We start from the raw sequence: 55,868 nt of genomic DNA, 5'->3' as shown, positions 1-55,868 counted from the left end.
TCGCCGCCCTGCTGATGGGCAGCGTGCCGGCCTGGCGCGCCTATCGCCAATCCCTGGCCGATGGCCTGTCGATCCGTTTATGAGGATGTTGAAGATGCCCCGCGCCTTGCTTGCGCTGTTGATGCTGGTCGCGCTACCGCTGTGGGCGGCCGAGCCCAAGGACCTGACCTGGTCGCAAATGATCCCGCCGGACGCGCCTGTCGAAGTACCAAATATGAAACCGCTGCACGACCTGTCGCAGATCAGCGATGCGCTGTCGGCCGAGTCCGCGCCAGCCGCCAGGCAGGACATGCCCAATGCCCCGGTGGTGAAAAGCCTGGACGGTCAGCACATCCGGCTGCCGGGGTACATCGTGCCGCTGGAGGTCAGCGAAGCTGGCCGCACCACCGAGTTCCTGTTGGTGCCTTACTTCGGCGCCTGCATCCATGTTCCACCACCGCCGTCGAACCAGATCGTTCATGTCAGAAGCGAAGTCGGCGTGAAGCTCGAAGAGTTGTACCAGCCGTACTGGATTGAAGGCGCAATGCAGGTCAAGGCGACCACCAGCGAGTTGGCGGATGCCGGGTATCAGATGGAAGCGGACAAGATTTACCTGTACGAATTGCCGGAGTGAGTCCAGCATTTTTTTGGCCTGATCTGACCTGACGTCTACGCTCAAGCGAGCGCGTACGATGACCGCGTACTGTTGCAACGATCTTAATGAGCCATCACGCTTTCATTGAGCTGTGTCAACGTCCCGTGTCGGAGCGCTCCATAAAATGGGACATAGAATTTAAATTGTCCCTTGGAGCCCCCATGCACAAGTCATTGCTTAGCGCTTCCCTCCTTGCATTCGCGCTTGCAACCCCCTTCGCCCAGGCCTTTGAAGCCGGCGACATCATCCTCCGCGCCGGCGCCATCACCGTGAACCCGGACGCTGACAGTTCCAGCGTCAAGGTCGATCAAGGCCCGCTGGCGGGTGCAGACTTGGGCGGCAAGGCGACCTTGAGCAGCGACACTCAGCTGGGTCTGAACTTCGCGTACATGATCACCAATAACCTGGCGATCGAACTGCTGGCAGCCACCCCGTTCGAGCATGACGTCAAACTCAAGAACACCGCGCTTGGCGTGGTCAACGGCAAACTCGGTACCATCAAGCAACTGCCGCCCACCCTGAGCCTGGTGTACTACCCGCTGGACCACAAGTCGGACTTCCAACCTTATGTGGGTGCCGGCATCAACTACACCTGGGTCTACGACGAACACGTGGGCAGCGAGGCCAGCGCCAAAGGTTTCGACAACTTCCGCGCGGACAGCTCCTGGGGCCTGGCATGGCAGGTCGGTGCCGACTACATGCTGACCGACCACATCATGATCAACGGCCAGGTACGCTACATCGACATCGATACCACCGGCTACGTGAACAACGACGCTCTCGCCGCAGGCACTCGTGCCAAGGTGGATATCGACGTGGATCCATGGGTCTACATGGTGGGCCTGGGCTACAAGTTCTAAGCCCGACACCCCATACCTGTGGCGAGGGAGCTTGCTCCCGCTCGGTTGCAAAGCAACCACCAGCCTGCGAGCGAGTCAGACCTGATACGCCGCCAGCGCTGTTTCAGGAGTACTCCGGACTCCAGCGGGAGCAAGCTCCCTCGCCACAAGAAGCGATCTGTCACACCCAAAAAAAAGGCGCCCCTCGGGGCGCCTTTTTTTGTCCGTTGAACCGCCCTCAGCGACCCAACAACCGGGCCAGCCCGACACTCATCGGCGTCTGCTCGGGGAAGGTGAAGCGCTGCAACAGCCGCTGGTTATTGGCACGGGAATGGCGGATGTCACCGGCGCGGGCCGGTGCATAGGTGATCGGAGGCAAGTCACCGACCACCTCTTTCAAGGCCTGGAGCATTTGCTTGAGGGTGGTCGCCTGGTTCCAGCCGACATTGACCGCGCCCACTTCCAGTGCCGGCGCCTCGATGGCCTGCACCAGCAAGTCCACCAGGTCTTCGACATAGACGAAATCACGTGTCTGCTCACCATCGCCGAACACGGTGATCGGCAGGCCTTTTTGCGCACGCTCGCTGAAAATGCTGATCACCCCGGAGTACGGCGACGAGGGGTCCTGGCGCGGGCCGAAGATATTGAAAAAGCGGAAAATGGCCGGTTCCAGCCCGTGCTGACGACGGTAGAAGTCGAGGTAATACTCACTCGCCAGCTTATCCGACGCGTAGGGCGTGAGCGGTGCCTTGGCAGTGTCTTCGTCGATCGACTCACCTTCACCGTTGTTGCCGTAGACCGCCGCGCTCGAGGCGAACAACACGCGTTTGACGCCCGCCTGGCGCATGGCTTCACAGACGTTCAAGGTGCCGATGAAGTTGCTCTGGTGCGTACGCACCGGATCGTCCACCGACGCTTGCACCGAGGCCACGGCGGCCAGGTGCGCCACCGCACGGCAACCGGCCATCGCCCTGGCCACCAGTGCGGCGTCAGCCACATCGCCTTCGATGAGCTCGACCCGTGGATTATCCAGCACCAGGTTGCTGCGTTTTCCGGTGGACAGGTCATCGAGGATACGCACCGAATGGCCCTTGGCGAGCAAGGCATCGGTGAGGTGCGAACCAATGAAACCGGCGCCGCCGGTGATCAAAACAGGGCCATCAGCCATGACGATAAAACCTATCCAGTAAGGCCGGGAGGGCTGCGCGCCAGGCGCGAGGCTTGATCCCGAAGGTGTGCAGAATTTTCTTGCAGGCCAGTACCGCGTGTTGCGGTTCTTCGGCGGCATCCGGGCGCGCGGCGTGAGCCTGGGCGGTCGGTGCTTCGATGGCCAGCGGGTGCAGGTTGCGGGCTTCGGCGAGGATCGCCTGGCCCAGCGCCAACGGCGTGGTCGCCTCATGCCCGGCGTAGTGGTATGTACCCCACAGTGGCGCCGCGCAATCGAGTTGCTTGAGCACCGAAATGATCACCCGCGCGGCGTCATCCACCGGTGTCGGGTTGCCACGCCGGTCATCAGCCAACAGCAACTCTTCGGTCAGCTCGGCACGCGCCAGGAACCGCCCAAGGGAGCCCTCGACACTGTCATCGAGCAACCAGCCAAAGCGTAACATCACGTGTTGCGGGCAAGTGGCGCGCACACTTTGCTCGATACGCCACAAGGCCTGGCCACGCAGGCCCAAGGGGACGGGTTCGTCTTTTTCGCTGTAGGCCGTTGCCCGCGAGCCATCGAATACTCGATAGCTGGAAGGCTGTAGCAACACGATGTTGTGGTGCTGGCACAGTTCGGCCAGCCGTTCGACCGCTCTTTCCTGCGCCGCCAGACGTGCCTCGGCCACCGTTTCGGCCTGGAACCAGTCGAAGTAGTAGGCGAGGTTGATCAGCGCGTCAGGGCGCGTGTCGTCGAGCAGTTGTGTCAGGCTCGCGGCGTCCCAGCCGTCTTGGGGTGGACGGGGCGCGAGGAAACCGATGTCTTCCTCCGCACCGAGGCGAATCAGCGCCTGCCCAAGGGCATTTCCGCCACCCAGTAACATAAGGCGCATTCGCATAGAGTCAGCAGGCCCAGTCTGTTTGGAACGATGGTTGTGTCGACAGCACCCACGGGCGTTGCCGTTGAGAATTGCCAGAATCCTTGCATTTTGCGGGTTTAAAGCGCAACCGTCATCCGTAAAGTGTAGATCGCCCGGTTACACCCCCACCCATTGGCCAATGAGTGCGTCGTGGCGAGGGGGTTACGGGTTGCGCGTCGACTGTGGCAGCACCACACCTGGACTGTCCTTGGCGCCAGCGTCTTCCTCGTGCTTGTCCTCGGGTTTGTCCAGGTGTCGCTCATGCAACAGCACCTGCTGTGGATAAGTTTGCGCGAAATGCACCCACGGACTGTTATCCACAAGCTTTTTCAAGCGCAGGTTGAACGCCCTGTTCACCGCATACTGCCCGCCCGACACCGTTCGGAACTGCGCCGTCAGGACCATGCCGTTGAGGTCCATCTTGTCGACACCGAAGACCTCCAGCGGCCCCTGCAGGTTGTACTTGAGGAACGGGTCTTCGCTGATCGAGCGGCCCGCCTCGCGGATCAACAAGATGGCCTTGTCGACGTCGGTGTCATAGGTGAATTGCACCGAGAAATACGCAAAGGCGAATTGCCGCGACTGATTGGTGACAGCCTTGATCTGCCCGAACGGCACCGAGTGCACGAACCCCTTGCCGTCACGCAGACGCAGGGTGCGGATGGTCAACCCTTCCACCGTGCCGGCATGGCCCGAGTCGAGCACCACCCAATCGCCAATCGACAGGGTATCTTCGACGATGATGAACAACCCGGTGATCACGTCCTGCACCAACTGCTGCGAGCCGAAACCGATCGCCAGCCCCACCACCCCGGCACCCGCCAGGAAGGGAGCGACGTTGATCCCCAGGTTGGCCATGGTGGTGATCGCGCAGATCACCACCAGGATGATTTTGATCGCGTTGCGCAGCAGCGGCAGGATGGTTTTGATCCGGGTGCTGGGCTGGCGCGCATTGCGCTTGTTGACCGGGGGTTTGAGCGCTTCATGGATGGCCGTGTCCAGCACCACCCACACCAGCCAGGTGATCAGGAAGATCAAGCCGATGCGGCTCAGGGAATCGCTGATCGCCCGGCCAACGGCATTGCTGACCGCGAACTCGAACAACGACACGCCCCAGATCCGCCCCAGGATGTCGATGAAGGCAATCGCCATGAGGATCCGCAGCAAGGCGTGGGACAGGGTGAGGAAACGCTCTTTATAGGCACTGCTGCGCTGCGCCGCCAGCGCACCGGAGGACTTGAACATGTGTTGCAGCATGGTGCTGATGAACACGGTGGCGATCAGCAGGATGGTGGTGAACAACGCACAGCGCAGCACCTTCTGGTTGTCGTCGCCAATGCCGATCAGGTTGATCACCGAGACCAGCACCATCAACAGAATCGGCCAGTACCAGACGCCGGAAAAGACCCGCAACGTCTCGCGCAATGCCGGCTGACTGGTCCGCTGGGCCAGTGGCAGAATCCGGATCATCTGGCCGACCGGCCGGCGCAAGCGAATCACCAGCAGGCCGAAAATGATCGACGCCGACACCCCGGTAAACACCGCGATACTGCTGGTGAGGTTGTCGCCCAGGCGATGGGCGATCTGCGGGCTGGTCAAGGCGTCGCTGAGGGCAACCAGGAACCCCATCAGGAATAACGGTCTTGGGCAGTGCTGGCGAACGATGCGCACCGCACACCGTTTGTGCCCGACGTTGAACAGCACCACCAGCGACAACAGCAGCGAAGCCGCAAACACGCCGGCGCTGGTGGCATAGGCCAGGCACAGCGCCAGCGCCCGACCGGCCGAGGCTTCTAGAAGCAGGCTGATATAGAGCGTCACAGGCAGGCTGACCGCGGCCGGCAAGGTGTAGCCCAGCAAGTAGTCGAGCAACGCCCGGCCGCGTTCGCGGGCACGCAATATGCGTGACGTTGCAAGGCGCTTGGCCAGCATGCCACCCAGCAGCCGCAGCAGCGCAAAAAGACCGATCCACACACAGGTCAACAACACGAAGTCGCCAGTCACGCGCCAGCTCGAACGAGGCGACGGCTCGTTGACCAACTGGTCCACCTCATCGACTGCCCGGTCCGCCCGCTCGCGCCAGGCTTCGACCAGGTGTTCGTTGAGATCGAGTTTTTCCTGTGCGTCATCGATGCTGTTACTGATTGCCCCGAGCAGACCGCCCTGCACGATCGGCTCGGGCTCCGCAGCTGTCGCGGTTCCCTTCACAGCCGCCAGCCCGGGCAGTGCTGCTTCCGACCATTGGGGGCTGCCGATGCACAGCAGTAACGCGAGCCAGATCGCAGCCTTGAGATGAGCCAAAACGCGGCGCTCCTATTGACGAGGGGTGGTGGACACAGAAGATCGCAGCCTTGAGCGGTCGCTACAAGCGTAGATGCCCATCGGCGCTCTGACACCCGCACATTCCCCCCCCCCCCGATACCGTCCGTAGCCCCATCGAAACTTTCTTGACCGCTCGGCGGTCATCCACAAACAGGGGGCAGCCCGAAGGCTATTCGGCGGGAGGACACATGGCGACGTTTGACAGTGGTAACGGTGAGCACGCGTGTCAACCGGACGGACTGATCGAACGCCCCGCCAGCGTGCGCCGTTTCACCGTGTTGACGGTCAATACCCACAAGGGCTTCGCCGCGCTGAACCGGCGCTTCATCCTGCCTGAATTGCGCGACGCGGTGCACAGCGTGTCCGCCGACGTGGTGTTTTTGCAGGAGGTCCATGGCACCCACGAACCTCACTCCCGGCGCTACAGCCGCTGGCCGAGCATGCCCCAGTACGAGTTCCTGGCCGACAGCCTGTGGCCGCAGTTTGCCTACGGGCGTAACGCGGTGTATCCGGAGGGCGACCACGGCAACGCCCTGCTGTCGAAATTCCAGATCATTCGCCATGACAACCTCGACGTGTCCATCAGTGGTCACGAGGGCCGTGGCCTGCTGCATTGCGTGCTGTGCCTGCCGGGCGACAACCAGCACGTGCATGCCATCTGTGTACACCTGGGCCTGCGTGAAAGCCATCGAACTCAACAGCTCACACTGCTGATCCGGCGTCTGGACGACTTGCCGGCGGAGGCGAAAGTGATTGTCGCCGGGGACTTCAACGACTGGCGCCAACGCGCCGATGCCCTGCTCGAACCCCGGGGGCTATTTGAAGTGTTTGCCGAACACCATGGCAAACCGGCGCGCAGTTTCCCGGCGCGGCTGCCAATGCTACGCCTGGACCGCATCTACGTGCGCAATCTCAAGACCCATCGCCCGCAGGTACTGACCGCGCGCCCCTGGTCACACCTTTCCGATCACGTCCCGCTGTCGGTGGAGATCGAGCCATGAGCAGCGCTCCTCTGGAAAAAACAGGGCTCAGGCCAACCACCGAGGCACCGGAGCTGGCCAGCAGCGACCGCGCACTGAACGACCTCGACTATGGCTGGCACGGCAGTAACCGTGTCGAGTTGCTGGAGAACGGCGAGGCCTATTTCCCCAAGGTGTTCGAGGCGTTGCGTCAGGCCAGCAACGAAATCCTGCTGGAGACCTTCATCCTGTTCGAGGACAAGGTCGGCAACGAATTGCAGCAGATTCTGATCGAGGCCGCGCAGCGGGGTGTGCGGGTCACCGTCAGCCTGGACGGCTTTGGCTGCGGTGAAGTGGCCAGTGAATTCCTGCTGGCGATGTGCGATGCCGGGGTTCAGTTGCAACTGTTCGACCCTGCGCCACGACGCCTGGGCATTCGCACCAATTGGTTCCGCCGCCTGCACCGCAAGATCGTGGTGGTGGATGGCACCCTCGCGTTTATCGGCGGGATCAACTTCAGCGCCGATCACCTGGCCGACTTCGGTCCCGAAGCCAAACAGGATTACGCCGTCCTGATCGAAGGCCCGGCGGTGGTGGATATCCATCACTTTGTGCTGGTGCAAAACGGTCGCCGCGCCAGGGCCCGTTATGGCTGGCGGCGTCGCAAGCGCCAGCGTATGGAACTGGCGCTCAACGGTCACGGCGGTCAGGTGCGACTGGTTTACCGCGATAACCGCGACCACCCAAGGGACATCGAAGACGCGTACTTGCAGGCACTACGCAGTGCCCGCCAGCGCGTGGTGATCGCCAACGCCTACTTCTTTCCGGGCTACCACCTGCTGCGCGAGATTCGCAACGCCGCCCGCCGTGGCGTCGAGGTACGCCTGATCCTGCAAGGCCAGCCAGACATGCGGGTGGCCAAGCTCGCCGCGCGCCAGACTTATGACTACCTGCAAAAATCCGGGGTGGTCATCTACGAATACTGCGACCGCCCGTTGCACGGCAAAGTGGCCCTGGTGGACGGGGACTGGAGCACCGTCGGCTCCAGCAACCTCGACCCCTTGAGTCTGTCGCTGAACCTTGAAGCCAACGTGCTGATTCGCGACCAGGCGTTCAATCGCGAGTTGTTCGAGCGCCTGGATCAACTGAGCCACGAGCATTGCACCGTCATGCCCGTCAACCCGTCACCCCGAGGGCTGCTGTGGCGCATGACCATCGGCTTCCTGGTCTTTCACTGCCTGCGCCATTTTCCTGCCTGGGCCGGCTGGCTACCGGCGCACAAAGCCCGCCTGCAGCCATTCACAGCGCCCACCCAGCCCGCCGGCGAGCCCCATGAACCGCCCTGAGTCCCATGCCGGACAGTGGCACTCGCGCTGGCATCGCGTGAAGAAGCCCCTCACCGCGCTGTTCTTTTTACTGCTGATCGTGCTGTTCACACTGCTCGCCCAGCGCATCGACTGGAACGAAGTGTTCGACACCCTGGCCGCTTTCAAAGTGCGCACGCTGATCATCGCCTCGACGCTCACCCTACTGAGCTTCCTGACCTACGCCTGCTTCGACCTGATCGGCCGCACCTACATCCGCCAACGCCTGAGCTGGCGGCAAGTCCTGCCCGTGGGCGTCATCAGCTACGCCTTCAACCTCAACCTCAGCGCCTGGGTCGGGGGCGTCGCCATGCGCTATCGCTTGTATTCACGGCTGGGCGTGAGCAAAGGCAATATCGCCAGGATCCTGGGGCTGAGCCTGGCCACCAATTGGCTTGGCTACATGGTCGTGGCCGGTGCGATCTTCAGCAGCGGCCGGGTGCACATGCCGCCGGGCTGGTCACTCAGCAGCGCCGCACTGCAAGGCGTGGGCGTCCTGTTGCTGCTGGTGAGCGCGGGGTATCTGGCAGCCTGTCGGTTTTCCGGGCGTCGCGCGTGGGTTGTTCGCGGCGTGGAAATCAGCCTGCCCTCCCTGCACATGGCGTTGCTGCAACTGGCATTGGGTGCGCTGAACTGGTCGTTGATGGCGGCCGTGATCTTCACCCTGTTGCCCGGCAAGCTCGATTACCCGCTGGTGCTCGGGGTCTTGCTGATCAGCGCCATCGCCGGGGTCATCACCCACATTCCTGCCGGGCTCGGCGTGCTTGAGGCGGTGTTCGTCGCGCTGCTGCAACACCAGGCCTCACGCGGCGGCCTGATTGCCGGGCTGATTGCCTATCGGGCGATCTATTTCCTCCTGCCGCTGTTGATCACCGTGGCCATGTACCTGCTGATCGAAGCCCGGGCCAGGGCGCTGCGCATCGAGAAAAAACCTGACTGAACCCGATCACCCTCCTGGCTGCAAACAGGGCAACCTTCAGCTCGACTGAATGATGCTCAGACGCTCACCCACCACCATTTCAGTGATCCAGCCGACCAGGATCGACGTGTAGGCTTGTTGCGCCACCGGCTCGCTCAGGGCGTGATCGGCGCCATCGATGATCCGGTGAGTCATGGAATGGGTATGCTGAAACGCCGCGCGATAACTCATCAACGTCGCGTGAGGCACATGCTCATCGCTTTGCGACTCCACCAGCAGCACATCGCCGGTAAATTGCGAGCAGGCATGCAACGCTCGATTGCTGTCGGCGGGCACCAGTCGGCTGCGGTAATCCAGCAGATCCTGTTTGTCGAGGTCGCGCTTGGGGGCGTCCCACCGCTCGTCGCGGTACAGCGCCGGGACTCGCAACGCCAGCCAGCGTACCGGCCGCAACGTGCTGAGGATGGCCGCCAGGTAGCCGCCATAACTGGTTCCCACCACCGCCACCGCCGAGGTATCGATGGCCGGGTGTGCGAGCAAGCGGTCATAGGCCGCCAGCAAATCCCTGAGGTTGTCTTCACGGGTGACACGGGACAGGGAAATGCCCGTGCCACCGGTGTGCCCGCGCAGGTCGAAGGTCAGGCACACGCAGCCAAGGCCGGCGATGCCCTTGGCCCGCTCCAGGTCCCGTTCCTGGCTACCGCCCCAGCCATGCACAAACAACACGCCAGGCACCCTGGATTTGGGGGTGAGGAAGGTCGCGCTCATGCATTCGCCGTCGACCTCGATGTCAATGGTTTCGCTTTTGGCCGTCATAGGGTTTGACCGTTACGTACTTGAGCAGGCATTCACTGTTTGCTGCCGGGCCGCGATAGACCTCGATGGCGCCTGCGGGCAAGGGGCGGTCACTGTAGGTTTCCACCGCCGACACGCAGACCGCGTCCACCGCCGGGTGATTGACGAAGCTCTGCAACGCCGCCACCTCCGCACTGCTGGCACCGCCCACGCGCCAGGACTGCTCGAGTACACCGCTACGCTTCTGGCCGTTGGCGTCCAGCCCTTGGGCGATATCGTAGTTGCGGCGCGAGGCATAGAACCCGGGGTAGCACTCGTCCGCCGCGCTGTCGAACACCTGGGCCTGCTCGATCGCCAGGCGTATGTCATCGGCCAGCGGCAATTTGAGCAGATCGTCGTAGTAGCCCTGCACCACCAGCAAGTCCGAACCGCCATAGACCTTCTCGCCCTGCCCGTCCTCGGTCAGGTGCTGCTGGCCGCAATAGCTCAGGACCCTGTCGCCGATGAAGCTCTGGCCGACGCTGTGGGTCACGACATTTTTCAGCTCCTGTTCCAGCACCACGCCGGCGGCGAACAACGCGTCGGTATCGGGACGGGTGAGGAACCTTCTAAAGAAGTCGAGGCTGCGGATCACTTCCTGGCCACGTCCGGCGCAGGCATTAATCGGCTTCAGGCGGATCGGACCGTGCTCGAGCAACTGCTCGGCCGCCAACCGCGCGTCCGCCAGCGAAAACACGCTGATGCCATCGAGCACCACCTTGCGCACCCGCTCGGGGAACAGCGTGACCCAGCCTTCAGGCGCCAGCGCATCCCGGTTCAATAAACCGTGAACAATCGCCTTGGTGCAGATGAAAGCATGGTCAACGTAGCCACCCCACAGATCTTCCGGTCCCTTGACCCCCAACTGCCGGGCCTCGGCAGCGCCCACCAGGGTCTGGCTGGGCAGCAGGTAGAGGTCGTGTCCGCCATGCAGGTCCGGGTCAAAGCTGCCGCCGTACGGCCAGCCGAGAATCTGCGCCAGCCATTGGGCCAGCGCACGGTTGGTCTCGACTTCGTGAAGCGGCGCTTCGGCTCGGGTCGAGTGGGCAACCACCAGCTTTTTGCGATTTGTCGGGGTCATGCGTCCCCCTGCCATCTGCGCTCGATGAATGTCGCTGAAGGGGTGCTGGGACCAGGCCAACCCCGCCGACAGCCCGACACGGGCAACCTCCACCCGCTGTTACAACAGTAGTGGCTACGGCTGCGTTTTATTCTGCACGACGACGACCGGCACTCCGGCAGGCCGCACGATCAGCTCGTCCCCGCTATCGCGACACCACTGGCGAAGGGCTCACACCGAACCGTGCGCGGTAATCGCTGGGCGCCAACCCGGTGATTTTCTTGAACGTGGCGCGAAACGCCCCCGGATCCGCATAGCCCACGCTCCAGGCAATGTGATCAATGGTGCCGTTGCTGAACTCGAGCATCTCCCGGGCCTTGCCGACCCTCAGGTGCTGGCAGTACTCGGTGGGTTTCAAACCCGTCGCCGCACGAAAGCGCCGCAGGAACGTCCGTTCCTCAAGCCCGGCCTGTTGCGCCATCACGCTCACTGAAACCTCCACCGCGCCATTGCCTTGCAACCAGTGCTGAACCTTGAGAATCGCCGCGTCGCCATGGCTCAGGATCGGCGCAAAGTTGCTGCCGCACTGACTGGCGCTGTCGCTGTGCTCGACCACCAGGAAACGCGCGGTGCCAGTGGCGATGCTCGGCCCCAGCAAGCGATCGACCAGCCGCAACCCCAGCTCGGACCAGGCCATCAGGCCGGCGGTGGTGATCAGGTCGCCATCGTCGACGATGGGCTTATGGGCATGGAGTTTGATCTTCGGGTAACGCGCGGCGAACGGCTTGGCCGAGGTCCAGTGGGTAGTGGCGCTGCGACCATCGAGCAGACCGCTTTCGGCCAGCAGGATCGAGCCTACGCACACGCCCCCCAAGGTCGCGCCAGCAGCATGTTGCCGACGTATCCATTCGATCAGCGCGGGTGATGCCTGGCCTTCGGAAAAGCCGCCAATCGATGGCGGGATCAACAGTGCCACCAGCGCCCCTTCGGGACCGGGATGACTGTCGTAGGTGCGTCTGGGTGCCTGGTCGGCATCAGTTTGCCAGTGGCTGATCCGCAACAGCGGCAGCTGCGCGCTCTGATGCTCGGTGGCAATACGATCGGCAACGCCAAACAGATCGGTCAAGCCGTGTACCGCGGCCAGCTGTGCGCCGGGATAGATCAGCACGCCCAATTCGGCGACTGCACGTTCCATGGCCATTGTCAGTTTTCCCCCTGCTATTGTCGGTGCGGCCAATCCTCGAAACGCCTGCCAAACCCGATACTTCGTGCCACATCCAAGCGTTCGAGGAAACACCCATGGCCAAGCAAGCACTCATCGTAGTCGATATCCAGAATGACTACTTCCCCCAAGGCAAGTGGCCGCTGGTCGGTGCAGACGCGGCCGCCGATAACGCCGCGAAACTGATCCAGGCCTTTCGCGAGGCTGGTGATCAGGTGGTGCACATCCGCCACGAATTCACCTCCGACGCGGCACCGTTTTTCACCCCGGGCTCCGAAGGCGCGAAGCTGCACCCCAAAGTCCTCAACCGCCATGACGAACCGGTGGTGCTCAAGCACTTCGTCAACTCGTTCCGCGAAACCGAACTACAGTCAATCCTCGACCAGCAAGGCATCGAGAACCTGGTGATCGTCGGCAGCATGAGTCACATGTGCGTCGATGGCATCACTCGAGCCGCGGCCGACCTTGGCTACACCGTGACGGTCATCCACGACGCCTGTGCGACCCGCGACCTGGAGTTCAACGGTCTGATTGTGCCGGCCGCCCAGGTCCATGCCGCGTTCATGTCGGCCCTGGGCTTTGCCTACGCCAATGTGGTGTCCACCGAAACGTTTCTGGCTGCCCACCACTGAGCCTCACCCACCTGAGCATTCATTGGAGACGAAAGACATGGCTACTCTCACGACTCGCGAAGGCAACACCCTGTATTACAAGGACTGGGGCCACGGGCAACCGGTGGTGTTCAGCCACGGTTGGCCGCTGAGCGCCGATAGTTGGGAATCGCAGATGCTGCACTTTGCCAGCAACGGCTTTCGCGCCATCGCCCATGATCGCCGCGGTCACGGGCGCTCGAGCCAGCCGTGGGATGGCAACGACATGGATCACTACGCCGACGACCTCGCCGAGCTGATCGAACACCTCGACCTGCACAACGTGATCCTCTTCGGCTTCTCCACCGGCGGCGGCGAAGTCGCGCGTTACATCGGCCGCCACGGCACCCGGCGCCTGGCCAAGGCCGGGCTGATTAGCGCGGTACCGCCCTTGATGCTCAAGACCGAAACCAACCCCAAGGGCCTGCCGATCGAAGTCTTCGACGGCATCCGCGCCGGCTCCATCGCCGACCGCTCGCAGCTGTACAAGGACATTGCCGGCGGCCCGTTCTTCGGCTTCAACCGCCCAGGCGCGACATCATCCCAAGGGCTGATCGATTCGTTCTGGATGCAAGGCATGATGGGCGGTCACAAAAACACCCTCGACAGCATCAAGGCGTTTTCGGAAACCGACTTTCGCGAGGAATTGAAGAAGTTTGATCTGCCGACCCTGATCATCCATGGCGACGATGACCAGATCGTGCCGATCCAGGCGGCGGGGCTGGAGAGCAAGCGATTGATCGAGCACGCCGAACTGATCGTCTATCCGGGGGCGCCCCATGGGCTGACGGATACCCATAAAGAGCAGGTGAATGCGGATATGTTGCGCTTCGCGCAGCGTTAAGCGGCAAACGAAAGCAAAAAACCCGCGTTTCGTGGACCGAAGCGCGGGTTCTTTCAGCTTGCAGCTTGTGGCTTGAAGCGTGTTACTGCCTAGAACGGAATATCGTCATCAAAGCTGTCGAAATCCGGAGCCGGCTGCGGTGCGGCCTGTTGCTGTGGCGCTGGACGCGACTCACGCTGCGGCTGTTGTTGCGGTGCAGGACGCGGAGCCTGCTGGCGCGGAGCGGATTGCTGGTAGTTGTTACCGCCGCCCTGGCCTTGTTGGTCGCCCTGTGGACGGCCGCCCAGCAGCTGCATGGTGCCTTGCATGTCGACCACGATTTCGGTGGTGTAACGCTTGATACCGTCTTTTTCCCACTCGCGGGTCTGCAGCTTGCCTTCGATGTAGACCTGCGAACCTTTACGCAGGTATTCGCCGGCGATCTCTGCAACCTTGCCGAACATCGACACACGGTGCCATTCGGTCTTTTCGACTTTCTGACCGGTTTGCTTGTCGGTCCACTGTTCGCTGGTCGCCAGACTCAGGTTGGTCACGGCGTTACCGTTAGGCAAGTAGCGAACTTCGGGATCCTGGCCGCAAGTACCGACCAATATGACTTTGTTAACCCCACGGGCCATAACGTTCTCCTAGGCTTCGCACGCTGTCGGCGCCGGGTTGTTGACCAGGCGCTCGAGGGTGGTGCGATCCAATAGTTCGGTGTCCAATTTGATGTAGATCGCCGCTTCATCAGCGACTACAACGGCATCTGTTACCCCTACAACGGCCAAAAGGCGCTCGACCAGACCGGCTTCGCGGACCGCTTCAGGCGATAACGGCAAGCGCAGGCTCGTCACATAGGGAGGTTCACGCATGGTAACAGCAAAGGCCAGCCAGAGGGCAGCCAGACCTGCGCATCCGAGGAACACAACCGACAGACCGCCATGCTGGAACATCCAGCCACCCATGATCCCGCCGAGTGCCGAACCGAGGAACTGGCTGGTGGAGTAAACCCCCATCGCCGTGCCCTTGCCGCCTGCCGGTGAAACCTTGCTGATCAGCGACGGCAACGAAGCTTCCAGCAGATTGAAGGCGGTAAAGAACACCACCGTCCCGATCACCAGAGCCCGCAAGCTGTCGCCGAACTGCCAGAAGAATAGCTCAGTGAGCATCAGCGTCACGACGGCACCGAGTAAAACTCGTTTCATTTTGCGTTTCTTCTCGCCGTAGATAATGAACGGGATCATGGCGAAGAAGGAAATCAGCAGCGCGGTCAGGTATACCCACCAGTGCTGCTCCTTGGGCAGCCCGGCCTTCTCGACCAGCGCCAGCGGCAAGGCGACGAAGCTCGACATCAACATCGCGTGCAACACAAAAATACCCAGGTCCAGGCGCAGCAGGTCCGGGTGCTTGAGCGTCGGCATCAGGGCCTGGCGGGCCACGCCGGATTCGCGGTGCTGCAGAGGGCCGGTGGAGCGCGGCACCATGAACATCACGATCAGGATGCCGATCAACGCCATGCCGCCCGTCGCCAGGAACAGGCCAGACAGCCCGAATGCGCGGGTCAGCAACGGCCCGACCACCATGGCCACGGCAAACGACAGGCCGATGGTCATGCCAATCATGGCCATGGCCTTGGTGCGGTGTTGTTCGCGAGTCAGGTCGGACAGCAAGGCCATGACCGCTGCGGAGATCGCCCCGGCACCTTGCAGGATGCGTCCGGCGATCACGCCCCAGATCGAATCGGCATTGGCAGCCAGCACACTGCCCAGGGCGAAGACGATCAGCCCCAGGTAAATCACCGGGCGCCGACCGATACGGTCTGAAATCACCCCGAACGGAATCTGGAACAGTGCCTGTGTCAGGCCATAGGCACCAATCGCCAGGCCGATCAGGGCCGGGGTCGCGCCTGCCAGGTCCATGCCGTAGGTCGCCAGTACTGGCAACACCATGAACATGCCAAGCATACGGAACGCGAACACCAGGGCCAGACCGCTTGCTGCGCGGGTCTCGCTACCACTCATGCGTTCGCTGTGGGGATCGTGCATGGAATTACCTCATGTGAACCGGCGGCGATTCTACCAGTCCCATCGGTTGACGGGGTATAGGGTGACGCTTTGACGCGCACGGATGACAGACTCTTCATGTAAGGCTGCGCCGCGCTCATTTGACAGTGTGCATCCATCCAGTATTTGGCCGTATACTCTTGGGTTTTCGACGCCCGCCAAGCGAGGCCATCTTGGACAAGATCCTGATTCGTGGGGCTCGAACCCACAACCTGAAGAACATCGACCTGACCCTGCCACGGGACAAGCTGATCGTCATCACCGGCTTGTCCGGGTCTGGCAAGTCTTCCCTGGCATTCGACACGCTGTACGCCGAGGGTCAGCGACGCTATGTCGAGTCACTGTCGGCCTACGCCCGACAGTTCCTGTCGATGATGGAAAAGCCTGACGTCGACACCATCGAAGGCCTGTCGCCAGCGATTTCCATCGAACAGAAATCGACCTCGCACAACCCGCGCTCCACCGTCGGCACCATCACCGAAATCTACGACTATCTGCGCCTGCTTTACGCCCGCGCCGGTATTCCGCGCTGCCCGGATCACGACATTCCACTGGAAGCCCAGACCGTCAGCCAGATGGTCGACCTGGTCCTGGCCCAACCCGAAGGCAGCAAGCTGATGCTGCTGGCCCCGGTGATCCGCGAGCGAAAAGGCGAACACCTGTCGGTCTTCGAAGAACTGCGCGCCCAGGGCTTTGTCCGGGCCCGGGTCAACGGCAGGCTCTGCGAGCTGGACGAACTGCCGAAGCTGGATAAACAGAAGAAGCACTCGATCGACGTCGTGGTCGACCGCTTCAAGGTGCGCGACGACCTGCAACAGCGTCTGGCCGAGTCCTTCGAAACGGCGTTGAAACTGGCCGATGGCATTGCCCTGGTTGCTCCGATGGACGACGAGCCAGGTGAGGAGATGATCTTCTCCGCGCGTTTCGCCTGCCCGATCTGCGGCCACGCCATCAGCGAGCTGGAGCCCAAGCTGTTCTCCTTCAACAACCCCGCCGGCGCCTGCCCGACCTGTGACGGCCTGGGGGTCAAGCAGTTCTTCGACATCAAGCGCCTGGTCAACAGCGAACTGACCCTGGCCGAAGGCGCGATACGCGGCTGGGACAGGCGTAACGTCTATTACTTCCAGATGCTCGGCTCCCTGGCCTCGCATTACGGCTTCAGCCTGGAAGTGCCGTTCGGCCAACTGCCGACGGACCAGCAAAAGGTCATCCTGCATGGCAGCGGTACGCAGAACGTCGACTTCAAATACCTGAACGACCGTGGCGACATCGTCAAACGCTCACACCCGTTCGAAGGCATCGTGCCGAACCTGGACCGTCGCTACCGCGAAACCGAATCCGCGTCGGTACGCGAAGAGCTGGCCAAGTTCCTCAGCACCCAACCGTGCCCGGACTGCCGTGGCACCCGCTTGCGGCGCGAAGCGCGGCACGTGTGGGTGGGCGAGAAAACGCTGCCGGCCGTGACCAACCTGCCGATCGGTGATGCGTGCGACTACTTCGGCACGCTGAGCCTGCCCGGTCGCCGCGGCGAAATCGCCGACAAGATCCTCAAGGAAATCCGCCAGCGCTTGCAGTTCCTGGTCAACGTCGGCCTCGACTACCTGTCGCTGGACCGCAGCGCCGACACCCTGTCAGGCGGTGAAGCACAACGCATTCGCCTGGCCAGCCAGATCGGCGCCGGGCTGGTAGGTGTGCTGTACATCCTCGACGAACCGTCGATTGGCCTGCACCAACGGGACAACGACCGCTTGCTGGGGACACTCAAGCATCTGCGCGACATCGGTAACACCGTGATCGTGGTCGAGCACGACGAAGACGCCATTCGCCTGGCCGACTATGTGGTGGACATCGGCCCGGGCGCGGGTGTGCATGGCGGGCATATCGTCGCCGAAGGCACACCCGCCGAAGTCATGGCCCACCCGGACTCGCTGACGGGCAAGTACCTGTCCGGCCGGGTCAAGATCGAAGTGCCGGCCAAGCGCACGCCGCGCAACAAGAAGCTCTCGCTGTCGCTCAAAGGCGCCCGGGGCAACAACCTGCGCAATGTCGACCTGGATATCCCGATTGGCCTGCTGACCTGCGTGACCGGCGTATCCGGTTCCGGCAAGTCGACGCTGATCAACAACACCCTGTTCCCCCTCAGCGCCACGGCACTGAACGGTGCGACCACCCTGGAAGCCGCCGCTCACGACGGCATCAAGGGCCTGGAACACCTGGACAAGGTGGTCGACATCGACCAAAGCCCGATCGGCCGCACGCCACGTTCCAACCCCGCCACTTACACCGGGCTGTTCACGCCGATTCGCGAACTGTTTGCCGGCGTGCCGGAATCCCGCTCCCGGGGCTATGGCCCGGGGCGCTTCTCGTTCAACGTGAAGGGGGGACGCTGCGAAGCGTGCCAGGGCGATGGCCTGATCAAGGTCGAGATGCACTTCCTGCCGGACATCTATGTCCCGTGCGACGTCTGCAAGAGCAAGCGCTATAACCGTGAAACCCTGGAGATCAAGTACAAGGGCAAGAGCATCCACGAAACCCTGGAGATGACCATTGAAGAGGCGCGAGTGTTCTTCGATGCGGTTCCAGCCCTGGCGCGCAAGCTCCAGACGTTGATGGATGTGGGCCTGTCGTACATCAAGCTGGGGCAATCAGCGACAACGCTGTCGGGGGGTGAGGCACAACGGGTGAAGCTGTCCCGCGAGCTATCCAAGCGCGACACCGGCAAGACCCTGTACATCCTCGATGAGCCGACCACCGGCCTGCACTTCGCGGACATCCAGCAACTGCTCGACGTCCTGCATCGCCTGCGCGACCACGGTAATACCGTGGTGGTGATCGAACACAACCTGGATGTGATCAAGACGGCCGACTGGCTGGTGGACCTAGGGCCGGAAGGTGGCTCCAAGGGCGGCCAGATCATTGCCGTGGGCACGCCTGAAGAAGTAGCGGAGATGAAGCAGTCCCATACCGGGTACTACCTCAAGCCGCTGCTGGAACGTGATCGGGCTTAACACTGCCCCATGAAAAAACCCCTGGCACTTATTCAGTGCCAGGGGTTTTTTTGTGCGTTCTGCAGGCGCGTTAGAACTGCGATTGCAGGTAGTTCTCCAGACCGATCAGCTTGATCAAGCCCAGCTGTTTCTCCAGCCAGTAGGTGTGATCTTCTTCGGTATCGGCCAACTGAATGCGCAGCATGTCGCGGCTGATGTAATCCTTGTGTCGCTCGCAGAGCTCGATGCCTTTGCAGAGCGCGGCACGCACCTTGTACTCCAGGCGCAGGTCGGCGGCGAACATGTCAGGCACCGTCGTCCCGATGTCCAGGTCGTCCGGACGCATGCGTGGCGTGCCTTCAAGCATCAGGATCCGGCGCATCAGTGCATCGGCGTGCTGAGTCTCTTCTTCCATTTCGTGATTGATGCGCTCGTAGAGCTCGGTAAAGCCCCAGTCCTCATACATCCGCGAATGGATGAAATACTGATCACGCGCTGCCAGTTCGCCCGTGAGCAATGTGTTGAGGTAATCGATTACGTCTGGGTGACCTTGCATCGCCCTACATCTCCCTGCTTGAAAGTCTGTAGTTTGAACCAAGGCGACCGTTTGGTCACTCGAATCGCGCGATAAAAGCGAAGATATTCTGAGAAAAACAGTTTAAATAACGCAAAAACCGCCCAAATGAGGGCGGTTCTGCTTATCGTTTAGACTTAGTTAAGCTGTACGCCCAACGCCTTCGCGATGCCATCGCCGTAGGCCGGGTCGGCCTTGAAGAAATGCTGCAGCTGGCGATCGACCACATCACCGGAAACACCCGCCATGGCACCGGCAATGTTGCTGATCAGCAGGGCTTTCTGCTCATCGCTCATCAACCGGAACAACGCACCGGCATGACTGTAGTAGTCGGTGTCTTCACGGTGATCGTAGCGATCAGCCGCACCATTCAACGCCAACGCCGGCTCGGCAAAACGAGGGGCCTGCTTGGGCGCATCCACGTAGCTGTTGGGCTCATAATTAGGTGTCGCACCACCGTTACTGCCAAACGCCATCGAGCCGTCGCGCTGGTAGCTGTTGACCGGACTGCGGGGCGCATTCACTGGCAGTTGCTGGTGATTGGTACCGACGCGGTAGCGGTGGGCATCCGCGTAGGCAAAAACCCGACCTTGCAGCATACGATCCGGCGACAGACCCACCCCTGGCACCATGTTGCTTGGACCAAAGGCTGCCTGCTCGACTTCAGCGAAGTAGTTCTGCGGATTACGGTTGAGCTCCAGCTCACCCACTTCAATCAGCGGGAACTCCTTCTGCGACCAGGTCTTGGTCACGTCGAACGGGTTTTCGTAATGCGCCGCGGCCTGGGCCTCAGTCATGATCTGGATGCATACCCGCCATTTCGGGAAGTCACCGCGCTCGATCGCACCAAACAGATCACGCTGAGCGTAATCCGGATCCGTACCGGCCAGACGCGCCGCCTCGGCCGGCGCCAGGTTCTTGATGCCCTGCTTGGTCTTGTAGTGCCACTTGACCCAGTGACGCTCGCCCTGGGCGCTGATCAGGCTGTAGGTGTGGCTGCCGAAGCCGTGCATGTGACGGTAGCCGTCCGGGATCCCCCGATCGGAGAACAGAATGGTGACCTGGTGCAGCGCCTCAGGCGAGTGCGACCAGAAGTCCCACATCATCTGTGCACTTTTCAGGTTGCTCTGCGGCAGGCGTTTCTGGGTGTGGATGAAATCCGGAAACTTCAACGGGTCGCGAATGAAGAACACTGGCGTGTTATTGCCCACGATGTCCCAGTTGCCTTCCTCGGTATAGAACTTGAGCGCAAAACCACGTGGATCGCGTTCGGTGTCAGCCGAGCCGCGCTCGCCACCGACAGTGGAGAACCGCAGGAACGTAGGGGTTTGCTTACCCACCGATTCGAACAGCTTGGCGCTGGTGTACCGGGTAATGTCGCGCGTAACGGTGAACGTACCGTAAGCACCCGAGCCCTTCGCATGTACACGGCGCTCCGGGATGTTTTCACGGTTGAAATGGGCAAGCTTCTCGATCAGGTGAAAATCGTCGAGCAGCAGCGGGCCACGAGGGCCGGCGGAACGGGAATTCTGGTTATCGGCGACGGGTGCGCCGCTAGCGGTAGTCAGCGTTTTGTTTTGGCTCATGCTCAATCTTCCTCTTCAGTCCTGGAAACTGCCGGCTAATCGGCTGAGAGGGAGTATTGACCATGAAGATGACACCATCAAATTCATTAATTGATCGTGATCAATAGAAACAAACTAATGGCCAGCACGACTGGAAAGCACTCGAATCGATTTGCGGCCGGCACTCACTTTTCTTGCAGGCACAAAAAACCGGGCACTAGGCCCGGTTCCTTGTTTCAGACTGACGTCTTACTCGGCGGATACAGCTTCGCCAGCAGTAGCACGATCAACCAACTCAACGTACGCCATAGGCGCGTTGTCACCAGCGCGGAAACCGCACTTGAGGATGCGCAGGTAGCCACCCTCACGGGTAGCGTAACGCTTGCCCAGGTCGTTGAAGAGCTTACCAACGATAGCTTTCGAACGAGTACGGTCGAAAGCCAGACGGCGGTTAGCCAGGCTGTCTGTCTTGGCCAAAGTGATCAGCGGCTCAGCAACGCGACGCAGTTCTTTGGCTTTCGGCAGTGTAGTTTTGATCAGCTCGTGCTCGAACAGCGACACCGCCATGTTTTGAAACATGGCCTTGCGGTGCGAGCTGGTACGGCTCAGGTGACGACCACTTTTACGATGACGCATGGTTCATTCCTTACCAAACTCACGTTCGGTGATTACGACGATCAGGCAGTCGCCTTGTCGTCCTTCTTAAGACTTGCAGGCGGCCAGTTGTCGAGGCGCATGCCGAGGGACAGACCGCGGGAGGCCAGAACGTCCTTGATTTCAGTCAAGGATTTCTTGCCCAGGTTCGGAGTCTTCAACAGTTCTACTTCGGTACGCTGAATCAGGTCGCCGATGTAGTAAATGTTTTCCGCCTTAAGGCAGTTAGCCGAACGTACAGTCAGTTCCAGATCGTCAACCGGGCGAAGCAGGATCGGATCGATCTCGTCTTCCTGCTCGATTACCACTGGCTCACTGTCACCCTTGAGGTCGACGAACGCAGCCAACTGCTGTTGCAGGATGGTTGCAGCGCGGCGGATAGCCTCTTCAGGATCCAGAGTACCGTTGGTTTCCAGATCAATAACCAGCTTGTCCAGGTTAGTACGCTGCTCGACACGGGCGTTTTCCACCACGTATGCGATACGGCGAACCGGGCTGAACGAAGAGTCAAGCTGCAAGCGACCAATGCTGCGGCTTTCGTCTTCATCGCTCTGACGCGAGTCGGCCGGTTCATAACCACGACCACGAGCTACTACGAGCTTCATGTTCAGGGCGCCGTTAGACGCCAGGTTAGCGATTACGTGATCGGGATTAACGATCTCGACATCATGATCCAGCTGAATATCGGCAGCGGTAACCACCCCCGAACCCTTCTTCGACAAGGTCAGCGTAACTTCGTCACGGCCGTGCAGCTTGATAGCCAGACCTTTAAGGTTCAACAGGATTTCAATTACGTCTTCCTGTACACCTTCGATGGCGCTGTACTCGTGGAGCACACCGTCAATCTCGGCCTCGACTACTGCACAGCCGGGCATTGAGGACAACAGGATGCGGCGCAGCGCGTTGCCCAGGGTGTGGCCAAAACCACGCTCGAGAGGCTCGAGTGTGATCTTGGCGCGGGTTGGACTGACAACCTGCACATCAATATGGCGGGGTGTCAGGAACTCATTTACCGAAATCTGCATGGATGCACCTATTTTCTAGCCCTTACTTGGAGTAGAGCTCGACAATCAGGCTTTCGTTGATGTCGGCGGACAGATCACTGCGAGCTGGAACGTTCTTGAAAACGCCCGACTTCTTCTCAGTGTCTACTTCTACCCATTCTACGCGGCCACGTTGGGCACACAGATCGAGAGCTTGGACAATGCGAAGTTGGTTCTTTGCTTTCTCGCGAATCGCGACCACGTCACCAGCACGAACCTGGTACGACGGCACGTTTACGGTCTGGCCGTTAACGCTGACGGATTTGTGCGATACCAGCTGACGGGATTCGGCACGAGTCGAACCAAAGCCCATACGGTATACAACGTTGTCCAGACGGCATTCGAGCAGTTGCAGCAGGTTTTCACCGGTTGCACCTTTCTTGCCAGCAGCTTCTTTGTAGTAGCCGCTGAACTGACGCTCGAGAACGCCGTAGATACGACGGACCTTCTGCTTTTCACGCAGTTGGGTGCCGTAATCGGACTGACGACCGCGGCGTTGGCCGTGGATACCAGGTGCTGCTTCAATGTTGCACTTCGATTCGATCGCGCGCACGCCGCTCTTCAGGAAGAGATCGGTGCCTTCGCGACGAGCGAGTTTGCATTTTGGACCAATGTAACGAGCCATTCTTTACAATCTCCTGGATTACACGCGGCGCTTCTTCGGCGGACGGCACCCGTTGTGCGGGATTGGCGTCACGTCGGTGATGCTGGCGATCTTATAGCCACAGCCGTTCAAAGCACGGACAGCGGACTCACGACCTGGACCTGGACCCTTGACGTTAACGTCGAGGTTTTTCAGGCCATATTCCAGCGCAGCTTGACCAGCACGTTCAGCAGCTACTTGAGCAGCGAACGGGGTGGACTTGCGGGAACCGCGGAAACCCGAACCACCGGAGGTAGCCCAAGAAAGCGCGTTACCTTGACGGTCGGTGATGGTCACGATGGTGTTGTTAAAAGATGCATGGATGTGGGCGATGCCATCAACCACTGTCTTTTTAACTTTTTTACGAGGACGAGCAGCAGGTTTTGCCATGATAATTTTCCTGTCGATTCGCTGGGGCGATTACTTGCGGATCGGCTTACGCGGACCTTTACGGGTACGCGCGTTGGTCTTGGTACGCTGACCGCGTACTGGCAGACCACGACGATGACGCAGACCGCGATAGCAACCGAGGTCCATCAAGCGCTTGATTTTCATGTTGATTTCGCGACGCAGATCACCTTCAGTGGTGAACTTCGCCACTTCGCCACGCAGCTGTTCAATTTGCTCGTCGCTCAGATCCTTGATCTTTGCTGCTGGGTTTACCCCAGTCACTGCACAGATCTTCTGCGCAGTAGTGCGACCAACACCATAGATGTAGGTCAGCGAGATAACAGTATGCTTGTTATCTGGAATGTTGACGCCTGCAATACGGGCCATTCAGTGGGACTCCAATTGACAGCTACCTACGCCCCGGAAGCCAAGAAATAGGGCGCGAGATAATATCGCTGTAATAACAAATAATCAACCCGGCAGCGCACTAGCTGCCGGGCTTGAAGCACAATCACACTCAGCCTTGGCGCTGTTTGTGACGCGGTTCCGCGCTGCAAATTACTCGAACAACACCTTCGCGGCGAATAATCTTGCAGTTACGGCACAGCTTTTTCACCGATGCACGAACTTTCATCACCAACTCCTCGAACCTTATGGGTCAGCGCAGCATGCCGCTGCCGTAACCCTTCAGGTTGGCTTTCTTCATCAGGGATTCGTACTGGTGCGAAACGAGGTGCGATTGTACTTGGGACATGAAGTCCATCACAACCACGACGACGATCAGCAACGAGGTCCCGCCAAGGTAGAACGGAACGTTTGCTGCAACCACCAGGAACTGGGGCAGCAAGCACACGGCCGTCATATAGAGAGCACCGAACATGGTCAAGCGGGTCAGAACGCCATCAATATAGCGCGCAGACTGCTCGCCTGGACGGATGCCCGGAATAAAGGCACCGGACTTCTTCAGGTTTTCCGCTACGTCTTTCGGATTGAACATCAACGCCGTATAGAAGAAGCAGAAGAAAATAATCCCTGCACTAAACAGCAGAATATTCAACGGCTGACCAGGAGCGATCGACTGCGAGATGTCCTGCAACCAGCCCATACCTTCAGACTGACCGAACCAGGCACCCAACGAAGCCGGAAACAGCAAAATGCTGCTTGCGAAAATAGCCGGAATAACACCGGCCATGTTCACCTTCAACGGCAGGTGGCTAGTCTGCGCAGCGAAGACCTTGCGGCCCTGCTGACGCTTGGCGTAGTGAACAGCAATACGACGCTGACCACGCTCAATGAACACCACGAAACCGATAATCGCTACTGCCAGCAGACCGATGGCAACCAGGGCGAAGATGTTGATATCACCCTGACGCGCAGACTCGAAAGACTGCCCAATTGCTCTCGGAAGACCGGCCACGATACCCGCGAAAATCAACATCGAGATACCGTTGCCAACACCACGCTCAGTAATCTGCTCACCCAGCCACATCATGAACATTGCACCAGCCACGAACGTGGTTACTGCAACGAAATGGAAGCCAAAGTCACCAGTGAACGCAACGCCCTGCCCTGCCAGGCCTACGGACATGCCGATAGCCTGAACAAGAGCGAGGACGACAGTGCCGTAGCGGGTGTACTGGCTGATCTTGCGACGGCCAGCTTCACCTTCCTTCTTCAACTGCTCCAGCTGCGGGCTGACGGCGGTCATCAGTTGCATGATGATCGATGCCGAGATGTACGGCATGATCCCCAGCGCAAAGATGCTCATCCGTTCCAGCGCGCCGCCGGAAAACATGTTGAACAAGCTAAGAATGGTCCCCTCATTCTGTCGAAACAGGTCCGCGAGTCGGTCCGGGTTGATACCTGGAACCGGGATGTGTGCGCCTATTCGGTAGACGATAATCGCCAGGAACAGAAAACGCAGACGAGCCCAGAGTTCAGACATACCGCCTTTGCCGAGCGCAGAGAGAGCACCTTGCTTAGCCATTTATTCCTCGAACTTGCCGCCAGCTGCTTCGATAGCCGCACGCGCACCTTTGGTGGCGCCGATTCCCTTGCCGATAGTGACAGCGCGAGTCACTTCACCGGACAGCATGATTTTCACACGCTGTACGTTGACGTTGATCACGTTGGCATCTTTCAGGGACTGCACGGTGACGATGTCGCCTTCCACTTTAGCCAGCTCGGACAGACGCACTTCTGCGCGGTCCATGGCCTTCAGGGAAACGAAACCGAACTTCGGCAGACGACGATGCAGCGGCTGTTGACCGCCTTCAAAGCCTGGAGCAATGGTGCCACCGGAGCGGGAGGTCTGACCTTTGTGACCACGGCCACCAGTCTTACCCAAACCACTACCGATACCACGGCCCGGACGATGCTTTTCGCGACGGGAACCCGGCGCTGGACTCAGATCATTGAGTTTCATCGATTAACCCTCGACACGCAGCATGTAGTAAGCCTTGTTGATCATCCCGCGATTCTCGGGAGTATCAAGCACTTCTACAGTGTGACCGATGCGACGCAGACCCAGACCCTTAACGCACAGTTTGTGGTTAGGGATACGGCCGGTCATGCTTTTGATCAGCGTAACTTTAACGGTAGCCATGATCAGAAGATCTCCTTGACGCTTTTGCCACGCTTGGCGGCAATGGATTCAGGAGATTGCATAGCCTTCAAACCCTTGAAAGTGGCGTGAACCACGTTTACCGGGTTAGTCGAGCCGTAGCACTTGGCCAGAACGTTCTGAACGCCAGCAACTTCGAGGACAGCACGCATAGCGCCGCCAGCGATGATACCGGTACCTTCAGAAGCAGGCTGCATGTACACCTTCGAAGCGCCGTGAGCGGACTTCATTGCGTACTGCAGCGTGGTGCCGTTCAGATCAACTTGGATCATGTTGCGGCGAGCAGCTTCCATTGCCTTCTGGATCGCAGCAGGCACTTCACGCGACTTGCCACGGCCGAAGCCAACACGCCCTTTACCATCACCCACCACGGTCAACGCGGTGAAAGTGAAGATACGGCCGCCTTTAACGGTTTTGGCTACGCGGTTAACTTGAACCAGCTTCTCGATGTAGCCTTCGTCGCGCTTTTGGTCGTTATTTGACATAACTTAGAACTCCAGCCCAGCTTCACGAGCAGCATCAGCCAGCGCCTTGACGCGACCGTGGTACTTGAAGCCAGAGCGGTCGAAAGCCACCTGCGAGACGCCAGCGGCTTTAGCACGCGTAGCGACCAGCTGGCCAACCTTAGTGGCCGCGTCGATGTTGCCAGTGGCGCCATCACGCAGTTCTTTATCCAAAGTCGAGGCACTTGCCAGGACTTTGTTGCCGTCGGCCGAAATGACCTGGGCGTAGATGTGCTGCGACGAGCGGAACACGCAGAGACGCACGACTTCGAGTTCGTGCATTTTCAGGCGTGCTTTGCGAGCGCGACGCAGTCGAGTAACTTTTTTGTCGGTCATTTGCTATGCCCTACTTCTTCTTGGCTTCTTTACGACGGACGACTTCGTCCGCGTAGCGCACACCTTTGCCTTTGTACGGCTCTGGTGGACGGAAGTCGCGGATCTCGGCGGCCACTTGACCTACCAGCTGCTTATCGATACCCCGGATCAGGATATCGGTCTGGCTAGGAGTCTCAGCGGTGATGCCTTCCGGCAGTTCATAATCCACTGGGTGCGAGAAGCCAAGAGCCAGGTTCAGCACTGTGCCTTTTGCTTGCGCTTTGTAACCAACACCGACCAGCTGGAGCTTGCGCTCGAAGCCTTGGCTTACGCCTTGGACCATGTTGTTAACCAACGCACGAGTGGTACCAGCCATTGCGCGAGTCTGTTGATCGCCATTGCGAGCAGCGAAACGCAGCTCACCAGCTTCTTCAACGATCTCAACGGACGAATGGATGTTCAGTTCGAGAGTGCCCTTGGCACCCTTCACCGAAAGCTGTTGGCCTGCGAATTTTACTTCGACACCGGCTGGCAGCTTAACGGGGTTCTTAGCGACGCGAGACATGCTTATCCCCCCTTAGAACACAGTGCAAAGAACTTCGCCGCCGACACCGGCAGCGCGCGCAGCACGATCCGTCATCACACCCTTGTTGGTGGAGACGATAGACACACCGAGACCGCCACGAACTTTTGGCAGATCATCGACGGACTTGTACTGACGCAGGCCTGGACGGCTAACGCGCTTCACTTCCTCGATGACCGGACGGCCTTCGAAGTATTTCAGCTCGATGGACAGCAGTGGTTTGATTTCGCTGCTGATCTGATAACCCGCAATGTAACCTTCGTCCTTCAGGACTTTGGCAACAGCTACCTTCAAAGTAGAAGATGGCATGCTTACGACGGACTTTTCAGCCATCTGGGCATTACGGATTCGAGTTAGCATGTCCGCTAACGGGTCCTGCATACTCATGGGCTAGACGCTCCTAATACAAAAAAATAAGCCTTGCGGCTACTACCTTCGCCGAGAAACTCCGCACGTAAAAAGTACGGGCTCAGGCGAGCCGGGTATTCTAGACACACCCCACAAATGAATCAAGCCCCAAAAGGGGCTTGATTCAAGTTCAAGGTCACCGGCGGTCAGGATCTTGCGACCCCGAGCACCGAGACTTTGACAGTGCTTACCAGCTGGCTTTAACCAGACCAGGTACGTCACCACGCATTGCAGCTTCACGCAGTTTGTTACGGCCAAGGCCGAACTTGCGGTAAACGCCGTGTGGACGACCGGTCAGGCGGCAGCGGTTACGCATGCGCGAGGCGCTTGCGTCACGTGGCTGCTTCTGCAGAGCTACTGTAGCTTCCCAACGCGCTTCTGGACTTGCGTTCAGATCAACGATGATAGCTTTCAGTGCTGCACGCTTTTTGGCGTACTTGGCAACCGTGAGCTGACGCTTCAGCTCGCGGTTTTTCATGCTCATCTTGGCCATTTTCCTACTCCAATCAGTTGCGGAACGGGAATTTGAAAGCGCGCAGCAGAGCGCGACCTTCATCATCGTTCTTGGCAGTGGTGGTCAGGGTAATGTCCAGACCGCGGAGAGCATCGATCTTGTCGTAGTCGATTTCCGGGAAGATGATCTGCTCTTTAACGCCCATGCTGTAGTTACCACGACCATCGAAGGACTTGGCATTCAGGCCGCGGAAGTCGCGAACCCGAGGCAGGGAGATCGACAGCAGACGATCCAGGAACTCGTACATACGCTCACGGCGCAGGGTCACTTTGACGCCGATCGGCCAACCTTCACGGACTTTAAAGCCAGCGATGGATTTGCGAGCGTAGGTCACAACGACTTTCTGGCCGGTGATCTTTTCCAGGTCAGCAACAGCGTGCTCGATGACTTTTTTGTCGCCGATCGCTTCGCCCAGACCCATGTTCAGGGTGATTTTGGTAACGCGCGGAACTTCCATCACGTTCGAAAGCTTAAGTTCTTCCTTAAGTTTCGGTGCGATTTCCTTCCGGTAAATCTCTTTTAGTCGTGCCATGGTCTTCTACCTAGCAGTGTTCAAGCATCAACCGCTTTTTGGGTCGACTTGAAGACACGAATTTTCTTGCCGTCTTCTACTTTGAAACCAACGCGGTCAGCCTTGTTGGTTTCGCCGTTGAAAATGGCAACGTTGGAAGCGTGCAGTGGCGCTTCTTTCTCGACGATACCGCCTTGTACGCCCGACATCGGGTTTGGCTTGGTATGACGCTTGACCAGGTTCAGACCACCAACGACCAGACGGTCATCAGCGAGAACCTTAAGCACCTTACCGCGCTTACCTTTGTCTTTGCCGGCGATCACGATGATCTCGTCGTCACGACGAATCTTTTGCATGTCGGATCTCCTTACAGCACTTCTGGGGCGAGCGAGACGATCTTCATGAACTTCTCAGTACGAAGTTCACGGGTCACTGGCCCAAAGATACGGGTGCCGATCGGCTCTTGCTTGTTGTTCAGAAGAACAGCAGCGTTGCCATCAAAGCGGATAATGGAGCCATCAGCACGGCGAACACCGTGACGAGTGCGGACCACAACAGCGGTCATCACTTGGCCTTTTTTCACTTTACCGCGAGGAATTGCTTCCTTGACGGTAACTTTGATGATGTCACCGATACCAGCGTAACGACGATGGGAGCCACCCAGCACCTTGATGCACATAACGCGGCGTGCGCCGCTGTTATCGGCCACATCGAGCATGGATTGAGTCTGAATCATATAATTTCTCCGACCCCTAGTCCTTAGACTTCCACAGCGCGTTCGAGAACATCAACCAGCGCCCAAGACTTGGTCTTGGCCAGCGGACGAGTTTCACGAATAGTGACTTTGTCGCCGATGTGGCACTGATTGGTTTCGTCGTGCGCGTGCAGCTTAGTCGAACGCTTAACGTATTTACCGTAGATCGGGTGCTTAACGCGACGCTCGATCAGAACGGTGATGGTCTTGTCCATCTTGTCGCTGACAACACGGCCAGTCAGCGTACGGACAGTTTTTTCGGCTTCAGCCATGATTACTTACCTGCCTGCTGGTTGAGCACAGTCTTCACGCGAGCGATGTCACGCTTAACTTGCGAGAGCAGATGAGACTGCCCCAACTGGCCAGTTGCTTTCTGCATACGCAGATTGAACTGGTCGCGCAGCAAGCCGAGCAGTTGCTCATTCAGCTGCTGTGCGGATTTTTCACGAAGTTCATTCGCTTTCATCACATCACCGTCCGTTTAACAAAGGCGGTGGCGAGCGGCAGCTTTGCAGCAGCCAGGGCAAAAGCCTCACGCGCCAGCTCTTCAGTAACACCCTCGATTTCATACAGGACTTTGCCTGGCTGAATCTGGGCAACCCAGTATTCCACGTTACCCTTACCTTTACCCATCCGAACTTCGAGTGGCTTTTTGGTGACAGGCTTGTCCGGGAACACACGGATCCAGATCTTGCCGCCACGTTTTACGTGACGGGTCAGAGCACGACGCGCTGACTCGATCTGACGAGCGGTGAGACGACCACGAGCTACAGACTTCAGCGCGAACTCGCCGAAGCTGACTTTGCTACCGCGCAATGCCAGACCACGGTTGTGGCCAGTCATTTGCTTGCGGAACTTCGTACGCTTTGGTTGCAACATTTGGCGTACCCCTTACTTAGCAGCTTTTTTACGAGGCGCTGGTGCTTGTGGTTTCAGCTCTTCTTGGCGACCACCAATTACTTCGCCTTTGAAGATCCAAACCTTTACACCGATCACACCGTAAGTGGTGTGAGCTTCGTAGTTGGCATAGTCGATGTCGGCACGCAGGGTGTGCAGTGGCACACGACCTTCGCGATACCATTCAGTACGTGCGATTTCAGCACCGCCGAGACGACCGCTCACTTGGATTTTGATGCCTTTGGCACCAATGCGCATGGCGTTCTGAACAGCGCGCTTCATAGCGCGACGGAACATTACGCGACGCTCCAGCTGCTGAGCTACGCTCTGCGCAACCAGCATACCGTCGAGTTCCGGCTTGCGGATCTCTTCGATATTGATGTGCACAGGCACACCCATTTGCTTGGTCAGGTCCTGACGCAGCTTCTCAACATCTTCACCTTTCTTCCCGATAACGATACCTGGACGAGCGGTGTGGATGGTGATACGTGCAGTTTGCGCCGGACGATGGATATCGATACGGCTTACGGACGCGCTTTTTAGTTTGTCTTGGAGATACTCACGCACCTTCAGATCAGCGAACAAATAGTCCGCATAAGTCCGACCGTCTGCGTACCAGACGGAGGTGTGCTCCTTGACGATTCCCAGGCGAATGCCAATGGGATGTACTTTCTGACCCATCTCTTCGACTCCGTTACTTGTCAGCAACCTTGACAGTGATATGGCAAGACCGCTTGACGATGCGATCAGCACGGCCTTTGGCACGTGGCATGATGCGCTTCAGCGAACGCCCTTCGTTGACGAAAACGGTGCTGACTTTAAGGTCATCAACGTCTGCGCCTTCGTTATGCTCGGCGTTGGCTACGGCCGACTCCAGCACTTTCTTCATGATCTCGGCGGCTTTCTTACTGCTGAAAGCCAACAGGTTGAGCGCTTCGCCCACCTTCTTCCCGCGGATCTGGTCGGCGACCAAGCGGGCTTTCTGGGCGGAGATTCGAGCGCCCGACAACTTAGCGGCTACTTCCATTTCCTAACCCCTTAACGCTTGGCTTTCTTGTCAGCCACGTGCCCACGATATGTGCGGGTACCGGCAAACTCGCCCAGTTTGTGGCCGACCATGTCTTCGTTCACGAGAACTGGGACGTGCTGACGACCGTTGTGTACTGCGATGGTCAGACCGACCATTTGTGGCAGGATCATCGAACGGCGCGACCAGGTTTTCACTGGTTTGCGATCGTTCTTTTCCGCCGCCACTTCGATCTTCTTCAGTAGGTGAAGATCGATAAAAGGACCTTTTTTCAGAGAACGTGGCACTGTCGTATCCCTCTATTTACTTGCGACGACGGACGATCATTTTGTCGGTACGCTTATTACCACGAGTCTTCGCGCCCTTAGTCGGGAAGCCCCATGGCGATACCGGATGACGACCACCAGAGGTACGACCTTCACCACCACCATGTGGGTGGTCAACCGGGTTCATGGCAACACCACGAACGGTTGGGCGAACGCCACGCCAGCGTTTGGCACCAGCTTTACCCAGCGAACGCAGGCTGTGCTCGGAGTTCGAGACTTCGCCCAGGGTCGCACGGCATTCAGCCAGGACTTTACGCATTTCACCAGAGCGCAGACGCAGGGTCACATAGACACCTTCACGAGCGATCAGCTGAGCCGAGGCACCAGCGGAACGAGCGATCTGTGCACCTTTGCCCGGCTTCAGTTCGATGCCGTGAATGGTGCTACCCACTGGGATGTTGCGCAGTTGCAGGGAGTTGCCTGGCTTGATTGGAGCCAGAGCGCCTGCGATCAGCTGGTCGCCAGCACTCACGCCTTTAGGGGCGATGATGTAGCGGCGCTCGCCGTCTGCGTAGCACAGCAGTGCGATGTGAGCAGTACGGTTTGGATCGTATTCGATACGCTCGACAGTGGCGACGATGCCATCTTTGTCGTTGCGACGGAAATCGACCATACGATAATGCTGCTTATGGCCACCACCAATGTGACGAGTGGTAATACGACCATTGTTGTTACGACCACCAGTCTTCGATTTTTTCTCGAGCAGCGGTGCGTGAGGAGCGCCTTTATGCAGCTCCTGGTTGACCACCTTGACCACAAAACGGCGGCCAGGGGAAGTCGGTTTGCATTTAACGATTGCCATGATGCACCCCTTCCTTACTCAGCACTGCTGCTGAAATCGAGATCTTGGCCTGGCTGAAGGGAGATAACTGCCTTCTTCCAGTCATTACGCTTGCCCAGACCGCGAGCAGTGCGCTTGCTCTTACCCAGAACATTCAGGGTAGTAACACGCTCTACTTTCACGCTGAACAGGCTTTCGACGGCCTTCTTGATTTCCAGCTTGGTTGCGTCAGTTGCAACCTTGAAAACGAACTGGCCTTTCTTGTCAGCCAGAACCGTAGCCTTCTCGGAAACGTGCGGGCCAAGCAGAACTTTAAATACGCGTTCCTGGTTCATCCCAGCAGCTCCTCGAATTTCTTCACGGCCGACACGGTGATCAACACCTTGTCGTATGCGATCAGACTAACTGGATCGGAACCTTGCACGTCACGCACATCAACGTGTGGCAGGTTACGAGCAGCCAGGTACAGGTTCTGATCAACCACTTCAGACACGATCAAGACGTCAGTCAGGCCCATGCCGGTCAGTTTGTTCAGCAGATCTTTGGTCTTCGGCGCATCAACAGCGAAGTCCTGAACCACGACCAGACGATCAGTACGCACCAGCTCAGCAAGGATGGAACGCATTGCTGCGCGATACATCTTCTTGTTCAGCTTCTGGGAGTGATCCTGTGGACGAGCTGCGAAAGTGGTGCCGCCGCCGCGCCAGATTGGGCTACGGATAGTACCGGCACGAGCACGGCCAGTACCTTTCTGACGCCATGGGCGCTTACCGCCACCACGAACATCGGAACGGGTCTTTTGCTGCTTGCTACCTTGACGGCCGCCAGCCATGTAGGCCACGACTGCTTGGTGAACCAGCGTCTCGTTGAATTCGCCGCCAAATGTCAGTTCGGAAACTTCGATCGCTTGAGCGTCATTTACATTTAATTGCATGTCAGCTTCCCCTTAACCGCGAGCCTTGGCTGCTGGACGTACAACCAAGTTGCCGCCAGTAGCGCCAGGAACAGCGCCCTTGACCAACAACAGATTGCGTTCAGCGTCCACGCGCACTACTTCGAGGGACTGCACGGTCACGCGCTCAGCGCCCATATGACCGGACATTTTCTTGCCCTTGAATACACGACCAGGAGTCTGGCACTGGCCGATAGAGCCTGGAACGCGGTGGGACACGGAGTTACCGTGGGTATTATCTTGCCCGCGGAAGTTCCAACGCTTGATCGTACCCTGGAAGCCTTTACCCTTGGACTGACCGGTTACATCAACCAGTTGACCAGCGGCGAAGATTTCAGCGTTGATCAGATCGCCGGCCTGGTACTCGCCTTCTTCAAGGCGGAATTCCATTACGGTACGACCAGCGGCAACGTTCGCCTTGGCGAAGTGGCCAGCTTGAGCAGCTGTTACACGCGAAGCGCGACGCTCGCCGACAGTGACTTGCACTGCACGATAGCCATCGGTTTCTTCAGTTTTGAACTGGGTGACGCGATTCGGCTCGATCTCAATGACCGTGACCGGAATGGAGACACCTTCTTCGGTGAAAATACGGGTCATACCGCATTTACGACCGACTACACCAATAGTCATGTTGTAAACCTCATGAGTGTACGGGGCTTTCACCCGCTATGGCCGCCCATTTCAGAGCGTTACACGACTAAGACCGAGTCTTAGCCGAGGCTGATCTGCACTTCCACACCAGCCGCAAGATCAAGCTTCATAAGTGCATCAACGGTTTTATCCGTTGGCTGGACGATGTCCAGAACGCGCTTATGAGTACGGATCTCGTACTGGTCACGCGCGTCTTTGTTGACGTGCGGGGAGACCAGAACGGTGAACCGCTCTTTACGGGTAGGCAGTGGAATTGGACCACGCACTTGAGCACCAGTACGTTTCGCGGTTTCCACGATTTCCTGGGTGGATTGGTCGATCAGGCGATGGTCAAAAGCCTTCAACCTGATACGGATTTGCTGATTTTGCATTGGATTTCAGACTCCGGCTGCTATTCCCAGCGAGCGCAATACGCCCGTTAAAAGGAGGCGCAATTCTATAGACGGGCCACCACAGTGTCAACCCAATAAAAAAGCCCCCGCTTAGCGGGGGCTTTTTCAAGTCATCACTTATTAAGCGATGATTTTGGCTACGACGCCAGCGCCGACGGTACGACCGCCTTCACGAATAGCGAAACGCAGACCATCTTCCATTGCGATGGTTTTGATCAGGGTGACAACCATTTTGATGTTGTCGCCTGGCATTACCATTTCAACGCCTTCCGGCAGCTCGCAGTTACCGGTCACGTCAGTGGTCCGGAAGTAGAACTGTGGACGGTAGCCTTTGAAGAACGGAGTGTGGCGACCGCCTTCTTCTTTGCTCAACACGTACACTTCAGCTTCGAAGGTAGTGTGCGGCTTAACCGAACCCGGCTTGACCAGAACCTGGCCACGCTCAACGTCGTCACGCTTGGTGCCGCGCAGCAGCACGCCGCAGTTCTCGCCAGCACGACCTTCGTCGAGCAGCTTACGGAACATTTCAACACCGGTGCAGGTGGTGACGGTAGTGTCACGCAGACCAACGATTTCCAGTGGATCTTGAACCTTGACGATACCGCGCTCGATACGACCAGTTACAACAGTACCGCGACCCGAGATCGAGAATACGTCTTCGATTGGCATCAGGAACGGCTTGTCGATAACACGAACTGGGTCTGGAATGTAGCTGTCCAGAGTCTCAACCAGTTTACGAACGGCAGTGGTGCCCATTTCGTTGTCGTCTTGGCCGTTCAGAGCCATCAGAGCCGAACCGATGATGATCGGAGTGTCGTCGCCCGGGAAGTCGTAAGTGCTCAGCAGGTCGCGCACTTCCATCTCAACCAGTTCCAGCAGCTCAGCGTCGTCAACCATGTCAGCCTTGTTCAGGAAGACAACGATGTACGGAACGCCAACCTGACGGGACAACAGGATGTGCTCACGGGTTTGCGGCATCGGACCATCAGCGGCCGAGCAAACCAGGATAGCGCCGTCCATCTGAGCAGCACCGGTGATCATGTTTTTCACATAGTCAGCGTGACCTGGGCAGTCAACGTGAGCGTAGTGACGGATCAGCGAGTTGTACTCAACGTGCGCGGTGTTGATGGTGATACCACGAGCCTTTTCTTCTGGAGCGCTGTCGATCTTGTCGAAAGCAACAACAGCAGAACCGAAAACTTCGGAGCAGACGCGAGTCAGAGCAGCGGTCAGCGTGGTTTTACCGTGGTCAACGTGACCAATGGTGCCAACGTTGACGTGCGGGAGGGTACGGTCAAATTTTTCTTTAGCCACGACAATTAACTCCTTGCCTAAAGGGCTGAATCAGCCTTGTTTTTTGGTAACAGTTTCGACGATGTGCGTCGGAGCTGTATTGTATTTTTTGAATTCCATAGAGTAGCTTGCGCGACCTTGGGACATGGAACGAACGTCGGTCGCATAACCGAACATTTCACCCAACGGAACCTCGGCACGAATCACTTTGCCGGAAACCGTGTCTTCCATACCCAGGATCATGCCGCGACGACGGTTAAGGTCGCCCATCACGTCACCCATATAGTCTTCAGGCGTAACAACCTCTACCGCCATGATCGGCTCAAGCAACTCACCACCGCCCTTCTGGGCCAGTTGCTTGGTCGCCATGGAAGCAGCCACCTTAAACGCCATCTCGTTGGAGTCGACGTCGTGGTAAGAACCATCGAACACGGTAGCCTTCAGGCCGATCAGCGGATAGCCGGCAACAACGCCGTTCTTCATCTGCTCTTCGATACCCTTCTGGATAGCCGGGATGTATTCCTTAGGAACCACACCACCCACAACTTCGTTCACGAATTGCAGACCTTCCTGACCTTCGTCAGCAGGAGCAAAACGGATCCAGCAATGGCCGAACTGGCCACGACCGCCGGATTGACGAACGAACTTGCCTTCAATTTCACAGTTCTTCGTGATGCGCTCACGATAGGAAACCTGAGGCTTACCGATGTTGGCTTCGACGTTGAACTCACGGCGCATCCGGTCAACCAGGATGTCCAGGTGCAGCTCGCCCATGCCAGAGATGATCGTTTGACCAGTCTCTTCATCAGTTTTAACGCGGAAAGATGGATCTTCCTGAGCAAGTTTGCCCAGAGCGATACCCATTTTTTCCTGGTCATCCTTGGTCTTAGGCTCAACGGCAACCGAAATAACCGGCTCCGGGAAGTCCATGCGAACCAGGATGATTGGCTTAGCAGCGTCGCACAAAGTTTCACCAGTGGTGACGTCCTTCATGCCGATCAAGGCGGCGATGTCGCCAGCGCGCACTTCCTTGATTTCTTCACGGGCGTTTGCGTGCATTTGCACCATACGACCCACGCGCTCTTTCTTGCCCTTGACCGAGTTGATCACGCCGTCGCCGGAGGCCAACACGCCCGAGTAAACGCGGACGAAGGTCAAGGTACCCACGAACGGGTCGGTAGCGATCTTGAACGCCAGAGCCGAGAACGGCTCGTCGTCGTTCGCATGACGCTCCATTTGCTTTTCCTCGTCATCCGGGTCAGTACCCTTGATGGCAGGAATGTCAGTTGGAGCAGGCAAGTAATCGATAACGGCGTCGAGAACCAGGGGAACACCCTTGTTCTTGAAGGAAGAACCGCAAACAGCCAGAACGATCTCACCAGCGATGGTACGCTGACGCAGAGCGGCCTTGATTTCCGCGTTGGTGAGTTCTTCACCTTCGAGGTACTTGTTCATCAGCTCTTCGCTGGCCTCGGCCGCAGCCTCAACCATATTGCCGCGCCACTCGTTAGCCAATTCCTGCAGTTCAGCAGGGATAGGCTCGCGACGTGGGGTCATGCCTTTGTCAGCGTCATTCCAGTAAACAGCCTCCATAGCCATCAGATCGATCTGACCCTGGAAGTTGTCTTCGGAACCGATGGCCAACTGGATTGGCACCGGAGTGTGACCCAGACGCTGCTTGATCTGACCGATCACGCGCAGGAAGTTCGCACCAGCACGGTCCATCTTGTTGACGTAAACAAGACGTGGAACGCCGTACTTGTTGGCTTGACGCCATACGGTTTCCGACTGAGGCTCAACACCCGAGGTACCGCAGAACACAACGACCGCGCCGTCGAGAACACGCAGGGAACGCTCAACTTCAATGGTGAAGTCAACGTGGCCCGGGGTGTCGATGACGTTGAAGCGGTATTGATCTTTGTGCTGTTTCTCGGAACCCTGCCAGAAGGCGGTAATGGCAGCAGAAGTAATGGTAATACCACGCTCCTGCTCCTGAACCATCCAGTCGGTGGTCGCGGCGCCGTCATGCACCTCGCCCATCTTGTGACTTTTGCCAGTGTAAAAAAGGACGCGCTCGGTGGTGGTGGTTTTACCAGCATCCACGTGAGCGACGATACCGATGTTACGGTAGCGACTAATCGGAGTAGTACGAGCCATAAAGCCCTCGCAAAATTAGTGAAGCTAAAATTAGAAGCGGTAGTGCGAGAAAGCTTTGTTAGCTTCGGCCATACGGTGCACATCTTCACGCTTCTTAACAGCAGCACCTTTACCTTCAGCAGCGTCCAACAGTTCGCCGGCCAAACGCAGAGCCATAGACTTCTCGCCGCGCTTACGGGCGAAGTCTACCAACCAGCGCATTGCCAGGGCGTTACGACGGGACGGACGAACTTCGACCGGAACCTGGTAAGTAGCACCGCCTACACGGCGCGACTTCACTTCGACCAGCGGAGCGATGGCGTCGAGAGCTTTCTCGAAGATTTCCAGGGGATCGCTGTTCTTGCGTTCTTTAACCTTTTCCAGCGCGCCATAAACGATACGCTCGGCAACGGCTTTCTTGCCGCTTTCCATCACGTGGTTCATGAACTTGGCCAGGATCTGGCTTCCGTATTTTGGATCGTCAAGCACTTCGCGCTTGGCTGCTACGCGTCTTCTTGGCATGGATAAGCCCTCAAACGGTCTTCAGGTTCGCTCGGAATCGGTGCCCTTTCGGGACGCCTCCGACCTTACTCTTATCGACTCAGAAAAATAGATAATTCAGTTTTTACAAAAAGCCGCTACTACTTAGGCTTCTTGGTACCGTACTTCGAACGACCCTGGTTACGACCTTTAACGCCGGAAGTATCCAAAGAACCGCGTACGGTGTGGTAACGAACACCTGGCAAGTCTTTTACACGACCGCCGCGGATCAGTACCACGCTGTGCTCTTGCAGGTTGTGGCCTTCACCGCCGATGTACGAGGAAACCTCGAAACCGTTGGTCAGACGCACACGGCATACTTTACGCAGTGCCGAGTTAGGTTTTTTCGGCGTGGTGGTATACACACGGGTGCATACGCCACGACGTTGCGGGCAGTTCTGCAGCGCAGGCACGTCGGATTTCTCGACGATACGCTTACGCGGCTGACGTACCAGCTGGTTGATAGTTGCCATCTACTAGCTCCACTGTTGTCTTGCGACGCTATTGTCTTGCAAGAAAAGCAAAATGGCAGGAACGAATTCCCGCCAAATTTAGGGGTACAAGAGTCTAAAGAGGATCTTGCCCCCAGTCAAGGCAAGGCCCCAACCTCCCCACTCATCCAATCTCGACAATTTGTCTCGATTCGACGAATGGAGCGGCCAGGGCCCCACGCTTATTTATCGCAGAACTCAGTTACCGCTCGAGTTCAGCGCCTCGGTCAGTGCAGCTTCCACTTCACTGGCGCTTACGCGCAACGGTTTGTCTGCATCACGGCGGCGCTTGCGCTCGCTGTGATAAGCCAGACCGGTACCTGCCGGGATCAGACGACCCACGACCACGTTTTCTTTCAGGCCGCGCAGGTAATCGCGCTTGCCGGTTACCGCCGCTTCGGTCAGTACACGAGTGGTCTCCTGGAAGGAGGCCGCCGAGATGAACGATTCGGTGGACAACGACGCCTTGGTGATACCCAGCAGGACGCGAGTGAACTTGGAGACAAATTTGTCTTCGCCGCTCAAGCGCTCGTTCTCTACCAGTACGTGAGTCAGTTCCATCTGGTCGCCCTTGATGAAACTGGAATCGCCGGATTCAGCGATTTCAACTTTACGCAGCATCTGACGCAGGATGGTCTCGATGTGCTTATCGTTGATCTTCACGCCTTGCAGACGGTAAACGTCCTGGATCTCGTTAACGATGTACTTGGCCAGCGCACTCACACCCAGCAGACGCAGGATGTCGTGTGGATCGCTTGGGCCGTCGGAGATAACTTCGCCGCGGTTTACCTGTTCGCCTTCGAACACGTTCAGGTGACGCCACTTCGGAATCAGCTCTTCATACGGATCGCTACCGTCGTTCGGGGTGATAACCAGGCGGCGCTTGCCCTTGGTCTCTTTACCGAACGCGATGGTGCCGCTGACTTCAGCCAGAATCGACGCTTCTTTCGGACGACGAGCTTCGAACAAGTCGGCAACACGCGGCAGACCACCGGTGATGTCGCGAGTTTTCGAAGTTTCTTGCGGGATACGAGCGATTACGTCACCGATCGCGATCCGCGCACCGTCCGCCACACCGACCAGGGCGTTGGCTGGCAGGAAGTACTGAGCGATTACGTCAGTACCTGGCAGCAACAGATCCTTGCCGTTGTCATCGACCATCTTCACCGCAGGACGGATGTCCTTGCCGGCAGCCGGACGGTCTTTGGCATCGAGAACTTCAATGTTGGTCATACCGGTCAATTCGTCAGTCTGACGCTTGATCGTGATGCCTTCTTCCATGCCCACGTAGGTCACGGTACCTTTCATTTCGGTAACGATCGGGTGAGTGTGCGGATCCCACTTGGCCACGATGGCGCCAGCGTCGACCTTGTCACCTTCTTTAACCGAAATCACAGCACCGTACGGCAGCTTGTAGCGCTCGCGCTCACGACCGAAGTCATCAGCGATGGCCAGCTCACCGGAACGGGACACAGCAACCAGGTGACCATCCACTCGCTCAACGTGCTTCAGGTTGTGCAGACGGACGGTACCGCCATTCTTCACCTGAACGCTGTCGGCCGCGGAGGTCCGGCTTGCCGCACCACCGATGTGGAACGTACGCATCGTCAGCTGGGTACCCGGCTCACCGATGGACTGGGCAGCGATAACGCCGACCGCTTCACCGATGTTCACCTGGTGACCACGAGCCAGATCACGGCCGTAGCACTTGGCGCAAATGCCATAGCGGGTTTCGCAGCTGATCGGCGAACGCACGATCACTTCGTCGATGCTGTTCAGCTCGATGAATTCAACCCACTTCTCGTCTACCAGGGTGCCGGCAGGAACGATAATGTCCTCGGTACCTGGCTTGAATACGTCACGGGCAATAACACGACCCAATACGCGCTCACCCAACGGCTCTACAACGTCACCGCCTTCAATGTGCGGTGTCATCAGCAGACCGTGTTCGGTGCCGCAATCGATCTCGGTCACGACCAGATCCTGCGCCACGTCTACCAGACGACGAGTCAGGTAACCGGAGTTCGCCGTTTTCAACGCGGTATCCGCCAGACCTTTACGAGCACCGTGAGTGGAGATGAAGTACTGAAGTACGCTCAAACCTTCACGGAAGTTCGCGGTAATCGGCGTTTCGATGATGGAACCGTCCGGCTTGGCCATCAGGCCACGCATACCGGCGAGCTGACGGATCTGCGCAGCAGAACCCCGTGCGCCCGAGTCGGCCATCATGTACATCGAGTTGAAGGATTCCTGGTCGACTTCGACGCCATGACGGTCGATGACCTTCTCTTTCGAGAGGTTGGCCATCATCGCCTTGGACACTTCGTCGTTCGCCTTGGACCAAAGGTCGATCACTTTGTTGTACTTCTCGCCCTGGGTTACCAGGCCGGAGGCGTACTGACTTTCGATCTCTTTCACTTCATCGGTGGCAGCGCTGATGATGCGGGCTTTTTCATCCGGGATAACGAAGTCGTTAACACCGATGGAAACGCCGGAAATGGTCGAATAGGCAAAACCGGTGTACATCAACTGGTCAGCGAAAATCACGGTCTCTTTCAGACCAACCACGCGGTAGCACTGGTTGATCAGCTTGGAGATCGCCTTTTTCTTCATCGGCAGGTTGACGACGTCGTACGACAGACCTTTTGGCACAACCTGGAACAACAGCGCACGGCCGACAGTGGTGTCGACGATACGGGTGTTGCTCACACTGCCGCCATCACGGTCGTTGACGGTTTCGTTGATCCGCACTTTGACCTTGGCGTGCAGTGCGGCTTCGCCGGCACGGAACACACGGTCAACTTCCTGCAGATCCGCGAACACACGACCTTCGCCCTTGGCGTTGATCGCTTCACGGGTCATGTAGTACAGACCCAATACAACGTCCTGCGACGGAACGATGATTGGCTCACCGTTGGCTGGCGACAGAATGTTGTTGGTCGACATCATCAACGCACGCGCTTCCAGCTGGGCTTCCAGCGTCAGCGGTACGTGCACGGCCATTTGGTCGCCGTCGAAGTCGGCGTTGTACGCGGCGCAGACCAGCGGGTGCAGCTGAATAGCCTTACCTTCGATCAGTACCGGTTCAAACGCCTGGATACCCAGACGGTGAAGGGTCGGTGCACGGTTGAGGAGCACTGGGTGTTCGCGAATCACTTCAGCGAGAACGTCCCAAACCTCTGGCAACTCGCGCTCGACCATCTTCTTGGCAGCTTTGATGGTGGTAGCGAGACCACGCATTTCCAGCTTGCCGAAGATGAACGGCTTGAACAGCTCGAGAGCCATTTTCTTCGGCAGACCGCACTGGTGCAGACGCAGGGTCGGACCTACGGTAATTACCGAACGACCGGAGTAGTCAACACGCTTACCGAGCAAGTTCTGACGGAAACGACCCTGCTTACCCTTGATCATGTCAGCCAGGGATTTCAGAGGACGCTTGTTGGAACCGGTGATAGCGCGACCACGACGACCGTTGTCGAGCAGTGCATCGACGGCTTCCTGCAACATACGCTTTTCGTTGCGCACGATGATGTCCGGAGCGGACAGATCCAGCAGGCGCTTCAAACGGTTGTTACGGTTGATCACTCGACGATACAGATCGTTGAGGTCGCTCGTGGCGAAACGACCGCCATCCAATGGGACCAGTGGACGCAGATCCGGCGGCAGAACCGGCAGAACGGTCAGCACCATCCACTCTGGCAAGTTGCCGGAACCCAGGAAGGCTTCCATCAACTTCAGACGCTTGGACAGCTTCTTGATTTTGGTTTCGGAGTTGGTTTGCGGAATTTCTTCGCGCAGACGGCCAATCTCGTGCTCCAGGTCGATTGCGTGCAGCAGTTCGCGGACAGCTTCGGCACCCATGCGGGCATCGAAATCGTCACCAAACTCTTCCAGCGCTTCGAAGTACTGCTCGTCGTTGAGCAACTGACCTTTTTCAAGGGTGGTCATGCCTGGGTCGATAACGACATAGCTCTCGAAGTAGAGAACGCGTTCGATATCACGCAGGGTCATGTCCATCAGCAAGCCGATACGCGACGGCAGCGATTTCAGGAACCAGATGTGGGCAACTGGCGAGGCCAGCTCGATGTGCGCCATGCGCTCACGACGAACTTTTGCCAGTGCAACTTCAACGCCGCACTTCTCGCAGATCACACCACGGTGCTTCAAGCGCTTGTACTTACCGCACAGGCACTCGTAATCCTTTACCGGGCCAAAGATCTTGGCGCAGAACAGGCCGTCACGCTCAGGTTTGAACGTACGGTAGTTGATGGTTTCCGGCTTTTTAACTTCACCGAACGACCACGAACGGATCATCTCAGGCGATGCCAATCCGATACGGATGGCGTCGAACTCTTCGACTTGACCCTGGTTTTTCAGCAAATTCAGTAGGTCTTTCAAGGCCTTTCCTCCTGGCGGAGCAGAGAGCGGGCAATCCTGCCCCGCTCTCGATTCGCGTCACGTGTTATTCGGTTTCCAGATCGATATCGATGCCGAGGGAACGAATTTCCTTGATCAACACGTTGAAGGACTCGGGCATGCCCGGCTCCATACGGTGATCGCCGTCCACGATGTTTTTGTACATCTTGGTCCGGCCGTTCACATCGTCCGACTTCACTGTGAGCATTTCTTGCAGAGTGTATGCAGCACCGTATGCTTCCAGTGCCCAGACCTCCATCTCCCCGAAACGCTGACCACCGAACTGCGCCTTACCACCCAGCGGCTGCTGGGTAACCAGGCTGTACGAACCGGTAGAACGAGCGTGCATCTTGTCGTCTACCAAGTGGTTCAGCTTCAGCATGTACATGTAGCCAACGGTAACCGGGCGCTCGAACTTGTTGCCGGTACGGCCGTCGGTCAGCTGCATCTGGCCGCTTTCTGGCAGGTCTGCCAGTTTCAGCATGGCCTTGATTTCGCTTTCCTTGGCACCGTCGAACACTGGAGTGGCCATCGGTACGCCGCCACGCAGGTTTTGAGCCAGATCCAGGATTTCCTGGTCGGAGAAGCTATCCAGATCTTCGTTGCGACCGCCGATCTCGTTGTAGATCTCGTGCAGGAACTTACGCAGGTCAGCAACCTTGCGCTGCTCTTCGATCATACGGTTGATCTTCTCACCCAGACCTTTGGCCGCGAGGCCCAGGTGGGTTTCAAGGATCTGACCAACGTTCATACGCGAAGGTACGCCCAGCGGGTTGAGGACCACGTCGACCGGGGTGCCATTGGCATCGTGCGGCATGTCTTCAACCGGCATGATCACGGAGACCACACCTTTGTTACCGTGACGACCGGCCATCTTGTCGCCCGGCTGGATGCGGCGACGGATTGCCAGGTAAACCTTGACGATTTTCAGCACGCCTGGAGCCAGGTCATCGCCCTGCTGCAGTTTGCGCTTCTTGTCTTCGAACTTGTCGTCCAGCAGACGGCGGCGATCAACGATGTAGGCCTGAGCCTTCTCGAGCTGCTCGTTCAGAGCATCTTCAGCCATGCGCAGTTTGAACCACTGACCATGCTCAAGACCGTCGAGAACTTCGTCGGTGATGTCCTGACCTTTCTTCAGACCGGCGCCGCCTTCGGCTTTGCGGCCGACCAGAGCGGAACGCAGACGTTCGAAAGTCGCGCCTTCAACGATACGGAACTCTTCGTTCAGGTCCTTGCGGATCTCGTCGAGTTGAGTCTTCTCGATCGACAGTGCACGAGCATCACGCTCAACGCCGTCACGGGTGAAGACCTGCACGTCGATGACGGTACCCTTGGTGCCAGTAGGCACTCGCAGGGAGGTGTCTTTAACGTCGCTGGCTTTTTCACCGAAGATCGCGCGCAACAGCTTCTCTTCCGGAGTCAGTTGGGTCTCGCCTTTCGGAGTGACCTTACCCACCAGGATGTCGCCAGCGCCAACTTCAGCACCTACGTAAACGATACCGGCTTCGTCCAGCTTGTTCAGTGCAGCTTCACCCACGTTAGGGATGTCTGCAGTGATTTCCTCTGGCCCAAGCTTGGTGTCACGTGCCACACAGGTCAGTTCCTGAATGTGGATCGTGGTGAAGCGATCTTCCTGAACAACACGTTCGGACAGGCAGATGGAGTCTTCGAAGTTGTAACCGTTCCAGGCCATGAACGCGATACGCATGTTCTGACCCAGCGCCAGCTCACCCATGTCGGTGGACGGGCCGTCAGCCATGATGTCGCTGCGCTGAACCCGATCACCTTTGCGAACCAGCGGACGCTGGTTGATGCAGGTGTTCTGGTTGGAGCGGGTGTACTTGGTCAGGTTGTAGATGTCGACACCAGCTTCGCCGGTTTCAACTTCGTCATCAGCAACACGAACCACGATACGGCTGGCATCGACGGAATCGATCACGCCGCCACGACGAGCCACGACGCAAACGCCGGAGTCACGGGCTACGTTACGCTCCATGCCGGTACCTACCAGCGGCTTGTCAGCGCGCAGGGTCGGTACAGCTTGACGCTGCATGTTCGAACCCATCAACGCACGGTTGGCGTCGTCGTGCTCGAGGAACGGGATCAGCGACGCTGCGACCGAAACTACCTGCTTCGGCGATACGTCCATCAAGGTGACGTCTTCCGGCGCCTTGACGGTGAACTCGTTCAAGTGACGAACAGCTACCAGTTCGTCGATCAGGACTTTCTTGTCGTTCATCGTGGCCGAAGCCTGAGCGATCACATGATCAGCTTCTTCGATGGCGGACAGGAAGACGATCTCGTCGGTGACCAGAGCGTCTTTCACCACACGGTACGGGCTCTCGAGGAAGCCGTACTGGTTGGTGCGCGCATAGGCCGCCAGGGAGTTGATCAGACCGATGTTCGGACCTTCCGGCGTTTCAATCGGGCATACACGACCGTAGTGAGTCGGGTGTACGTCACGCACTTCAAAGCCAGCACGCTCACGCGTCAGACCGCCAGGGCCGAGTGCAGAAACACGACGCTTGTGGGTGATCTCGGACAGCGGGTTGTTCTGGTCCATGAACTGGGACAGCTGGCTGGAACCGAAGAACTCTTTCACCGCCGCAGCCACTGGCTTGGCGTTGATCAGGTCTTGCGGCATCAGGCCTTCGCTTTCAGCCATCGACAGACGCTCTTTGACCGCACGCTCAACACGTACCAGGCCAACGCGGAACTGGTTCTCGGCCATTTCGCCTACGCAACGAACACGACGGTTACCCAGGTGGTCGATGTCATCGACGATGCCTTTACCGTTACGGATGTCGACCAGAGTCTTCAGTACCGCGACGATGTCTTCCTTGCACAGCACGCCCGAACCTTCGATCTCGGTACGGCCGATACGACGGTTGAACTTCATCCGGCCGACCGCAGACAGGTCATAGCGCTCAGGGCTGAAGAACAGGTTGTTGAACAGGGTCTCGGCAGCGTCTTTGGTTGGCGGCTCGCCAGGACGCATCATGCGATAGATCTCGACCAGCGCTTCCAATTGGTTGCTGGTGGAGTCGATCTTCAGGGTGTCGGAGACGAACGGACCGCAATCGATATCGTTGGTGTACAGAGTTTCGATGCGAACAACCTGGGATTTGGCGATTTTCGCCAGGATCTCGGTGTTCAGCTCGGTGTTGCACTCTGCCAGGATTTCGCCGGTTGCCGGATGCACGATGACCTTGGCGGTAGTGCGACCCAGGACGTAGTCCAGAGGCACTTGCAGCTCTTTGATCCCGGCTTTTTCCAACTGGTTGATGTGACGAGCTGTGATACGACGACCTTGCTCGACAATAACCTTGCCTTTGTCATCCAGGATATCCAGGACAGCAATTTCACCGCGCAGGCGTTGAGGCACCAGTTCCAGGCTGAGGTTTTCACCTTGCACGTGGAAGACGTTGGTGGTGTAGAACGCGTCGAGCACTTCTTCAGTGGTGTAACCGAGCGCGCGCAGCAATACCGATGCAGGCAGCTTGCGACGACGGTCGATACGCACGAATACGCAGTCTTTCGGGTCGAACTCGAAGTCCAGCCACGAACCGCGGTAAGGAATGATCCGCGCGGAGTACAACAGTTTACCGGAGCTGTGCGTCTTGCCACGGTCGTGGTCGAAGAACACGCCCGGGGAACGGTGCAGCTGGGAAACGATTACACGCTCGGTACCGTTGATTACAAAGGTACCGTTCTCAGTCATCAGGGGGATTTCACCCATGTAGACTTCTTGCTCTTTAATGTCCTTGATCGCTTTGTTCGACGATTCTTTGTCGAAAATGATCAGGCGCACTTTTACCCGCAAAGGTACGGCGTAAGTTACACCGCGCAATACGCATTCTTTGACATCAAATGCCGGTTCGCCCAGTCGATAACCGACGTACTCCAGCGCAGCATTGCCGGAGTAGCTGATGATCGGGAAAACGGATTTGAAGGCCGCATGCAGGCCCACGTCGCGGAACTGATCTTTAGTCGCTCCCGCTTGCAAGAATTCACGATACGAATCCAGCTGGATGGCCAGGAGGTACGGCACATCCATGACGTCCGGCAACTTGCTAAAGTCCTTGCGGATACGTTTTTTCTCAGTATATGAGTAAGCCATCAGCGTTCCCCAGCTTGGTCACCTGCTTGTTTGGCCCCTCCCGACGGGAGCAGCCAGAAAATCGTGCAAACCCCATGGTTTGCGCCACCGCATCGGGTGGTTACAGCTCGTCATCAGCACCGACCCAGTCGGCTGCCAATAACGGAAAAAGGCCGGTGGCAAGAGCCACCAGCCATCAGCCTTTCGCTTAACGCTCGGGCTGGAGACGCAAAGTCGATGCTTACTTCAGCTCGACTTTAGCGCCTGCTTCTTCCAGAGTTGCTTTGGCTTTGTCAGCTGCGTCTTTCGAAACAGCTTCCAGAACCATGGCAGGAGCGCCGTCAACTACAGCCTTGGCTTCTTTCAGGCCCAGACCGGTCAGTTCACGTACTGCCTTGATCACGTTTACTTTCTTCTCGCCAGCTTCGGTCAGCATGACGTTGAATTCGGTTTGCTCTTCAACAACGGCGGCAGCAGCAGCTGGACCAGCCGATGCAGCAGCAGCGGAAACGCCGAATTTTTCTTCGAAAGCTTTGATCAGCTCAACAACCTGCAGAACCGACATTTCAGCTACGGCGTTGAGGATATCGTCTTGGGAGATAGACATTGCTGTATTTCCTGAATTGGGGGACGGCCTACGCGGCCATCGAAATAAACAAAAATACGCGAGAGAAAGTGCTCAGCCTTAGGCTGCGGCAGCTTCTTTTTGCTCGCGAACTGCAGCCAGAGTACGAGCCAGCTTGCTGGTAGCGCCTTGAATCACGCTCATCAGCTGAGAAATAGCTTCGTTACGGGTCGGCAGTGTTGCCAGTACGTCGATTTGGTTAGCTGCGAGGAACTTGCCCTCGAACGCAGCTGCCTTGATCTCGAACTTATCCTGACTCTTGGCGAATTCCTTGAACAAACGGGCAGCAGCGCCTGGATGGTCTTTGGAGAACGCGATCAGAGTCGGGCCTGTGAACACGTCGTTGAGGACACTGTATTCAGTGTCAGCAACAGCGCGCTTGAGCAGGGTGTTACGTACAACACGTACGTATACGCCAGCTTCACGAGCCTCTTTACGGAGTCCGGTCATAGCGCCTACTGTCACACCACGGGCATCAGCCACGACAGCGGACAGAGCAGCTTTGGCAGCCTCGTTGACTTCAGCGACGATGGCCTTCTTGTCTTCGAGATTAATTGCCACGGGTTTAACTCCTGCTTGTTACCGTTTCATCTGGCCGAGGCCGGATGTCGTTTTGGTGTCTGATTCGGTAAGGAACCGGGAGCACCATCTGCGTAGGCTTGAGGTTTAAGACTTGCGTCGCCTACGGTCTTGGATAGCCCCCGCCAGGCAGGGACCCCAATTTTTTTCAATTGGCGCGATCACTCGCGCCAATGTATTGCTTAAACGTCCAGCGAGCCTTGGTCGATGACCAGACCTGGGCCCATAGTGGTGCTCAGGGTAACGCGCTTAACGTAGATACCTTTCGAGGAAGCTGGCTTGATACGCTTCAGATCAGCGATCAGGGCTTCAACGTTTTCCTTCAGCTTGACGGCGTCGAAACCGACCTTGCCAACGGAAGTGTGGATGATGCCGTTTTTGTCGGTGCGATAACGAACCTGACCAGCCTTGGCGTTTTTAACCGCGGTAGCTACGTCTGGCGTCACAGTGCCGACTTTAGGGTTAGGCATCAGGCCACGTGGACCGAGGATCTGACCCAACTGACCCACAACGCGCATTGCATCCGGGGATGCGATAACCACGTCATAGTTCAGGTCGCCGCCTTTCATTTCGGCAGCCAGGTCATCCATGCCTACGCGATCAGCGCCAGCAGCCAGAGCAGCTTCAGCTGCCGGGCCCTGGGTGAACACAGCAACGCGAACAGTCTTGCCAGTGCCGTGTGGCAGCACAGTAGCGCTACGAACAACCTGGTCAGATTTACGCGGGTCAACACCCAAGTTTACAGCGATGTCTACCGACTCGCTGAACTTGACGGTCGACAGCTCGGTCAGGAGAGCAGCAGCGTCAACGAAGCTGTAGGCTTTGCCCGCTTCGATTTTGCCGGCGATAGCCTTTTGGCGCTTGGTCAGCTTAGCCATTACACACCCTCCACGTTAAGGCCCATGCTACGAGCAGAACCGGCGATAGTACGCACGGCTGCTTCCATATCAGCTGCAGTCAGATCCGCGTTTTTGGTTTTCGCGATTTCTTCCAGCTGAGCACGAGTTACAGTGCCAACCTTAACGGTGTTTGGACGAGCGGAACCGCTAGTCAGACCAGCAGCCTTCTTCAGCAGAACCGAAGCAGGGGTCGACTTGGTTTCGAACGTGAAGCTACGGTCGCTGTAGACAGTGATGATCACTGGAGTCGGCAGACCAGCTTCAAGACCCTGGGTACGGGCGTTGAAAGCCTTGCAGAATTCCATGATGTTCACGCCGTGCTGACCCAGGGCCGGACCAACAGGTGGGCTTGGGTTAGCCTGAGCGGCCTTCACTTGCAGCTTGATGTAAGCGGTAATCTTCTTGGCCATGAGGCACTCCAATTACGGGTTCAAACGCCTCGAGAGGCTCCCCGGTTACTTGCGCGTTTATCCCAGTGACGACAAAACCCCACAGCCTAGGGCTGCGGGGTTGGGATGCTTGTTCGGCTAGACCTTTTCGACCTGGCTGAACTCTAGCTCTACCGGAGTAGAGCGACCGAAAATGAGCACCGCCACTTGGATCCGGCTCTTTTCGTAGTTAACTTCTTCGACCGTGCCATTGAAATCGGCAAACGGACCGTCGGTAACACGAACCACTTCGCCCGGCTCGAACAACGTCTTCGGCTTCGGCTTGTCGCTACCATCAGCAACGCGACGCAGAATCGCTTCTGCTTCTTTATCAGTGATTGGTGCCGGCTTATCAGCGGTACCGCCAATGAAGCCCATCACACGAGGAGTGTCCTTGACCAAGTGCCAAGTACCCTCGTTCATATCCATCTGGACCAGCACATAGCCAGGGAAGAACTTACGTTCGCTTTTGCGCTTCTGGCCATTACGCATTTCAACCACTTCTTCAGTGGGAACCAGAATTTCGCCGAAGCCATCTTCCATGCCAGCCAGCTTTACGCGCTCTACCAGCGAGCGCATGACATGCTTCTCGTAACCCGAGTAAGCATGCACAACATACCAACGCTTAGCCACGGGACACCCTTAGCCGACAATCAAGGAAACAAGCCAGCCGAGCAGGGAATCAAGACCCCACAACAGCAACGCCATAACCAGAACAACAGCCACCACAATCAGGGTGGTCTGCGTGGTTTCTTGGCGAGTTGGCCAAACGACTTTACGAATCTCGGTGCGAGCTTCCTTAACCAGTACAAAGAAAGACTTGCCCTTCGCCGTCTGCAGGCCTACAAAGGCAGCTACAGCAGCAATGGCAAGCAAAGCGAGTACACGGTACAGGATCGGCGAAGCAGAGTAATACTGATTGCCAACAACGCCAACAACCACCAAAGCAGCTACCACTAGCCACTTAAGCAGATCGAAGCGAGAGCCTTGAGCTTCAGCTTTAGGAGTCATCTATGAAGATCCTGTGAAAAGAAAGCCAGACACACTGAGTGAATCTGGCAGGTCAGGAGGGAATCGAACCCCCAACCTACGGTTTTGGAGACCGTCGCTCTGCCAATTGAGCTACTGACCTAAAACAAAATCAGGCCGACCATTATGCCGGCCCGAAAAAGACATTACAACAACTTACTCGATGACTTTTGCCACGACGCCAGCGCCGACGGTACGACCGCCTTCACGGATAGCGAAACGCAGACCATCTTCCATCGCGATGGTTTTGATCAGGGTAACGGTCATTTGAACGTTATCACCTGGCATTACCATCTCAACGCCTTCTGGCAGCTCGCAGTTACCAGTCACGTCAGTAGTACGGAAGTAGAACTGTGGACGGTAGCCTTTGAAGAACGGAGTATGACGACCGCCTTCTTCCTTGCTCAGAACGTAAACTTCTGCGGTGAACTTGGTGTGTGGCTTAACGGTACCTGGCTTGACCAGAACCTGACCACGCTCAACGTCGTCACGCTTGGTGCCACGCAGCAGAACGCCGCAGTTTTCACCAGCACGACCTTCATCAAGCAACTTACGGAACATCTCAACACCAGTACAGGTAGTTTTGACCGTGTCACGAAGACCAACAATCTCAACTTCTTCCTGAATGCGGACGATGCCACGCTCAACACGACCAGTCACAACCGTACCACGACCAGAGATCGAAAATACGTCTTCAATCGGCATCAGGAACGGCTTGTCGATAGCACGCTCAGGCTGTGGAATATAGCTATCCAGCGTCTCAACCAACTTCTTGACGGCAGTTGTGCCCATCTCGTTGTCGTCTTGACCATTCAGAGCCATCAGAGCCGAACCAATGATGATCGGAGTGTCATCACCTGGGAAGTCGTAAGTGCTCAGCAGATCGCGCACTTCCATCTCAACCAGCTCCAGCAGCTCAGCGTCGTCTACCATGTCAGCCTTGTTCAGGAAGACAACGATGTACGGAACGCCTACCTGACGGGACAGCAGGATGTGCTCACGAGTTTGCGGCATCGGACCATCAGCGGCCGAGCAAACCAGGATAGCGCCATCCATCTGGGCAGCACCGGTGATCATGTTTTTTACGTAGTCGGCGTGACCTGGGCAGTCAACGTGCGCGTAGTGACGCACGGCCGAATCGTATTCAACGTGAGCGGTGTTGATGGTGATGCCACGTGCTTTTTCTTCTGGGGCGCTATCGATCTTGTCGAAGTCAACCTTAGCCGAACCGAAAACCTCGGAGCAGACGCGAGTCAGAGCAGCAGTCAGAGTAGTCTTACCGTGGTCGACGTGACCAATGGTACCTACGTTGACGTGCGGCTTATTACGTTCGAACTTTTCCTTAGCCATCGAAATCACCCCTAGGAGAAGAATTAAGCAAGTCACACTAGCCATTAAAACAAAGGCAGATATTTTCATATCTGCCTTGTTATATGGAGCTCTTGAGCGGATTTGAACCGCTGACCTCACCCTTACCAAGGGTGTGCTCTACCAACTGAGCTACAAGAGCGAAACACTTTGCACAACCTGCAAACTTGGAGCGGGTAGCGGGAATCGAACCCGCATCATCAGCTTGGAAGGCTGAGGTTCTACCACTAAACTATACCCGCGTAAGCTTGCAGCTCACGCTAAAATCTGGTGGAGGGGGAAGGATTCGAACCTTCGAAGTCGTAGACGTCAGATTTACAGTCTGATCCCTTTGGCCGCTCGGGAACCCCTCCTAAGCGAGCCGGCATTCTACATCATGCCAGCCTTCTGTCAAGCATTTTCTCATTAAAAACCTGAGGTTAGCTGCATTGACATCGCTCCGCGGTGGTTGCCGTTGAAGGCGTTCACTGTGGAGCGGGCGCCATTCTATGCAACCTATTGAGCAGTTGCAACCCCCTCGCACCGCATTATTTTATGTTTTAACTCATTGAATTCATTAGCAAGGTTCTGCAGCACGGAATCGTCGGCCAAACGCCGGCTTTCCGGGGTCACCCGCATCCAGTAACCCGCGGAATCGGCAAGCGAAGTCGATAGCTGCTGAACCTTCACACCAAGCGAGGCCAAACGCACTTCGAATGCGCTTGCCGTTTCCTGACGAGCAAAGCCCCCGAGATAAAGACAGTTGTCATCAATCGAAGCCGAGCGTCCCTTGTCCCGCGCCGCAGCGGCTTCAGGCTTTTCGCTCAACAGCCGGATGTCCTGCTGTGAACCCCGATACAAGCTCAATGGAGTCACATCCTTGGCACGCAAAGGGGCTTCCTGTTGATGCCAGACGTAATAGAACACGTTGAGTACGAGCAGAAGCAGAAACAACCAACGCATATAGACCTCAGGACAATGGACACGCCATGGCCAAACCCACAAAGACAAGATCCGGCACCACCCTCGCCCGCGGCACTACGCCCGAAACGAGGCTCGCATCGCCACCGGTGAGAAACACCGAGAAATCCTCCCCCCAATACTCGCGCGCCAGCTCAAGCTGAGTCAGGACAAACCCTCTTAGCATCAATGAACATCCACGCTCTACAGCCTCTACCGTATTTCGTCCCGGCTCAAAGCTTTCCAGGGCTCGGGATGCCGCGACATCGTCATAGCGAATGCGCCGCGTGTGGGTACGCAACTGGTGGCGCATCAAGGGCATTCCTGGACAGATAAAGCCGCCCAGGTGCTTGCCATCCGCCGCAACAAAGTCCGCAGTGAGTGCCGTACCGAAATCGAGAACCAGGCATGCTCCCGAGGCCAGGTGATAAGCCCCGAGCATTGCCAGCCAGCGATCAAGCCCCAACCGCTGAAAATCGTCATAGCCATTGTGCACGCCAGACATTTCACGAGCGGGTGCTGCGCACAACACCGAAACAGCAAACGCATCGACCAGCATGGACACCAGCGCAGTCGTCTCGTCATTGGTTCTCACACTGACCAAGCGGCAGTGCTTGAGATTCAACCCGACACAGCCACGCAGACTCTCCAGCAACGCGAGATCCGAGTCCACAACGCCCTCGGCAACCAATTTCGCGGCATCTGCATGCAACACTCGCCACTTGATAAAGCTGTTACCACAGTCGAGCTCAAGAATCATCGCGCAGCCTCAGACTTAGCTCGCCACCACTGAAAACCTTTTCGGCATCACCCACTTTCAAGCGCAACGCACCCTGCCCATCGATCCCCATGACAACACCGTCAATCCGGTTCACACCCGCAATCAATGAAACAGAGCGCCCCTGCCATAAGTGCCCCCGCTCCCAGTCTTCTTGAAGCACCGAGAAACCTGACAACTGATGACGAGCCAGATAGCCCTGCAGCACATCGTTCAAACGTGCCACCAACAGGTTGCGATCAAATGCCCTACCCGCCTCGAGTCGCATAGAGGTCCACTGCTGATCAACCTCATCAGCCTCCTGCATATTTACATTGATACCGACGCCCAGGACCACGTGGCAGACATCAGCCGGATCCCCGACCAACTCCAACAATATACCGGCAATCTTTTTCTCGCCGACCAGCACATCGTTAGGCCACTTCAGCCCGGCGGCAGTGATACCCAGATCGCGCAGCGTCTGCATCACCGCGAGGCCGACGACCAGGCTCAACCCCTCCAGCTGTCGCATTCCGCCTTCTATGCGCAAGACGAGGCTGTAGTAGATATTTTCCGCGAAAGGGCTCACCCACTTGCGACCTCGCCGACCCCGACCTGCCGTTTGGCGCTCTGCCAGCACGAGAAACGGGGCTGGCACGCCGCGCTCTATGGAACGCAGCGCCTCTGCATTGGTCGAGTCGATCGAATCAAATACCAGCGCCGGCCAATTGCCCCGCGCAGAAGACCTGGTAATTTCCAGGCCATCGAGGAGTGTCAGCGGCGCGCTCAGCTGATAACCACGTCCCCGGACCTTATGAATAGACAGACCCAACTCTGCTTCCAGGTGCTGGAGTTGCTTCCAGACAGCACTGCGGCTGATACCCAGAGCGGCGCCAAGCGCCTGCCCCGAGTGGAAACGACCATCCTTCAAGAGTTTTAACAACGTCAGCATGCACGTATCGCCTCACAATGAGGCCCGCATGATAGCCATGCCCCGGGCCGTTGCATAGAAACCGTAATCGCCAACTTTTTCGCGCACAAAAACAAAACCCCCACCTGCAGATGCAGATAGGGGTTTCGGAATTTAATCTTGACGATGACCTACTCTCACATGGGGAAACCCCACACTACCATCGGCGATGCATCGTTTCACTGCTGAGTTCGGGATGGGATCAGGTGGTTCCAATGCTCTATGGTCGTCAAGAAATTCGGGTACTGAGTCGTGGCCCGTTGGCCGCGCTTCAGCAAATTGGGTATGTGATAGCTTCGGTGTTTTGTGAGTATCTCGAACTTTCGGTTCGTTTCGTCTTCACACACCGCAATCTGGTGCTCTTTCGAGTCAGCAAATTGCTTGGGTGTTATATGGTCAAGCCTCACGGGCAATTAGTATTGGTTAGCTCAACGCCTCACAGCGCTTACAC

General features: G+C 57.6%; 63 protein-coding genes, 4 tRNA genes and 1 rRNA gene (1 of these 68 running past the window's edge). 9 read left to right on the top strand and 59 right to left on the bottom strand.

Annotation, left to right across the window (positions count from 1 at the left end; all coding sequences use genetic code 11):
• The 3 genes from AC3WQN_RS11210 to AC3WQN_RS11200 all read left to right on the top strand — a co-directional run.
• Positions 1-83, top strand: the 3' end of a protein-coding gene (locus AC3WQN_RS11210) for an ABC transporter permease (RefSeq protein ID WP_103400440.1). The gene continues 1,183 nt to the left of window position 1, outside the view; the window shows 83 of its 1,266 coding nt (coding positions 1,184-1,266); its start codon lies off the left edge, out of view; it ends in the stop codon at positions 81-83.
• Between the two features lie 11 nt (positions 84-94).
• Positions 95-613, top strand: a complete 519-nt coding sequence (locus tag AC3WQN_RS11205) for a DUF3299 domain-containing protein (protein WP_371918508.1) — start codon at positions 95-97, stop codon at positions 611-613.
• Positions 614-795: 182 nt separating this feature from the next.
• Entirely contained in the window at positions 796-1,494 is a 699-nt protein-coding gene (locus AC3WQN_RS11200; RefSeq protein WP_103400442.1) for an OmpW/AlkL family protein, read from the top strand.
• Between the two features lie 217 nt (positions 1,495-1,711).
• Here the strand turns inward: AC3WQN_RS11200 and AC3WQN_RS11195 are convergent, their stop codons facing one another.
• From AC3WQN_RS11195 to AC3WQN_RS11185, 3 genes are all read right to left on the bottom strand, one after another.
• Entirely contained in the window at positions 1,712-2,641 is a 930-nt protein-coding gene (locus AC3WQN_RS11195) for an NAD-dependent epimerase/dehydratase family protein (protein ID WP_103400443.1), read from the bottom strand.
• Entirely contained in the window at positions 2,634-3,518 is an 885-nt protein-coding gene (locus AC3WQN_RS11190; protein ID WP_103400444.1) for a sugar nucleotide-binding protein, read from the bottom strand. The genes AC3WQN_RS11195 and AC3WQN_RS11190 overlap by 8 nt, the downstream gene beginning before the upstream one ends.
• Before the next feature lie 183 nt (positions 3,519-3,701).
• Positions 3,702-5,840: a mechanosensitive ion channel family protein gene (locus tag AC3WQN_RS11185; protein ID WP_103400445.1), complete on the bottom strand. Its 2,139-nt coding sequence runs from the start codon at positions 5,838-5,840 to the stop codon at positions 3,702-3,704.
• A 209-nt stretch (positions 5,841-6,049) separates the two neighbouring features.
• Here AC3WQN_RS11185 and AC3WQN_RS11180 point away from each other — a divergent pair, with 209 nt between their 5' ends.
• From AC3WQN_RS11180 to AC3WQN_RS11170, 3 genes are read left to right on the top strand one after another with little or no spacing between them, the layout of a single operon-like run.
• A complete protein-coding gene (locus AC3WQN_RS11180) occupies positions 6,050-6,862 on the top strand; it encodes an endonuclease/exonuclease/phosphatase family protein (protein ID WP_103401054.1) in 813 nt (270 codons plus the stop codon).
• Entirely contained in the window at positions 6,859-8,166 is a 1,308-nt protein-coding gene (clsB, locus tag AC3WQN_RS11175) for a cardiolipin synthase ClsB (RefSeq protein ID WP_103401055.1), read from the top strand. The genes AC3WQN_RS11180 and clsB overlap by 4 nt, the downstream gene beginning before the upstream one ends.
• Positions 8,153-9,124 (top strand): lysylphosphatidylglycerol synthase domain-containing protein, encoded by a 972-nt coding sequence (locus AC3WQN_RS11170; protein WP_103401056.1) that lies wholly within the window; start codon positions 8,153-8,155, stop codon positions 9,122-9,124. Before clsB ends, AC3WQN_RS11170 begins: the two co-directional genes overlap by 14 nt.
• 36 nt (positions 9,125-9,160) lie before the next feature.
• On the opposite strand, the gene AC3WQN_RS11165 is transcribed toward AC3WQN_RS11170, so the two are convergent.
• The 3 genes from AC3WQN_RS11165 to AC3WQN_RS11155 form a co-directional block, all read right to left on the bottom strand.
• Positions 9,161-9,919 carry an alpha/beta hydrolase family protein gene (locus tag AC3WQN_RS11165; RefSeq protein ID WP_103401057.1) on the bottom strand — a complete coding sequence of 253 codons (759 nt, stop codon included), beginning with the start codon at positions 9,917-9,919 and terminating at the stop codon, positions 9,161-9,163.
• The gene (locus tag AC3WQN_RS11160) at positions 9,894-11,018 is read right to left on the bottom strand and encodes a DUF3182 family protein (protein ID WP_103401058.1); all 1,125 of its coding nucleotides are present in this window, start codon (positions 11,016-11,018) and stop codon (positions 9,894-9,896) included. Before AC3WQN_RS11160 ends, AC3WQN_RS11165 begins: the two co-directional genes overlap by 26 nt.
• Before the next feature lie 184 nt (positions 11,019-11,202).
• Positions 11,203-12,198: a GlxA family transcriptional regulator gene (locus AC3WQN_RS11155; RefSeq protein WP_103401059.1), complete on the bottom strand. Its 996-nt coding sequence runs from the start codon at positions 12,196-12,198 to the stop codon at positions 11,203-11,205.
• 98 nt (positions 12,199-12,296) lie between these two features.
• Between AC3WQN_RS11155 and AC3WQN_RS11150 the strand changes: the two genes are divergently transcribed.
• Together AC3WQN_RS11150 and AC3WQN_RS11145 are read left to right on the top strand one after the other, a co-directional pair.
• Positions 12,297-12,851 (top strand): cysteine hydrolase family protein, encoded by a 555-nt coding sequence (locus tag AC3WQN_RS11150; RefSeq protein ID WP_103401060.1) that lies wholly within the window; start codon positions 12,297-12,299, stop codon positions 12,849-12,851.
• A gap of 37 nt (positions 12,852-12,888) precedes the next feature.
• The gene (locus AC3WQN_RS11145; protein ID WP_103401061.1) at positions 12,889-13,713 is read left to right on the top strand and encodes an alpha/beta fold hydrolase; all 825 of its coding nucleotides are present in this window, start codon (positions 12,889-12,891) and stop codon (positions 13,711-13,713) included.
• A gap of 89 nt (positions 13,714-13,802) precedes the next feature.
• Here the strand turns inward: AC3WQN_RS11145 and AC3WQN_RS11140 are convergent, their stop codons facing one another.
• Together AC3WQN_RS11140 and AC3WQN_RS11135 are read right to left on the bottom strand one after the other, a co-directional pair.
• The gene (locus tag AC3WQN_RS11140) at positions 13,803-14,330 is read right to left on the bottom strand and encodes a single-stranded DNA-binding protein (protein WP_103401062.1); all 528 of its coding nucleotides are present in this window, start codon (positions 14,328-14,330) and stop codon (positions 13,803-13,805) included.
• Positions 14,331-14,339: 9 nt separating this feature from the next.
• Positions 14,340-15,737: an MFS transporter gene (locus AC3WQN_RS11135; RefSeq protein WP_095145343.1), complete on the bottom strand. Its 1,398-nt coding sequence runs from the start codon at positions 15,735-15,737 to the stop codon at positions 14,340-14,342.
• Positions 15,738-15,928: 191 nt separating this feature from the next.
• On the opposite strand from AC3WQN_RS11135, the gene uvrA reads away from it, so the two are divergent.
• Entirely contained in the window at positions 15,929-18,763 is a 2,835-nt protein-coding gene (uvrA, locus tag AC3WQN_RS11130; RefSeq protein ID WP_103401063.1) for an excinuclease ABC subunit UvrA, read from the top strand.
• A gap of 70 nt (positions 18,764-18,833) precedes the next feature.
• Here uvrA and bfr read toward each other — a convergent pair whose 3' ends face one another.
• The 51 genes from bfr to rrf all read right to left on the bottom strand — a co-directional run bounded on the left by bfr (position 18,834) and on the right by rrf (position 55,651).
• Complete coding sequence (bfr, locus tag AC3WQN_RS11125) at positions 18,834-19,298, bottom strand: bacterioferritin (RefSeq protein ID WP_095080434.1); 465 nt, start codon at positions 19,296-19,298, stop codon at positions 18,834-18,836.
• A 155-nt stretch (positions 19,299-19,453) separates the two neighbouring features.
• Positions 19,454-20,902 (bottom strand): catalase, encoded by a 1,449-nt coding sequence (locus AC3WQN_RS11120; RefSeq protein ID WP_103401064.1) that lies wholly within the window; start codon positions 20,900-20,902, stop codon positions 19,454-19,456.
• A 228-nt stretch (positions 20,903-21,130) separates the two neighbouring features.
• A complete protein-coding gene (gene rplQ / locus AC3WQN_RS11115) occupies positions 21,131-21,517 on the bottom strand; it encodes a 50S ribosomal protein L17 (protein ID WP_003176402.1) in 387 nt (128 codons plus the stop codon).
• Between the two features lie 41 nt (positions 21,518-21,558).
• Positions 21,559-22,560 (bottom strand): DNA-directed RNA polymerase subunit alpha, encoded by a 1,002-nt coding sequence (locus tag AC3WQN_RS11110; RefSeq protein ID WP_007924176.1) that lies wholly within the window; start codon positions 22,558-22,560, stop codon positions 21,559-21,561.
• A 22-nt stretch (positions 22,561-22,582) separates the two neighbouring features.
• A complete protein-coding gene (gene rpsD / locus AC3WQN_RS11105; protein WP_003210056.1) occupies positions 22,583-23,203 on the bottom strand; it encodes a 30S ribosomal protein S4 in 621 nt (206 codons plus the stop codon).
• 18 nt (positions 23,204-23,221) lie between these two features.
• Entirely contained in the window at positions 23,222-23,611 is a 390-nt protein-coding gene (rpsK, locus tag AC3WQN_RS11100) for a 30S ribosomal protein S11 (RefSeq protein WP_002555466.1), read from the bottom strand.
• Between the two features lie 30 nt (positions 23,612-23,641).
• The gene (gene rpsM / locus AC3WQN_RS11095; protein ID WP_003186020.1) at positions 23,642-23,998 is read right to left on the bottom strand and encodes a 30S ribosomal protein S13; all 357 of its coding nucleotides are present in this window, start codon (positions 23,996-23,998) and stop codon (positions 23,642-23,644) included.
• Between the two features lie 130 nt (positions 23,999-24,128).
• The gene (rpmJ, locus tag AC3WQN_RS11090) at positions 24,129-24,245 is read right to left on the bottom strand and encodes a 50S ribosomal protein L36 (protein ID WP_002555468.1); all 117 of its coding nucleotides are present in this window, start codon (positions 24,243-24,245) and stop codon (positions 24,129-24,131) included.
• Positions 24,246-24,269: 24 nt separating this feature from the next.
• Positions 24,270-25,598 (bottom strand): preprotein translocase subunit SecY, encoded by a 1,329-nt coding sequence (gene secY, locus AC3WQN_RS11085; protein ID WP_095080431.1) that lies wholly within the window; start codon positions 25,596-25,598, stop codon positions 24,270-24,272.
• Positions 25,599-26,036, bottom strand: coding sequence for a 50S ribosomal protein L15 (rplO, locus tag AC3WQN_RS11080; RefSeq protein WP_003228720.1), 438 nt, complete (start codon positions 26,034-26,036; stop codon positions 25,599-25,601).
• A gap of 3 nt (positions 26,037-26,039) precedes the next feature.
• Positions 26,040-26,216, bottom strand: a complete 177-nt coding sequence (rpmD, locus tag AC3WQN_RS11075; protein ID WP_003186033.1) for a 50S ribosomal protein L30 — start codon at positions 26,214-26,216, stop codon at positions 26,040-26,042.
• A gap of 2 nt (positions 26,217-26,218) precedes the next feature.
• Complete coding sequence (gene rpsE, locus AC3WQN_RS11070; RefSeq protein WP_003186035.1) at positions 26,219-26,719, bottom strand: 30S ribosomal protein S5; 501 nt, start codon at positions 26,717-26,719, stop codon at positions 26,219-26,221.
• Between the two features lie 3 nt (positions 26,720-26,722).
• On the bottom strand, positions 26,723-27,073 hold the full coding sequence (gene rplR / locus AC3WQN_RS11065; protein WP_003186037.1) for a 50S ribosomal protein L18: 351 nt from the start codon (positions 27,071-27,073) through the stop codon (positions 26,723-26,725).
• 10 nt (positions 27,074-27,083) lie between these two features.
• Positions 27,084-27,617 carry a 50S ribosomal protein L6 gene (gene rplF / locus AC3WQN_RS11060; protein ID WP_007896774.1) on the bottom strand — a complete coding sequence of 178 codons (534 nt, stop codon included), beginning with the start codon at positions 27,615-27,617 and terminating at the stop codon, positions 27,084-27,086.
• 12 nt (positions 27,618-27,629) lie between these two features.
• Positions 27,630-28,022: a 30S ribosomal protein S8 gene (gene rpsH, locus AC3WQN_RS11055; RefSeq protein WP_003186040.1), complete on the bottom strand. Its 393-nt coding sequence runs from the start codon at positions 28,020-28,022 to the stop codon at positions 27,630-27,632.
• A gap of 208 nt (positions 28,023-28,230) precedes the next feature.
• Positions 28,231-28,536, bottom strand: a complete 306-nt coding sequence (rpsN, locus tag AC3WQN_RS11050) for a 30S ribosomal protein S14 (RefSeq protein WP_003176414.1) — start codon at positions 28,534-28,536, stop codon at positions 28,231-28,233.
• 13 nt (positions 28,537-28,549) lie between these two features.
• Positions 28,550-29,089, bottom strand: a complete 540-nt coding sequence (gene rplE, locus AC3WQN_RS11045; RefSeq protein ID WP_003210069.1) for a 50S ribosomal protein L5 — start codon at positions 29,087-29,089, stop codon at positions 28,550-28,552.
• A gap of 20 nt (positions 29,090-29,109) precedes the next feature.
• Positions 29,110-29,424 (bottom strand): 50S ribosomal protein L24, encoded by a 315-nt coding sequence (gene rplX / locus AC3WQN_RS11040; RefSeq protein WP_007896770.1) that lies wholly within the window; start codon positions 29,422-29,424, stop codon positions 29,110-29,112.
• An 11-nt stretch (positions 29,425-29,435) separates the two neighbouring features.
• Positions 29,436-29,804 carry a 50S ribosomal protein L14 gene (gene rplN / locus AC3WQN_RS11035; protein ID WP_002555479.1) on the bottom strand — a complete coding sequence of 123 codons (369 nt, stop codon included), beginning with the start codon at positions 29,802-29,804 and terminating at the stop codon, positions 29,436-29,438.
• 23 nt (positions 29,805-29,827) lie between these two features.
• The gene (gene rpsQ / locus AC3WQN_RS11030; RefSeq protein ID WP_003176419.1) at positions 29,828-30,094 is read right to left on the bottom strand and encodes a 30S ribosomal protein S17; all 267 of its coding nucleotides are present in this window, start codon (positions 30,092-30,094) and stop codon (positions 29,828-29,830) included.
• Positions 30,095-30,096: 2 nt separating this feature from the next.
• Complete coding sequence (gene rpmC / locus AC3WQN_RS11025) at positions 30,097-30,288, bottom strand: 50S ribosomal protein L29 (RefSeq protein ID WP_002555481.1); 192 nt, start codon at positions 30,286-30,288, stop codon at positions 30,097-30,099.
• Entirely contained in the window at positions 30,288-30,701 is a 414-nt protein-coding gene (gene rplP, locus AC3WQN_RS11020) for a 50S ribosomal protein L16 (protein ID WP_103401065.1), read from the bottom strand. The genes rpmC and rplP overlap by 1 nt, the downstream gene beginning before the upstream one ends.
• Positions 30,702-30,713: 12 nt before the next feature.
• On the bottom strand, positions 30,714-31,400 hold the full coding sequence (gene rpsC, locus AC3WQN_RS11015; protein WP_003176422.1) for a 30S ribosomal protein S3: 687 nt from the start codon (positions 31,398-31,400) through the stop codon (positions 30,714-30,716).
• Positions 31,401-31,413: 13 nt separating this feature from the next.
• Positions 31,414-31,746: a 50S ribosomal protein L22 gene (rplV, locus tag AC3WQN_RS11010; RefSeq protein WP_003103908.1), complete on the bottom strand. Its 333-nt coding sequence runs from the start codon at positions 31,744-31,746 to the stop codon at positions 31,414-31,416.
• Positions 31,747-31,757: 11 nt separating this feature from the next.
• Positions 31,758-32,033, bottom strand: coding sequence for a 30S ribosomal protein S19 (rpsS, locus tag AC3WQN_RS11005; RefSeq protein ID WP_002555486.1), 276 nt, complete (start codon positions 32,031-32,033; stop codon positions 31,758-31,760).
• A 16-nt stretch (positions 32,034-32,049) separates the two neighbouring features.
• A complete protein-coding gene (gene rplB, locus AC3WQN_RS11000; protein WP_095147403.1) occupies positions 32,050-32,874 on the bottom strand; it encodes a 50S ribosomal protein L2 in 825 nt (274 codons plus the stop codon).
• Positions 32,875-32,888: 14 nt separating this feature from the next.
• Complete coding sequence (gene rplW / locus AC3WQN_RS10995) at positions 32,889-33,188, bottom strand: 50S ribosomal protein L23 (protein WP_002555488.1); 300 nt, start codon at positions 33,186-33,188, stop codon at positions 32,889-32,891.
• A complete protein-coding gene (rplD, locus tag AC3WQN_RS10990) occupies positions 33,185-33,787 on the bottom strand; it encodes a 50S ribosomal protein L4 (RefSeq protein ID WP_071553150.1) in 603 nt (200 codons plus the stop codon). The genes rplW and rplD overlap by 4 nt, the downstream gene beginning before the upstream one ends.
• A 12-nt stretch (positions 33,788-33,799) precedes the next feature.
• A complete protein-coding gene (gene rplC / locus AC3WQN_RS10985; RefSeq protein WP_003186059.1) occupies positions 33,800-34,435 on the bottom strand; it encodes a 50S ribosomal protein L3 in 636 nt (211 codons plus the stop codon).
• 80 nt (positions 34,436-34,515) lie between these two features.
• Complete coding sequence (gene rpsJ / locus AC3WQN_RS10980) at positions 34,516-34,827, bottom strand: 30S ribosomal protein S10 (protein WP_003186070.1); 312 nt, start codon at positions 34,825-34,827, stop codon at positions 34,516-34,518.
• A gap of 141 nt (positions 34,828-34,968) precedes the next feature.
• Positions 34,969-36,162 (bottom strand): elongation factor Tu, encoded by a 1,194-nt coding sequence (tuf, locus tag AC3WQN_RS10975; RefSeq protein ID WP_008145495.1) that lies wholly within the window; start codon positions 36,160-36,162, stop codon positions 34,969-34,971.
• A 30-nt stretch (positions 36,163-36,192) separates the two neighbouring features.
• A complete protein-coding gene (gene fusA, locus AC3WQN_RS10970; protein ID WP_103401066.1) occupies positions 36,193-38,298 on the bottom strand; it encodes an elongation factor G in 2,106 nt (701 codons plus the stop codon).
• Positions 38,299-38,328: 30 nt separating this feature from the next.
• Positions 38,329-38,799 (bottom strand): 30S ribosomal protein S7, encoded by a 471-nt coding sequence (gene rpsG, locus AC3WQN_RS10965; protein ID WP_002555493.1) that lies wholly within the window; start codon positions 38,797-38,799, stop codon positions 38,329-38,331.
• 119 nt (positions 38,800-38,918) lie between these two features.
• The gene (gene rpsL, locus AC3WQN_RS10960; RefSeq protein WP_002555494.1) at positions 38,919-39,290 is read right to left on the bottom strand and encodes a 30S ribosomal protein S12; all 372 of its coding nucleotides are present in this window, start codon (positions 39,288-39,290) and stop codon (positions 38,919-38,921) included.
• A gap of 216 nt (positions 39,291-39,506) precedes the next feature.
• A complete protein-coding gene (gene rpoC / locus AC3WQN_RS10955) occupies positions 39,507-43,706 on the bottom strand; it encodes a DNA-directed RNA polymerase subunit beta' (RefSeq protein ID WP_103401067.1) in 4,200 nt (1,399 codons plus the stop codon).
• Between the two features lie 64 nt (positions 43,707-43,770).
• Positions 43,771-47,844, bottom strand: a complete 4,074-nt coding sequence (gene rpoB / locus AC3WQN_RS10950) for a DNA-directed RNA polymerase subunit beta (RefSeq protein ID WP_103401068.1) — start codon at positions 47,842-47,844, stop codon at positions 43,771-43,773.
• 220 nt (positions 47,845-48,064) lie between these two features.
• Positions 48,065-48,430, bottom strand: a complete 366-nt coding sequence (rplL, locus tag AC3WQN_RS10945) for a 50S ribosomal protein L7/L12 (protein ID WP_025215758.1) — start codon at positions 48,428-48,430, stop codon at positions 48,065-48,067.
• Between the two features lie 78 nt (positions 48,431-48,508).
• Positions 48,509-49,009 carry a 50S ribosomal protein L10 gene (gene rplJ, locus AC3WQN_RS10940; protein WP_003176433.1) on the bottom strand — a complete coding sequence of 167 codons (501 nt, stop codon included), beginning with the start codon at positions 49,007-49,009 and terminating at the stop codon, positions 48,509-48,511.
• 200 nt (positions 49,010-49,209) lie between these two features.
• Positions 49,210-49,905 carry a 50S ribosomal protein L1 gene (gene rplA, locus AC3WQN_RS10935; RefSeq protein WP_093426590.1) on the bottom strand — a complete coding sequence of 232 codons (696 nt, stop codon included), beginning with the start codon at positions 49,903-49,905 and terminating at the stop codon, positions 49,210-49,212.
• A complete protein-coding gene (gene rplK, locus AC3WQN_RS10930) occupies positions 49,905-50,336 on the bottom strand; it encodes a 50S ribosomal protein L11 (RefSeq protein WP_095147410.1) in 432 nt (143 codons plus the stop codon). Before rplK ends, rplA begins: the two co-directional genes overlap by 1 nt.
• Positions 50,337-50,453: 117 nt before the next feature.
• On the bottom strand, positions 50,454-50,987 hold the full coding sequence (gene nusG / locus AC3WQN_RS10925; RefSeq protein ID WP_003186097.1) for a transcription termination/antitermination protein NusG: 534 nt from the start codon (positions 50,985-50,987) through the stop codon (positions 50,454-50,456).
• 9 nt (positions 50,988-50,996) lie between these two features.
• Entirely contained in the window at positions 50,997-51,365 is a 369-nt protein-coding gene (gene secE / locus AC3WQN_RS10920) for a preprotein translocase subunit SecE (RefSeq protein ID WP_095147411.1), read from the bottom strand.
• 45 nt (positions 51,366-51,410) lie between these two features.
• Positions 51,411-51,486 (bottom strand) — tRNA-Trp (locus AC3WQN_RS10915).
• A 53-nt stretch (positions 51,487-51,539) separates the two neighbouring features.
• Positions 51,540-52,733 (bottom strand): elongation factor Tu, encoded by a 1,194-nt coding sequence (gene tuf / locus AC3WQN_RS10910; protein WP_007896619.1) that lies wholly within the window; start codon positions 52,731-52,733, stop codon positions 51,540-51,542.
• 84 nt (positions 52,734-52,817) lie between these two features.
• Positions 52,818-52,893 (bottom strand) — tRNA-Thr (locus tag AC3WQN_RS10905).
• A gap of 26 nt (positions 52,894-52,919) precedes the next feature.
• Positions 52,920-52,993 (bottom strand) — tRNA-Gly (locus tag AC3WQN_RS10900).
• A 26-nt stretch (positions 52,994-53,019) separates the two neighbouring features.
• Positions 53,020-53,104 (bottom strand) — tRNA-Tyr (locus tag AC3WQN_RS10895).
• Positions 53,105-53,246: 142 nt separating this feature from the next.
• Positions 53,247-53,693: a hypothetical protein gene (locus AC3WQN_RS10890; RefSeq protein ID WP_103401069.1), complete on the bottom strand. Its 447-nt coding sequence runs from the start codon at positions 53,691-53,693 to the stop codon at positions 53,247-53,249.
• Between the two features lie 7 nt (positions 53,694-53,700).
• Positions 53,701-54,450, bottom strand: coding sequence for a pantothenate kinase (locus AC3WQN_RS10885; protein WP_103401070.1), 750 nt, complete (start codon positions 54,448-54,450; stop codon positions 53,701-53,703).
• Positions 54,440-55,399, bottom strand: a complete 960-nt coding sequence (gene birA, locus AC3WQN_RS10880; protein WP_103401071.1) for a bifunctional biotin--[acetyl-CoA-carboxylase] ligase/biotin operon repressor BirA — start codon at positions 55,397-55,399, stop codon at positions 54,440-54,442. Before birA ends, AC3WQN_RS10885 begins: the two co-directional genes overlap by 11 nt.
• Before the next feature lie 136 nt (positions 55,400-55,535).
• A 5S ribosomal RNA gene (gene rrf, locus AC3WQN_RS10875) occupies positions 55,536-55,651 on the bottom strand.
• Between the last annotated feature and the right edge of the window lie 217 nt (positions 55,652-55,868).

This window comes from Pseudomonas sp. FW300-N1A1 (assembly GCF_058789115.1).
Note: the sequence above shows the minus strand (reverse complement) of the source record. Positions and strands in the feature narration are given on the sequence as shown.

Bases quoted from the DNA above. Each gene is read 5' to 3' on its own strand.
- AC3WQN_RS11205 (WP_371918508.1), top strand. From the start codon at position 95: ATGCCCCGCGCCTTGCTTGCGCTGTTGATGCTGGTCGCGCTACCGCTG.
- AC3WQN_RS11200 (WP_103400442.1), top strand. From the start codon at position 796: ATGCACAAGTCATTGCTTAGCGCTTCCCTCCTTGCATTCGCGCTTGCA.
- AC3WQN_RS11195 (WP_103400443.1), bottom strand. From the start codon at position 2,641: ATGGCTGATGGCCCTGTTTTGATCACCGGCGGCGCCGGTTTCATTGGT.
- AC3WQN_RS11190 (WP_103400444.1), bottom strand. From the start codon at position 3,518: ATGCGAATGCGCCTTATGTTACTGGGTGGCGGAAATGCCCTTGGGCAG.
- AC3WQN_RS11180 (WP_103401054.1), top strand. From the start codon at position 6,050: ATGGCGACGTTTGACAGTGGTAACGGTGAGCACGCGTGTCAACCGGAC.
- clsB (WP_103401055.1), top strand. From the start codon at position 6,859: ATGAGCAGCGCTCCTCTGGAAAAAACAGGGCTCAGGCCAACCACCGAG.
- AC3WQN_RS11170 (WP_103401056.1), top strand. From the start codon at position 8,153: ATGAACCGCCCTGAGTCCCATGCCGGACAGTGGCACTCGCGCTGGCAT.
- AC3WQN_RS11165 (WP_103401057.1), bottom strand. From the start codon at position 9,919: ATGACGGCCAAAAGCGAAACCATTGACATCGAGGTCGACGGCGAATGC.
- AC3WQN_RS11160 (WP_103401058.1), bottom strand. From the start codon at position 11,018: ATGACCCCGACAAATCGCAAAAAGCTGGTGGTTGCCCACTCGACCCGA.
- AC3WQN_RS11155 (WP_103401059.1), bottom strand. From the start codon at position 12,198: ATGGCCATGGAACGTGCAGTCGCCGAATTGGGCGTGCTGATCTATCCC.
- AC3WQN_RS11150 (WP_103401060.1), top strand. From the start codon at position 12,297: ATGGCCAAGCAAGCACTCATCGTAGTCGATATCCAGAATGACTACTTC.
- AC3WQN_RS11145 (WP_103401061.1), top strand. From the start codon at position 12,889: ATGGCTACTCTCACGACTCGCGAAGGCAACACCCTGTATTACAAGGAC.
- AC3WQN_RS11140 (WP_103401062.1), bottom strand. From the start codon at position 14,330: ATGGCCCGTGGGGTTAACAAAGTCATATTGGTCGGTACTTGCGGCCAG.
- AC3WQN_RS11135 (WP_095145343.1), bottom strand. From the start codon at position 15,737: ATGCACGATCCCCACAGCGAACGCATGAGTGGTAGCGAGACCCGCGCA.
- bfr (WP_095080434.1), bottom strand. From the start codon at position 19,298: ATGCAAGGTCACCCAGACGTAATCGATTACCTCAACACATTGCTCACG.
- AC3WQN_RS11120 (WP_103401064.1), bottom strand. From the start codon at position 20,902: ATGAGCCAAAACAAAACGCTGACTACCGCTAGCGGCGCACCCGTCGCC.
- rplQ (WP_003176402.1), bottom strand. From the start codon at position 21,517: ATGCGTCATCGTAAAAGTGGTCGTCACCTGAGCCGTACCAGCTCGCAC.
- AC3WQN_RS11110 (WP_007924176.1), bottom strand. From the start codon at position 22,560: ATGCAGATTTCGGTAAATGAGTTCCTGACACCCCGCCATATTGATGTG.
- rpsD (WP_003210056.1), bottom strand. From the start codon at position 23,203: ATGGCTCGTTACATTGGTCCAAAATGCAAACTCGCTCGTCGCGAAGGC.
- rpsK (WP_002555466.1), bottom strand. From the start codon at position 23,611: ATGGCAAAACCTGCTGCTCGTCCTCGTAAAAAAGTTAAAAAGACAGTG.
- rpsM (WP_003186020.1), bottom strand. From the start codon at position 23,998: ATGGCCCGTATTGCAGGCGTCAACATTCCAGATAACAAGCATACTGTT.
- rpmJ (WP_002555468.1), bottom strand. From the start codon at position 24,245: ATGAAAGTTCGTGCATCGGTGAAAAAGCTGTGCCGTAACTGCAAGATT.
- secY (WP_095080431.1), bottom strand. From the start codon at position 25,598: ATGGCTAAGCAAGGTGCTCTCTCTGCGCTCGGCAAAGGCGGTATGTCT.
- rplO (WP_003228720.1), bottom strand. From the start codon at position 26,036: ATGAAACTCAATGATCTGAGTCCAGCGCCGGGTTCCCGTCGCGAAAAG.
- rpmD (WP_003186033.1), bottom strand. From the start codon at position 26,216: ATGGCTACCGTTAAAGTTACGCTGATCAAAAGCATGACCGGCCGTATC.
- rpsE (WP_003186035.1), bottom strand. From the start codon at position 26,719: ATGTCAAATAACGACCAAAAGCGCGACGAAGGCTACATCGAGAAGCTG.
- rplR (WP_003186037.1), bottom strand. From the start codon at position 27,073: ATGACCGACAAAAAAGTTACTCGACTGCGTCGCGCTCGCAAAGCACGC.
- rplF (WP_007896774.1), bottom strand. From the start codon at position 27,617: ATGTCTCGCGTCGCTAAGAACCCCGTTAAGCTGCCAGCCGGTGTCGAA.
- rpsH (WP_003186040.1), bottom strand. From the start codon at position 28,022: ATGAGTATGCAGGACCCGTTAGCGGACATGCTAACTCGAATCCGTAAT.
- rpsN (WP_003176414.1), bottom strand. From the start codon at position 28,536: ATGGCCAAGATGAGCATGAAAAACCGCGAGCTGAAGCGTCAGCTCACG.
- rplE (WP_003210069.1), bottom strand. From the start codon at position 29,089: ATGGCACGACTAAAAGAGATTTACCGGAAGGAAATCGCACCGAAACTT.
- rplX (WP_007896770.1), bottom strand. From the start codon at position 29,424: ATGCAAAAGATTCGTCGTGACGACGAGATCATCGTGATCGCCGGCAAA.
- rplN (WP_002555479.1), bottom strand. From the start codon at position 29,804: ATGATTCAGACTCAATCCATGCTCGATGTGGCCGATAACAGCGGCGCA.
- rpsQ (WP_003176419.1), bottom strand. From the start codon at position 30,094: ATGGCTGAAGCCGAAAAAACTGTCCGTACGCTGACTGGCCGTGTTGTC.
- rpmC (WP_002555481.1), bottom strand. From the start codon at position 30,288: ATGAAAGCGAATGAACTTCGTGAAAAATCCGCACAGCAGCTGAATGAG.
- rplP (WP_103401065.1), bottom strand. From the start codon at position 30,701: ATGTTGCAACCAAAGCGTACGAAGTTCCGCAAGCAAATGACTGGCCAC.
- rpsC (WP_003176422.1), bottom strand. From the start codon at position 31,400: ATGGGTCAGAAAGTACATCCCATTGGCATTCGCCTGGGAATCGTCAAG.
- rplV (WP_003103908.1), bottom strand. From the start codon at position 31,746: ATGGAAGTAGCCGCTAAGTTGTCGGGCGCTCGAATCTCCGCCCAGAAA.
- rplB (WP_095147403.1), bottom strand. From the start codon at position 32,874: ATGGCAATCGTTAAATGCAAACCGACTTCCCCTGGCCGCCGTTTTGTG.
- rplW (WP_002555488.1), bottom strand. From the start codon at position 33,188: ATGAACCAGGAACGCGTATTTAAAGTTCTGCTTGGCCCGCACGTTTCC.
- rplD (WP_071553150.1), bottom strand. From the start codon at position 33,787: ATGCAATTAAATGTAAATGACGCTCAAGCGATCGAAGTTTCCGAACTG.
- rplC (WP_003186059.1), bottom strand. From the start codon at position 34,435: ATGACTATTGGTGTAGTCGGTCGTAAATGCGGTATGACCCGTATTTTC.
- rpsJ (WP_003186070.1), bottom strand. From the start codon at position 34,827: ATGCAAAATCAGCAAATCCGTATCAGGTTGAAGGCTTTTGACCATCGC.
- fusA (WP_103401066.1), bottom strand. From the start codon at position 38,298: ATGGCTCGTACTACTCCGATTAGTCGCTACCGTAACATCGGTATCGTC.
- rpsG (WP_002555493.1), bottom strand. From the start codon at position 38,799: ATGCCAAGAAGACGCGTAGCAGCCAAGCGCGAAGTGCTTGACGATCCA.
- rpsL (WP_002555494.1), bottom strand. From the start codon at position 39,290: ATGGCAACTATCAACCAGCTGGTACGTCAGCCGCGTAAGCGTATCGTC.
- rpoB (WP_103401068.1), bottom strand. From the start codon at position 47,844: ATGGCTTACTCATATACTGAGAAAAAACGTATCCGCAAGGACTTTAGC.
- rplL (WP_025215758.1), bottom strand. From the start codon at position 48,430: ATGTCTATCTCCCAAGACGATATCCTCAACGCCGTAGCTGAAATGTCG.
- rplA (WP_093426590.1), bottom strand. From the start codon at position 49,905: ATGGCTAAGCTGACCAAGCGCCAAAAGGCTATCGCCGGCAAAATCGAA.
- rplK (WP_095147410.1), bottom strand. From the start codon at position 50,336: ATGGCCAAGAAGATTACCGCTTACATCAAGCTGCAAGTGAAGGCCGCT.
- secE (WP_095147411.1), bottom strand. From the start codon at position 51,365: ATGACTCCTAAAGCTGAAGCTCAAGGCTCTCGCTTCGATCTGCTTAAG.
- tuf (WP_007896619.1), bottom strand. From the start codon at position 52,733: ATGGCTAAGGAAAAGTTCGAACGTAATAAGCCGCACGTCAACGTAGGT.
- AC3WQN_RS10890 (WP_103401069.1), bottom strand. From the start codon at position 53,693: ATGCGTTGGTTGTTTCTGCTTCTGCTCGTACTCAACGTGTTCTATTAC.
- AC3WQN_RS10885 (WP_103401070.1), bottom strand. From the start codon at position 54,450: ATGATTCTTGAGCTCGACTGTGGTAACAGCTTTATCAAGTGGCGAGTG.
- birA (WP_103401071.1), bottom strand. From the start codon at position 55,399: ATGCTGACGTTGTTAAAACTCTTGAAGGATGGTCGTTTCCACTCGGGG.